Source organism: Streptomyces caniscabiei (assembly GCF_014930365.1).
GTDB classification, from domain to species: domain Bacteria; phylum Actinomycetota; class Actinomycetes; order Streptomycetales; family Streptomycetaceae; genus Streptomyces; species Streptomyces caniscabiei.
Genome location: NZ_JABXWI010000034.1, coordinates 1 through 57671, shown reverse-complemented (window position 1 = coordinate 57671; position 57671 = coordinate 1). Strand labels below are relative to the sequence as shown.

The following is a 57671-nucleotide window of genomic DNA, read 5'->3' as shown; positions in this document are numbered from 1 at the left end:
CGGCCTCGATCTGCTCGACGGCGGGGATCTCGTCCGGCTCGTACAGGCCGGCCGGGTCCGTGGCCTCGACGACCGTGGGGGCCTCGACCTCGGTGACGAGGGAGGCGGGGGCGACGACGGAGCGGACGGCGTCGGCGACGAGGCCGAACGCGCTACGCACGGTACGGACCGTGCGGGGGGTCATGAGAAGGTGAAGCATCGGGTTCTCCTGTTGGCTCAGGTGGATCCGTAGGCCCTCGGTCGGTGCTCCAACACCGACGGGGGCCGCTTGCGTTGTACTCGCGATCCGATCGGGTAACCGGTGTCGCTTACTCATAGCGTAGAGGGTCGCCAAGGGTCGTGCAAGTACGTGGAGGCACTTACTCGCGAGAAACTTGCGACGCCCCCCGGACGTATGGGCGTGCAGTTGCATTCCTAGTTGCGGTTCGCTGTCGGTCGGGGGCGGTCGCAGACGGAGGAAAGGGGGTCCGACCAGCCAATACGACCGGTAGCGCACTGAGGCGACCGTTCGTCACTGAAACTCGTAATGCGTAGGTCTCGGGTTCGAATCCCGAAGGCGGCTCCATGGTGAACCCCAGGTCAAGCCTTTGACCTGGGGTTTCTTGTTTTCGTTGACCTTGGAATTCGGGCCAATCGGGCACGTGTGGTCTGCGCATCGCAATGCGTAGGTCGGAGGTTCGCCGGCGGTGGCGGTTTTGCTCTGCAGGGCTGTGATCTGGCCTTTCGTCTCATGTGGGCACGCTTCTTTGGGCTGTTCGGATTGGTGTGGTGGCCGCGTGGTGGCCGAGCGTGCAAACCGGCTCCCGGCTGACCGCGAGATCGGTGGTTCACAGGGGAGCGATGGTTGTGGCATCCCGACAATGAGTGCGAGCTCTTTGCGTACTACCAGGGGATGGGGCTGAACTTGGCCCGCACTTGTTGTGACTGCCGGATTCACGTGAGTGGTCTCCGGGGGCAGCCGTGCAGCGGCGGTGCAGGCAGAGGCCGAAACCCCGTGATGACGACTGGCTTGTCGTCTTCGGCGACGCCGTGGGCTGGCCGCGCAGGCCGTACAAGGTAAGGACGCAGGAGGCGGGCATCGGTCGGAGCGAGGCCCGCCCAGTGCACGGTCTTGCTAGGCGGCGCGCCGTATGCGGAGTGTGAGATAGCCGTCACGGAGCACTCTTGGTAAAGATCTCCCCACCAGCTACTCTCCCTTCGCTCAACAAATAATCAAAAAATAAAGCATGCAGGGGGGAAGGTGCGACCAAGCAGTCGCAGCAGAGCCGCGCGTGGGGTGATGACCGTCGCCTCGGCCGTGCTGGTACTGGCGGGCGCCATACAAGCCGCCCCCGTCCAGGCGGCGGACGTGGACACGGACGTGGACACGGGGAGTTCCAGCACTCCGGCTGACGAGGGGGCGCGGGGCAAGGAGTTCTGGGAGGACGACGGGCTTCCGGTCGCCACGCCCGAGGAGCGGGCCTCTGAAGAGGCAGTTGCCTCCGGAAAGCGTGTGGAGGTCGACGAGTTGACCTCGCCGACCAGCCGGGTGGTTGCCAACCCCGACGGGACATTCACCGCCGAAGCGGCGGCTTCGCCTGAGCGGGTCCTGAAGGCTGGTAAGTGGACAGATGTCGACACGACTCTCGTCACTCACCCGGACGGCAGTCTCGCGCCGCGCGCAGCCGCAGACATCCGATTCTCCGGTGGCGGTACCGAAGAACCGCTGGCCAGGATGGTGGCGGCCGGCAAGGAGTACGCGGTGTCGTCGCCGTGGGCGCTGCCGAAGCCGGAGGTCGATGGTTCGTCGGCCGTGTACCCCTCCGTGCTCCCCGACGTGGACCTCGCCGTTCAGGCGCACCCGGACGGCTTCACGTACCACCTGGTCGTCCACAGCCGTGAGGCCGCCGCCAACTCAGCCCTGGAGAAGGTGAGTTTCCCGGTCCAAGCCGAGGGGCTCTCCGTGCGCACGGACGACTCCGGGACGGCCACCTTTGTGGATACCTCGGGACATGCCGTGGTCTCCAGCGGGTCGGCCCTTATGTGGGATGCAGGCACGACCACTGCGAAGGCCGGGAGCGCGGCGCGGACCGCGTCCACGGCTTCCGCGTTCGCGGCGGTGGCTGCTGCCGAGACCCTCGGCGCAGGCCCCCGTTCCCGTACCGCTGTCATGGACACACACGTAACTGACGACGCCCTCTCCATCGTTCCGGATCAGGATTTCCTTGCCAGCAGTGCGACTTCGTACCCCGTCGTTCTCGATCCGCCAGCGGTCAAGGCGACCCTGACAGGGTGGACGGCCCTGTGGTCCAACTCGCCGGGCACCAGCCTTTGGAAGACCAAGCACGCGCTCGGCGTGGGCTACGACGCGTTCGTGGACAACAAGAAGTCGCGCTCGCTGTTCCAGTTCGACACCCGCAGGGTGGCCGGCAAGAAGATCGTGAACGCGACGTTCACGCCGTACGCGATCTGGTCGGCGAACTGTGTGAAGCATGACGTCGACCTCTATCGCACGAGCCAGATCTTTTCCTCGACGACGTGGGACAAGCCGCCGAAGTGGCTCGCGAAGGTCGACACGGTCTCCGCTGCAAAGGGCCACTCCTCGGACTGCCCGGACGGGGACATCGAGTTCGACGCCACGGCTGCCGTCGCACACACCGCAAAGGCGAAGGACACTCTCACCACGCTCGGACTGCGGGCCGACGAAGGCGACCCGATCGCGTGGAAGCAGTTCCTTTCCCCGCTTGACCCCGACGCCACGTCCTCCCGCAAGCCCCGGCTGTCGATCACCTACGTGACTCCGCCGAACAGCAAGCCCTCATCGGTGAAGATGTCCGATCCCAAGGTCTCCTGCTCGGCTTCCTCCGCCCCGGCACAGATCCGGGACACCACACCGCGGCTGACCGCGACACCGACATCGAGCGACGCCTCCAACGCCTCGCTGCGCCCCAACTTCGAGCTGTACAGGGGCAGCAGCACCACGGAGACCTCACTCAAGCCGTCCACGTGGACGGACAGCGGCACGGCCGGAACCGTGGTTACGGCCGCCTTGGACCAGGGCGTCACTTACAAGTTCCGTGCCCGCACCGAGTACAAGTACACGTGGCAGGGCGACACCCACTCCCTGTTCGGTCCCTGGTCGAGCTACTGCTACTTCAAAGTGGACTCCAAGGGACCGCCGGTGCCGAAGGTGTCCTCGACCGTGTACAAGGAATGCGGTGGCACGGTCTGCGACGCGGCCGACCCGGAGTTGGGCAGTGTCGGCATGACGGCCGGCTTCAAGATCGATGCGGGTGCCAGTGATGTACGCCGCTACGACTGGTGGCTCAACGGCGTGAAGCTCGGCAGCAAGTCGTTCACCGCCAATACCTCGACGTACGAGATCGAGGCGGCGCCCGACAAGCGGCTGACCAACACCCTGCGGGTGCAGACCTACGACGGAGCGGGGAACCCGAGCGCCCACTACGACTACCTGTTCAAGGTGGCCAAGGGCTCCGATCCCGTGGCGAGCTGGAAGCTGGACGACGGCAGCGGGACCAGTGCTACCGACAGTTCGGGCAAGAACCGACCGCTGACGCTGACCTCTGCGACCTGGACGGACAAGGCACGGCTCGGCGGCGGCTTGCGAGCCAACGGCACGAACACTGCGGGCTCCACCACCGCATCGGTCCTGGACACCACCAACAGCTTCACCGTGTCCGCCTGGGCCCGGCTGACCGCGAAGGACCACATCTCCACCGTGGCCGCGCAAAGCGGGAGCCGGGCCGGCACCTTCCAGATCTACTACTCGCAGACATACGACCGTTGGATCTTCAACCGGTACTCGGCCGACAATGATGATCCGACGATCGTCCGCGCGGTGGCCAAGAAGCCCCCGGTCGTGGGCGCGTGGACCCATTTGATGGGTGTGTACGACCACAACAAGAAGCAGATCCGGCTGTACGTCAACGGACAGCTCCAGGCGGCGACGGAGTTCACGACTCCGTGGGCGGCGAAGGGCTCCTTCGAGGTCGGCCGTATGAAGGGAACGGGTACGTACACGGACTACTTCGAGGGCGACCTCGACCAGGTCCAGGTTTGGGACCGCGTGGTCTTCGAGAACGAGATGTGGTCGATCGCCAATACCCTGAACCCGGGGACAGGAAGGACAGAGCCCGCGCTGCTCGCCAACTGGGGCTTCGACGAGGCATCCGGTACCACGGCGGCGGACGCCTCAGGCCGGGGCAACCCGCTTCAGCTCCAGTCGGGCGCTGCCTTCGCCGCGACCGAGGATCCGGCCCACGGCAACGTCCTGGAACTCGACGCCGAGAAACTGGGGAGGGCCACCTCCGCCGTCGCACTGGACGAGTCCGGCAGCTTCAGCCTGGCGGGCTGGGTCAACCTGGCCGCGCAGTCGAAGCTTGACGACACCACCGTCGCGCATTCCCCGAGTGTCTTCTCGCACCCGGGTGCCGAGAGGAACTCCTTCCGTCTCTGGTACCGCCAGGAGGCGGGCCAGGCCATCGGTGACTGGAACTTCGGACGGTACGAGACGGACGTACTGGGCGGCCCCGCCGTCGCGGCTGTCTCGGACGAGGTCAACTCGCCCGGTGGCTGGGTGCACGTCGTCGCCGTCTTCGACTCGGTGAACAAGTCTGCCCATCTCTACGTGTCCGGGCAACGACAGGGGGACGAGGACGGCGTCCTGAGCGAGGGAACGTTCCAGCCCACAGGCCCTCTGATGGTCGGCGGCGCACGTCGGCACGACAACGGAGAGTGGGGCAACGCCCTGCCCGGCCAGCTCGACGACCTGCGTGTGTACGCCGGTGTCCTGTCCGACGACGAGATCACGCAGCTCGCGACGGTTGACGAGCCTCCGGTGCCCGTCGAATAACCCTTCCCTTCCTCTTCTTCCGTGGCGTACCGGGCCTGTTGCCCGGTACGCCCTCACAACTCAGAATCCAGGAGCACCCCCCAAGTGTTGTCCAGGAACAGCTCACTGCTGCCCGAAAGATGGGCATGGAGCAGAGCGAGCCGGCATCGTCTGGCCGCTGTTGTCCTGCCTTTGTCATCAGCGGTCGTCGCTGGTCTGCTGAGTGCCGCACCGGTGCAGGCGGCCGCGGTGGACCGGGATCACACCGCTCTGCAGAAGGCCAAGTACGGCAGGGCCGAACCCTTCGACGCGAAGGTCACCAAGGTCAAGGACCCGACGGAGGCCGCTACTCGCAAGACGCTCGTCAAGGCTCGCGCGAAGGTGACGTGGCCGGGAACGTCGGCGGTGACGGTCGATCTGCCGCCGGAGAACAGCAAGAAGTCGGTCAGGGCCGCAGGGCTGCCTATCACGCTCGCCCAGCCCAATGGCAGGGCCGCTGGGAGTGCGAAGACGGCCGAGGCCCCCGACGAGGCCAAGGTCCGCGTCCTCGATCGGAAGGCCACCGGCCAGCTCGGCATCGACGGTCTCGTCTTCACGGTCACCCGGGCTGACGGCGACACAGGCGCCGCAAGCCTCGGCGCCACCATCGACTACAGCTCCTTCGCCGACGCCTACAGCGGCAACTGGTCCTCACGGCTGCGTCTCGTGAAGCTTCCCGCGTGCGCGCTGACGACGCCGGAGAAGGCGGAGTGTCGTAAGACCACTCCGGTGGCGTCGGAGAACGACGGCGAGGCCGAGACGGTCACCGCGCAGATCACCACGCCGAAGGCGGCCACGGGCGGTACGAAGACCCGGACGGCGATGGCCGCGAAGCCCGCCGCCATGGTGATGGCGTTGTCCGCGGCGGCCGGCTCCGACCAGGGCACCTACGAGGCCACCCCGCTGGCGGCCTCCTCGACCTGGTCGGCCGGCGGTTCCAACGGTGACTTCACCTGGAACTACCCCTTCGAGACTCCGCCGGCTCCGGCGGGCCCGGCGCCGAACCTGTCCATCGGCTACTCCGCACAGAGCGTGGACGGACGTACCTCCTCCACCAGCGCGCAGCCGTCCTGGATCGGTGAGGGCTTCGACCTGTCGACCTCGTACGTCGAGCGGGCGTACGGCAGTTGTGAGGACGACGGCCAGGACAAGAAGTACGACCAGTGCTGGAAGGAGGACAACGCCTCCCTCGTCCTCAACGGCAAGTCGACGCCCCTGGTGAAGGGCTCCGACGGCAAGTGGCGGCCCAAGAGCGACGACGGCGAGCGGGTCGTCCATGACACCGGCGCGGTCAACGGCGACGACGGTGACGCCGGGGAGAACGGCGACAAGGGCGAGTTCTGGACGGTCACCTCGACCGACGGCACCCAGTACGTCTTCGGCAAGAACCGCCTGCCGGACTGGAGTTCGGGCAAGGCGGAGACCAACTCGGTGTGGACGCTGCCGGTCTTCGGCGACGACTCCGGCGAGCCCGGGTACTCCTCCGGTGATTCCTTCTCCGGCCGCGCCAAGACGCAGGCATGGCGGTGGAACCTCGACTACGTCGTGGACCCGCACGGCAACGTCATGACGTACTGGTACGACAAGGAGCTCAACCACTACGCCAAGAACGGCACCACCGGCAACGGCACCGAGTACGTGCGCGGCGGCTGGCTCAAGCGCATCGACTACGGCCAGCGCACCGACACGGTCTTCTCCACCACCCAGCCCGCCGCGGCCCGGGTGAAGTTCACCGTCGCCGAGCGCTGCCTGCCCGTCTCCGGCGGTGAGAGCTGCGGCTCGCTGACCTCGTCCAACCGCAACGCCTGGCCGGACGTGCCGTTCGACCAGATCTGCGCCGCCGACAAGCCCTGCACCGACCAGCCCAGCCCGTCGTTCTTCACCCGCAAGCGCCTGACCGACGTCACCACCCAGGTGTACGACGGTGCGGGCAGCGCCGAGAGCGACTACCGCGCGGTCAACGCCTGGCACCTGGGGCAGACGTTCCCCGACCCGGGCGACGGTTCGGACGCCGGCCTGTGGCTGGACTCCATCAAGCGCACCGGCAAGGTCAGCGGGGACGCCTCCCTGCCGTCGGTCACCTTCAGCGGCGTCCAGCTGCACAACCGTGTCGACCAGACGGGCGACGACGTCGCCCCGTTCATCAAGTGGCGTGTGCGTACGGTCACTTCGGAGACCGGCTCCAAGCTGACGGTGAACTACTCCAAGGAGGACTGCGTCGCGGGCAGCGACGTTCCGTCTGACCTGGACTCCAACACCCGCCGCTGCTATCCGGTCAAGTGGATCCCGCCGTCCAACCCGACGCCGGGCACCGACCCCAAGCCGCGCACGGACTTCTTCCACAAGTACGTCGTCACCCAGGTCACCGAGTCCGACCCCTACGGCGGCGCGCCGCTGAAGCAGACGGACTACACCTACAGCGGCGGCGGCGCGTGGGCCTACGACGACGAGTCGCCCATCACCCAGGCGAAATACCGCACCTGGGGCATCTGGCGCGGCTACCAGAAGGTCACCACGACCACCGGTGAACCTTCCGGCACCCAGTCGAAGTCCACGTCGCTCTATTACCGGGGCATGGACGGCGACAAGCAGTCCGACGGCAGCACTCGCAAGGAGACGGTCACTGACTCCAAGGGCGTGACGAAGGCGGACGCGGAGCAGTTCGCGGGTCAGCTGCGCGAACAGATCACCTACAACGGAGTGAACGGTCCCGAGGTCTCCGCGACCATCAACACGCCTTGGTCCCGCACAACGGCCACGGACAAGCACTCCTACGGCACGGTCAACGCGTACATGGTCCGCACCGAGACGTCGGTTTCCCGCACCGCGCTGTCGGGGGGCGGTGAGGCGACGGCGACCAAGACGACGACGTACGACCCGACCGGCGGCCTGCCACTGAAAGCGGAGATGGACGCGGCGGGCGAGAAGGACTGCACCATCACGGAGTACGCCACCAACACCTCGGCATGGATTCTCGCCCTGCCCAAGCGGGTGGAGAAGGTGTCCACCGGCTGCGACGCGACCCCGAAGCGGACCGGCGACCCGAAGACGACCGACGTGATCTCGGACGTGCGGACGTCCTACGACGACCAGGACTGGGGAAAGGCACCGACGAAGGGTGACGTGACCCGCGTCGAGAGAGTGACCGGCTACGACGGCTCCACAGTCAAACTCCAGACAGTCAACACCACCAAGTACGACGCCCTCGGCCGTGTCACGGACTCCTACGACACCAGGGGCACCCGGGTCTCGCACACCGAGTACACCCCGGCGGCGGGAGGGCCGCTCACCAAGACCGTCGAGACCAACGCGCTCGACCACACCGTCACGACCGAGATCGCCCCTGACTGGGGAGTGCGTACCTCGACCACCGACCCCAACGGCAACCGTACGGAACTGGCCTACGACAGCTTTGGGCAGCTCACCGACGTGTGGCTCGCCAACCGGGACCGTGCCGCCGGCCAGGCTGCCAGCTACAAGTTCGAATACAAGCTGCAGAACACAGCAGCGTCGTGGGTGGCGACCAAGTCCCTGAACAACGACGGCACCACGTACCAGACCACCTACGAGATCTACGACGCACTGCTCAGGCTGCGGCAGACACAGGCACCCGCCGCGTCTGGCGCGGGACGGGTCATCACGGAGGCCAAATACGACACCCGTGGCCTGACCGTCGAGACCTCGACCGACTACGTCGACACCACGTCGCCTTCAGGCAAGCTCGCCACGCTGCTCACCGCGGCGCCAGCTGGTACGGAGACGGTGAGCGATGGCGCCGGGAGGGTAACGATCGAGAAGGTCCTCGCCAACGGCAAGGAGTTCTCACGGACTAAGCACACCCATGACGGCGACTCCACGCTCGTGGAGCCCCCGGCGGGTGCCTCGGCCATCCGGGAGAGGGTTGATGCCCGAGGCCGTACGGTGGAGAAGCTGGAGTACGACGGCAACGCGGTCAGCACGAAGTTCTCCCGGTTCGCCTACGGATACGACCACGCCGACCGTTTGAACAGCGTCAAGGACGACGACGGCAACACCTGGACATACGGATACGACTTCCTGGGCCGCAAGGACAGCGCCACCGATCCCGACGCCGGTGCAAGCTCGTCCGAGTTCAACGATCTCGACCAGGTCGTCTCGACGACCGATGCACGCGGCAAGTCGATCGGGCTCACATATGACGTGCTCGGCCGCCCGACCGGCAGACTCGACGGCAAGGTGCCCGTGGTCAACGGTCAGCCGGCGCCCGAGGACTCCAGGTATCTGGCGCGCTGGACCTATGACTCCATCGCCAAGGGTGAATTGACGTCGGCGATCAGATACGTCGCCGGCAAGGGCGGAAGCGTCTACGCCAAGACCAACGCCAAGTACAGCAAGACCTACGAGATCCTCAGCGAGCAGTACACGATCAGCAAAACCGAAGGTGCCCTGGCCGGTTCGAACGGAATCTGGACCATCGCCAACGCCTACAACCTCGACGGCACCCTCCAGAAGCGCACCATCCCCGCGATGGGCGGCCTCGCCCAGGAGGTGTTGACATACGGCTACACCGAGCAGCGCCTGCCGGACACCCTCCAGGGGCTGACGGGCATCGTCCAGAACACGGACTACCTGCCTGCCGGTGAGCAGATCCGCACCACACTCGGCGTCTCGCCCCTCGCGGACTGGACGGAGATCAACCGCAGCTACGAGACCGGCACCAAGCGCCTCGCGCGCCAGAGCGTGGTCTCCGAGACCCACACCGGCACGGACTCCGACGTCCATTACCGCTACGACACAGCCGGCAACCCGGTCGAGGTCGAGGAAAAAGCCACCAGCCCCAGCGACCGGCAGTGCTTCACCTACGACGGCCACCGCCGCCTGAAGACCGCCTGGACGACGACGGCCGACTGTGCCACCTCACCTGCCAAGACAAACGTCGGCGGCCCGGGCCCGTACTGGCAATCGTTCACCTACGACAGCGCCGGCAACCGCAAGACCGCCACCGACCACCTCGCCGACGCCACCACCTCCTACACCTACAAGACAGCCGACCAGCCCCGCCCGCACGCCCTGGCTTCTACCGAGACCAAGAAGACTGACGGCACGGTCACCGGTTCGACCAGTTACACCTACGACGCCTCCGGTAACACCGACATCCGGACGCTAGGTGGAAAGCCGCAGGACCTCGACTTCAATGTCGAGGGCAGCCTCGAGAAAGTCACCGAGGCGGACAAGACGGCGACGGAGTACCTGAACGACGCCGATGGCTCCCGGCTGATCCGCCGGGACACCACCGGCACCACGCTCTACCTGGGCGAGACCGAACTGAGGCTGGACAAGGCGAGCGGCAAGGTCGAGGCCACCCGCTACTACAGCCACAGCGGGCAGACCGTCGCGGTGCGTACGACAACGGCGCTGACCTGGACAGCCGCAGACCACAACGGCACGGCGAGTGTGCAAGTGGACGCAGCCACCCAGACCGTCACCCGGCGCCAGATGAAGCCGTTCGGCGAGGACCGGGGCGAAACCGCCAAGGCATGGGTGGGCGAACGAGGCTTCGTCGGCGGCATCAAGGAGCCGACCGGCCTTACCCACCTCGGAGCACGCGACTACGATCCATCCACCGGACGCTTCGTCAGCGTGGACCCGGTCATCGACCTCACCGACCCCCAACAGGTCAACGGCTACTCCTACAGCAGCAACAACCCGGTCACCTTCGCAGACCCCGACGGCAAATACCGCGCCTCCGCCATCGAACTTGCGCTAGCCAGGCTGGTCGGAAGGGCAGTCGCTGCGGCCCAGGGCGTCCTCATGAGGCAGTCGGGCTCATCCAGCTCGGGTGGTATGTCCACCGGAGGAAGCGCCAACTACGCTTCATCAGGCAGTAATTCGTGCATGCCCCCCAGAATCTGCGGCAACGTCGAACCAGCGGATCCCAGATCCGTGGGCAGCTGGAAGGACGTCGCGGGAGGCTTCGGAGACTTCTTCGCCGAGAGCTGGGATCTGGCTGAGTACACCACAGAGCCCTGGTGCTGGAGCGGCACAAACCCGGACTGCGGCGGCACCCAGGACAGCTACCAGGAACTGGTTGAAGGGTACGGCGCCGATCCCGACTCTGACGTGTATCAGGGGACGAAGACCGTTCTGGATGTCGGGTCGGTGTTTGCCGGTGGTTACGGGATCGGTAAATTCGCCCTGAAGCAGCTCTTCAAAAAGACGATGCGGAAGCAATCCCAGGACAGGCAAAGGAGAAAAGAGAAGGAGGGCAGCGGCTGCACCAAGTGCTTCCTTGCCGGTACAGACGTCCAGATGGCCGACGGCTCGACCAAGGACATCGAAGACATCGAGGTCGGCGACGAGGTCCTCGCTACTGACCCAGAGACCGGTGAGACCGGCACCCGTATGGTCACGCACCTCATCATCACCGAGGACGACAAGCATTTCAACGAGCTGTCCATCGCTACCGAGGACGGCGTCGAGAAGTTGACGGCGACATACGAGCACCCGTTTTGGTCTCCATCGGAGCAGGACTGGTTCGATGCCGGTGACCTTGCGTCGGGCATGAGTTTGCTCACTGACACGGGTGACACCGTCGTCGTCACCGCGAACCGCGCATATGAGGAAAACGTCCGCACGTACAACCTCACCGTCGATGACCTGCACACCTATTATGTGCTGGCGGGCGAGACGCCTGTATTGGTGCACAATGCGGAGCGGTGCCCGGTCGGGCTTGATGATGCCTGGCATGAGGGAACTTTTGAGAATCCGAGAGGAAGTTTCCAGTACCACTGGGAAAAGCACGGCAAGTCATTGGACGTCTCGCCCGAAAAGTACTTGCAGGACGCAAAAGACTGGGCGGCGAAACTGTCCGAACCGGGAGGAAAGAAGGGGTACAATGCAAAGAGGATGCCGTTCGATGGCGGAAAATGGGGCGTTAAGTACTCGAATCTAGACGGGGGTATGGGCGGGATAGTCGGGCCTGATGGACGAGTTGTTTCCTTCTGGTACGACGACGCCCACTAGGCAGGAGGAGTACGTGATGCTCAGTTTCATGGACGCCTACACTCTTTGGCGTAGCCTCCCGTTCCCTCGGAGTGGATCGAGTAGCGATCTGATTCTGGCACGCAGCGATCTAGCGGAGGCCGACGAGTATGTGACGACGGTGATCCGCTACGTGGAACGCGGTGTCTTCAAGCCAGCGCCGGTCAACGTCCTGACGATGCTTCAAGAGTTGATGCAGCGAATCGACCGGATCAGTGAGAGGGCATCGGACGACGACCGGGCCATCGCCCGTTCGCAGCACGCGTATGCGGCGCTACTGGACCTCGTCTACCGGCAGTTTCTCGAGGTGGGGCGTTCGGGTTGACAGGACTGAGGGCCCGCCGGGACAGTCCGGCGGGCCCTCAGCCCTTCAGCGCGGGGAAATTCTCGCGTCGCAATCACCAGCGGCGCTACGAAAAGTCGCAGATGGTGATGGAGTCGCCATCTGCGGCGTCGAACGCCCCTTGGGGATCCTCACCGTTTGACCCAGTCGCGAGCTCAGAGGAATCGGGGCTGATCAAGCCCCGTCGGCTCTGGCACGGCCTCGCCGACGTGGAACTGGGCACTGCGGAATGGGACGACTGGTTCAACACCCAGCGTCTCCACACCTCGATCGGACACATCCCGCCCCACGAGCACGAGACCAGCTAACACGCTCAACACCAGCCCCAACCGGCGGCTGGAGTCAACGCATAGAGCCTCCACCGATCCCGGAGCGGTTCATATCGCGGTCGATGGGAGAAGCTCTCCGCAGGTCAGCAGGCGGTCAATCGGGCCCATGCCAAAATCCGGACATTGGGCGAGCAGGCCATGGCCACACTCAAGACCTGGCGACTGCTGCGCAAGCTGCGATGCAGCACCACCCGCATCACTACTTTTGTTCAGGCCGTCCTCACCCTCCACACGGCCTGTTCAAACCAAGGTTGAAACCGGCTCCGTGCTGCTGGCGCGGGTGGCCCGCGAGGGTGCGGTCGGTCGCCGCAGTTCGGCTTATGGACGACGCGCTGCCTATGTAGTAGCCCCGGCACTCCTCTGAAGCGACTCCTCCGATGTGCGAGCTAGCGAGTTGCGCTGTCCTCCCACGCCCCCTGTCTGCACTTTGCATGCGTTGACGCTATACTGCAATCATGACTGCTCTGACGATCCGGGACGTCCCGGACGACCAGATCAAGACCTTGAAGGTTCGTGCCGCCCGGGCCGGCAAGTCCCTCCAGGCCTACTTCCTCGAGCTCATCGCGCGCGAGACGTCCAAGCCCACCATGGCGGAGATGGTGGAGCGCCTGAACCGGGAGACTACGGCCAGTGTCAGTACGGAGGACGTGCTGGCCGCGATCGACGAGGCCAGGACCGGGAGGTGAGCGGGACGGTCGTCATGGACTGTTCCGCCCTTGTGCACTTCCTCACCAACCGCGACCCGCTCGGCCTTGCGGTCCGCACCCGGGTGGGTGCCGCCGATGCCGTCGCCGTGCCCACGCTCATCGACTACGAGATTCAGTCCGCACTCCTCGGTATGAGGAGAGGGGGCAAGCTCACGGCGCGGGAAGTGGACCGGGCTGTCGATGCCTACCGGCAACTCCCACTTGTCCGACATGAGACGCTCTTCCTCTGGGATCGCGTTCAGGCTCTCCACGCAAACCTGAGCGCCTACGACGCCCAGTACGTCGCCCTGGCCGAGGCGCTCGCCGCAACGCTGATCACCAGTGACGCGAGGATCGAACGGAGCGGTGCCGTTAAATGCGACGTTGAGGTCTTCGACTCGAACTGATGGCGGAGCGGTCGTGGGGCCGCCGCCCCAGGACGGCGCAGGCGGGCTGGTGAAAGACCGTCAGTAGCGTGTTGGAGGTCACCTACAACTCGACCCCATCATCTCGCTGCGCTGCTCAGTGACGCCCCCGGTGGCCAGCCGGTGGCCGGACGCCTTTGGATGGTGCGGCATGAAGCATCACCGATCAGGACGCCGGAGTTGCTCTGATCAGACAGGACAGCATCAAGCAGAACCAGGTGGTACGAGGTAGCACGATCCCTCACGGACTCGTAATGCGTAGGTCTCGGGTTCGAATCCCGAAGGCGGCTCCATGGTGAACCCCAGGTTGGGCCCTCTGACCTGGGGTTTCTTGTTTTCGTTGACCTTGGAATCTCGGCGAATCGGCACTGTCCGTCTGTGCATCGCAATGCGTAGGTCGCCGTTTCACATGTTGTTGTCGATAGGCTGCCGCAAGGCTGTGAGCTGCTGTTTTGCTCGGCTGAGCCTGGACCCCGTCAGATCTCGATATCTTCGGTGGACAGCCGGTGGACTGCTGTGCGTGATGGACAGTCAGGAGTTCTCTCGCCGAGTCCGGGTTCTGGCGCAGGTCGGACGGTCCGGGTGCTGCGATCAGCGGTCTCGGTCTTGTGTCGTTCCGACAGCCGTAGGCGGAATCGCCCGCGATACACACGGGGGAACGGCCTCGGGGTGGCGCTCAGCGTCGGAGGGCGACGGCCGCGCCCTCCGCGTTCATGGCGCGGAGCCGTCGTGCAGATGGGAGCAGGGAGACGAAGGTGAGCCGGTCGTCTGGTAGGGCAATCGGGACAGCCCTCTGGCGGCCGTGGGCGCCTTCGCGGGCACGGCGAGCTCATCGCGAAGCGGCTGAACCCTGGTGGCATGCTCGCGTTCAGCCATGCAGAGCCAATCGGGGGATACGAGGGCCCACAGGCGATGTACGGCAACCTACTGAAGTCCCTCGACCTGATCCTTGGCCCACCACAGGAACGCGGCGGCGTGCTGCTGGTTGGCGAAGCCCTGGCCGACGAGGTCATTCAGGAGGTCGTTGCTCCAGAGGATGAGCCGGCCGAGGGTCCAGTTCACCGACTCGGGTGCCGGCAACTCCAGTCCGTAGACCATCCGCGCGATCTCGCGCTTGCCGCCCGCCTCCGTCGTGTACTTGAGGATCGTCAGGAACCGGTCGGGGTACGTCACGCAGAGAACCCTCGTGAGGAGGGCCTCCTTGAAACCGGTCATGGCGAACGACTTGGTGCCGTCCAGCAGGTGCTGGAGCCGGTCTTCGAGCGGCACGTCGTCAGGGCCGTACAGGAGGTACTCAATCGTCTTGCGGGTCGCCTCCCCGGCCGCGGCGTCGCCCATGTCGTTCCACGCGGAGTTGAAGGTGGCCTGATTGCCGGGGCGGGCTCCGACCTCGGAGTTGGCGAAGTCCTTGAGGACTCTGGGGCCGCACGTCCACAGCCCGTCGGGGGAGAAGATCCGCTGGTACTTCGACCAGTAGGCCGCCACGTCGGGGGCGAAGTCCGGTTTGACGGCGAGGTACTCCTCCTTCAGCTGGGCCACGCGCTCCAACTGTTCGGGATCGACGTCCTCGGGTTTCGGGAAACGGGCCTTGAGGTCGTCGAAGGTGCGGAGCGGGTTCCTCTGTGGGACGGTGGGCTTTTTGTGCTCCCATTCGTAGCCGCACCGATGCTTCACGAGGCGACGTCCGCCGTCGAGCGAGCGGATCACCTCGATGTCCTCGTCGTCGCTGCACAGTGGACACATAACCAACGCCATGGCTACCCCCGTTCCAACAGTGCTCGTGCCCACCCCGAGCTGCTGCACTTGTCCACCCAAGGGTCGCATTCTTGCATTCGGCAAGGGTGGGCGGGATGTGGGGCCATCCAGTGAGATCGGGAGGTGGCGCTGTTCCGCGTCGGCGAACTGGCGGACCAGACCGTCTGCTCGCGCCGCCCAGTCCGCGGGCATGAAGGCGCACTGCTCGAAAACAACATACGGACCATCACGCGCATAGCAGCTCAGCAGAGGGCAGTACCCACCCTTTCGGACGCGCGCCACGCGCATAAGATGCGCACACTCTTCATACTTTGGTTCCACCAGTTCAGCGAGGTGGCTCGTGCCCTCATCTGCCGTGACGCCCGACGAGGTCGTCCGCCACGTCTTCCGTTACCTCGCGGAGGTGGGTGAGAGCCGCACCAAACCGGTGCGGACCCACGACGACGCCAGGCATCAGGTGTGGTTCGCCGACCTGCCCGCGCAGTTCGGCTCCTTCCTCACCGACGTCGTCCCCGGCGAAACGCCGTTGTGGCTGCGTGCCGACCGCCCCGTTCGGCACGAACCGCCGGCTCCGCCGCTGCCGCTCGCCCACTGGCTGGCCGACCTGGAGATCCACGACTCGGCACGGGAAACGCCCCCCGAGCCGCGGGCCGAGACGGACATACCGGTGGAAGAGATCTCCGCCGAGGGAAGCGCACGCACCCGGCACATCACCGTGTCCCTGGCCGACTCGCCCCAACGTGACGCCGTGTACGCCCAGTACCGTGCCTGGTCCCGTGAATGGGAAGGGTGGGCACGTCGCGACCGCGCAATGAAGCCCGTCATACGTGCCTACGACCGCCTCTACCGCCTGTGCGTGGATGCCTCCGAACTCGGCGAGACCTTCGAACTGGTCGTCGGATTCGGCTACCTCACCTGGTCGGCACAGGGCGAGCCGATCCGCCGCCATCTCGTCACCTGCCGGGCCGTCATCACCATCGACCCCGACACCGGAGCCATCACCGTCGGACCAGACCCCGAGCACGGCAGCCCGGTGCTGGAGGAGTCCATGCTCGATCCCGGGCAGAAAGCGCGGGCGGACACCCGCGCCCTCGTACGGCAGGAGCTGGAAGCCGCCGGCGACACCACGGATCCGCAGCTCGCCGGCCAGATGCACCGGGCCCTCACCACCTGGACCATCGCGGCCCACGAAGCAGGCCGCTACGACCGCGCACCGAATCGGCACCGGGCAGCGGGAGACCCCGCCGTACCAGTCGTCAGCTTCGCGCCGATGCTGCTGCTCAGAGAGCGCACCCGGCGCAGCATGCTCGAAGCACTGCGCAGTGTCGCCCTGTCCATCGAGCAGGGCGCCGAGCCCACCGCTCTGTTGCGGGCGATCGCCGGTGCGGGCGGTCACCAGCCACTGGGGGAGCCAGGCAGCGGTGACGCCGCGGGGCCGCCGCCGGAGCTGTACTTCGCGCTGCCCTCCAACGACGAACAGCGCACCATCGCCGACCGGCTGCGGGACCGGGATCTCGTCGTGGTCCAGGGACCGCCCGGCACCGGGAAGACACACACCATCGCCAACCTGGTCACCGACCTTCTCGCGCACGGCAACCGCGTACTGATCACCAGCCATACGGCACGTGCCCTGAAGGTCCTGAAGGACAAACTCCCCGCCGGCATCCGCGAGCTGTGTGTCAGCCGAACCGATGACGGAGCAGGCCAGCAGGAACTGGAGCACTCCGTCAAGGCCATCCTCGACCGGCAGGGAGACTTCTCCTCGCGGGCGTACCGGCGTCGCATCCAGGAGCACGAGGAGCGCCTCAGATCCGCCCGGTCCGCGCAGGCGCTCGCCCTGAAGGCGTTGCGCGCGCTGCGGGAGCAGGAGACGTACCACCATCCGGCCGAGATCGGCGACTACGAGGGAACCCTGTGCCGGATCGCCCAGCGGCTCGCCGAGGAACACCCGCGGTTCGGCTGGATCGGAGCCGTCCCCGCCGACGCCCCGACGCTGGACGCCGAGGCCCTACCGCGCCTGCGTCGTGCGGCGCTCGCCTTCACCGACCGACATCGTGCACTCGCCGCATCGGTGAGTGCCGCGCCGCCCGCCCCGGGACAGCTGCCCACGGCGCCCGCCTTCGCCGAGGCGGTCGAGACGATCAGGACGGCGGAGGCCGACCTCGCCGCGCTCCGGCAGGACGGCTCCGTCTCCCGTCTCGACGACGCGGTGTCCGCCCTCACCCCGGCACAGCAGGACCAACTGGCCACCGCGATCGACCACTTCACTGCCGCAGCCAGGATGGCCACCTCGATGCCGGCCGCCTGGGCCGCCGAGCTGCGCGACGAAATCCTCGCCGGGCAGGACCTCGGCGCGCGCAGCCGTCACGAGCGCACCACCGCGGTCCTGACCACGATCGAGGAGGCGGAGCGTGCCCTCGGCGCCACCCTGGTCACTGGGCTGGAGGCGTACGACGTGCCGACGGCCCTCGGACTCGCCGGCATCCTCCGAGACGGGCTCGCGTCCGGTGCGAAGCTGCGCGGAGCCCTGGGCCTGAAGACCAAGCTGCGCAAGGCTGTCGGCGACTTCCCCGAGACCGTGCGCGTCGACGGCCGCGCCGTGGAGACAGCGACCGCCGCGTCCGCCGTGCTGCACCGCGTCACGCTGGAGCGGCACCTCCAGGACATCGAACAGGAGCGGGGCGACGGCCACGACGCATGGCAGGCCACCGCCCGGCGCATCGCCCGCCTGCGCCAGGACATCGCCACCCTCACCACTCTGACCGCTCTCGCCGACATGCGCCACGCCGTGGTCGGCGCTGCCGCAGCCGCACCAGGGCTGGCCGGCGCCGGCTGGGGCGACCCGGAGCGGGCCGCCACCGTGCGAAACCTCCTGAAGGCCAGAGCGGCGCGCAGGAACGCCGACCCCGCCCGCGCCCTGCTCGACGACGCCCTGCGTGTACTGCGTGCCGCGGCCCTCCGCAGGGGAGCCTCGGCAGCCCTGGAACGAGCCCGCGTCGCGGTCGAGTCCCGAGACCCGGCGGCCTATGGCGCCGCGGTAGACGACGTGGACGACCTGCGGGAGGCACTCGCGCGCAAGAAGGCGTGCGACGACGCCTACCGGCTGGCGGCGGCCGAACTCCCGGACCTCGCAGACAGACTGGAATCCACGCCCGAGGACGACGCGTGGGACACCCGGCTCGCGGACTTCGAGGCCGCGTGGGCGTGGTCGGTCTGGTACGACCGTATGAAGGAGCTGACGGACCCGGAGGCCGAGGCCCGGCAGCTGCGGCTGCTCGCCGAGGCGGACATCGAGATCCGCATCGGCCTGGAACGGCTGGCGGCCGACAAGGCCTGGTTCAGCTGTCTGTCCCGGCTCACGGACGACCAGGCCGTGGCCCTCACCTCGTACCAGCAGAACGTCCGCAAGCTGGGCAAGGGCACCGGCAAATACGCGGCCACCTACCGCAGACAGGCCCGGGAGAGCTTGCAGGCCAGCCAGGCGGCGGTGCCCGCCTGGATCATGCCGCTGCACCAGGTGACCGAGACCGTGCCGATGGACCGGGCCGGGCGCTTCGACGTCGTGATCGTCGACGAGGCCAGCCAGTCAGGCCCCGAGGCGCTGCTGCTCGCCTGGCTGGGTGCGAAGGTGATCGTCGTCGGCGACGACCAGCAGGTCAGCCCCGCCCAGGTGGGCGTGGACCACGATGAGCAATTCGCGCTCCAGCGACGGCTCCTCGCCCAGTTGCCCGCCGCCCGCCGCAACCTGTTCACACCGACCGCCAGCCTCTTCGACATCGCGTCCGGTCTGGCCGGAGGCCGCGGCAGGCTGATGCTCCAGGAACACTTCCGGTGCATGCCGGAGATCATCGGATTCTCCAACGAGCTCTGCTATGGCGGCCGGCTCCAGCCGTTGCGGCAGTACGGTGCCGACCGGCTGCGGCCCTTGCGCCCGGTGCATGTACCCGATGGCTACGTCGAAGGGAGTGGGCAGAAGCAGGTCAACCGGTCCGAGGCGGTGCGGCTGGTGGATCAGGTCGCCCGGTGCATCGCCGACCCCGCCTACGCGGGGCGCACCATGGGTGTGATCACCCTGCTCGGCGCGGGACAGAAGTACCTCGTCGAAGACCTGCTGGCCGACCGGATCCCGCTGGATGAGAGACAGCGCCGACGCCTGCGCGTGGGCAACGCCGAGGAGTTCCAGGGCGACGAGCGCGACATCGTCTTCATCAGTACGGTCGTGTCGCTCACCGGCCCCGACGGGCCGCGCCGCATCGGCTCCTTCAGCAGCTCCCTGAACCGGCAGCACCTCAACGTGGCCGCATCTCGTGCCCGCGACCAGGTGTGGTTGTTCCACAGCTTCACCCTCACGGAACTCGGCGAGACCGATCTGCGGCGTGCCTATCTGGACTGGTTCTCCCGCCCGGCCGAGGAGCAGGACGGCCTCGGACTCGGCGAGGTCCGGCCGGACGTTCCGCACGAGGCCTTCGACAGCCTCTTCGAGCAGCGTGTCTACCTGGCGCTGCGGGCCAGGGGCTACCGGGTGCGGCCGCAGTATCCAGCTGGCCGCTACCGCATCGACCTAGTGGTCGAGGGCGGCACCAGACGCCTTGCCGTGGAGTGCGACGGCGACGCGTTCCACACGGAGGAGAACGCCGACGCGGACGCGGCACGCCAGCGCGAACTGGAGCGCGTGGGCTGGACGTTCGTCCGCATCCGGGGCAGCCGTTTCTTCCTCGACCCGGAACGGGCACTCGAACCGCTGTGGGCGGAACTCGACCGACTCGGCATCGAGTCGGCGGCGTACCCACCCGCACACCGAGCTGCCGAGGACAGCCGCATGGGCCCGATCGGCGACGGCGGCACGGTCCCGACACGCGACGGCGACGTCCTATCCACCGGCGACGCAGAGCCCGCCCCCACTGCTGCCCCATCCGCCGGGCAACGGGACGTCCAGACCGAACCCTCGCACGGCACGGGCGAGGCGCAGCCTCGATTCGTGACCGTGGCACGGCTGCACCGCGACGAGGTCAATGCAGCCCAGCACGCGTTCAGCATGCGGGCGACCGTGCCCGGGACCGCACGGTTTCTCGGGGGAGCGGGAGCGCCGGGCTTCCCAGGGGCCGACGCCGTGGACATCCTGCGCGAGGGGCATGCCGTCGTGCGGGTCGCCCACCCCGAGGTACAGGCCATGATCCGCGCCGCGATCGCCCATGCTGACGTACCCGTACTGGGAGACGACGGTCAGGTGGGGGTGGCACGGCACCACGCGCCCGGCTCCTCGGCGCTTCCGACGGCCGTACGACGGAACTGCTGCGTGCACGACCGGCGGCCGACCGGGCCCCGGTGAAGAGTCTTCCGGCGGTGCCGTGGCAGCCGACCCGCGGCGACGAACCCGCCGCCGTGACGGGATCCGCGGTGCCGGGCGGTGCCGGGTCCTCCCCCAGCCTCCCGGCCGACCGGCTCAGCGTCGCCGCCCATCGACGGGTGCAGCGCGAGCTCCAGCGCGTGCAGGACGCGCTGGACCAGCCGCTTCCGGAGATCGTGGCCGTGGACTCGTCCTCAAGGAAGGCCCAGCTGGCCGACCACGACAGGCGGCGCCAGGCCTTGCAGGAGCGGCGCAGCCACCTGCGTGCCCTGCTCGACCAAGTGGTCCCTGACTCCTCCCTGACGGGTGGGGCGATGGTCGTCCCTGGATGCCTCGTCGGAGTCGAGGACCCGGACGAGCCCGGCATCATGACGTACGAGATCGCGATGCTCGCGGGGGACGAGGCGGAGCGGTTGAGTCCCGACACCCCGCTGGGGAAAGCCCTGATGTGGCGAGAGGTCGGGGAGGAGGTGAGCTGGCAGACGGAGCGGGGCACGCGCATGCGCGTCGTTGTCCGGTACATCCAGGACTGAGAGACCGCAGCGGAGCGGGGCGGCGCGGCGGATACGGGGCAGTTCGTAGCTGGTCGTGCCCAACAGCCCCGTGTCCCGCCAGGCCAGTTTGCTGGCGTGCGCGACCCGGGAGCGCTCCGCAGCCGCGGTGAGCCGGACGCATTCCATCACCACTCGTGGCCTGGTCCTCCAGCGCCGTCAGGTAAATCCGGCGGATACGGAGCGTCAGGCGGTCGGTGGCGACGGGCCTTGGTCGCCGTCCCGAGTAGGGGTGGAACAGGCCGAGGGGGCGTTTGCGATCGGCGCCAGGAAGAAGATGGCGAGGGCCAGTTCGACGAGGCCTATCCCGGCGGTCCAGGCCAGGACCCGCAGGGGTCCGCGCAGATCCAGGCTGTACAGGGTGACCAGTGCGCTGGCGCAGGCCAGCTGCCGAACTCCCCGGCGACCATTCCATGAGGGGCACCAGACCTCTCATTGGAGGTGGGGAAGGCCGGCATTCTCATCGGTCGGCGCTGCCGGGCGGGACGACCCATTCGGTGGGTTGGCCGGTGAGGGAGGCGATCATGTCGAAGTCTCCGTCGTAGTGGAGGACCGTTCGCCGGTTCAGTTCCGCTGTGGCGGCGATCAGCAGATCGGGGAGGGACAGAGCGCGGTGGAAGCCTGAGTTGAGGGCATGGCGCTGGATCTCGAGAGCGCGGGTGAAGGTGTCGTCGTCGGTGCGGAGGTAGTCGAAGGCGTGGAGCCAGGTGCTGATCCGGGTTGCTTCCGAGCTGTCCCGTGCGGAGTGGATCATCTCGAACTCGGTGGGCTGGCATACGGCGAGGAGGTAGCGCTCGTGCAGAGGCTTGAGCACCTCCTTGACGCTCGGCTTCGTCCAGCGGGCTAGGGCGGACTTGTCGATCAGATAGCGGTCCTGCATCAGGCGGCCCGGCCTCCGTCGCGGTCGCCGTTGTGCTTGAGAGAGCCGTCGGCGTTGCGGGGGCCGGTGTTCTCGACGATCTCACTGAAGTCGAGCTCGCCGGCGTCCATGGCGTCGAAGCCCTCCTGCCGAAGGTGCCTCTTGACGGCGTCTTCCATGGCGAGGCGGACGGCTTTGGCCTTCGTTTTGGTCCCGAAGATGCGCATGGCCTCGGTGACCATGTCTTCATCGAGGTCGATGACGGTTCTGGCCATGTGGTGATCCTCTCGGAGGTGCTCCTTCCAGCGAAATGATACCAATCATCAGCGATGACAGATATCGTTTCGATCATTAGGTCCGTCATGGATGGAGGCTGTGGCGTTCACGGGTGACGTGCCGCGTGGTCGCCCGTTGTGAGAAATGGACAGTCGCCCTCATGTCGGGCTCCGCCCCTGTCGGGGGTTTCGCCAGAAGCGATGGGGTGGCGGGAGGGAGTCGACCAAGCGGCCCTGTCGGTGGACGGCCGGTGGACAGACGCCTTTGGATGGTGCATCACAGGGTGGCACGGGCCAACCTGTCGCACGTGCTCTGATCAGGAAAAACGTCACCACGCAGCACGACGAGATACCAGGCAACACGATCGCTCATGGTCCCGTAATGCGTAGGTCTCGGGTTCGAATCCCGAAGGCGGCTCTTTGAAGCCCAGCCTAGACACTGTCTGAGCTGGGCTTTTGCGTTCAGCGGATGCGGCGGCGGTGCCGGGCACGGGTCGCGCGGCGGTCCACGGTCTCAGTTGTGGTCTCAGACGCGGGTTCCGGTGCAGGTGGCGAGCCCAGACCGGCCCTTGACGTAGTGGCGGGTCTGGCTGGTCTGGGTGTGTTGGAGGATCTCCATGATGGTCACGATGTCCACGCCCAACTCGTTCAGATCTTTGAACTCCTCGCAGTCGGCCCGGGGGGCGAGCGGCCGAAGCGATGGATGCCAGCGGCAATTCCTCATCGAGGACACCAAGAGGGTGAAGGGACGATAATCAAGAGCACCAAGGACATTGAGGTGGCGGACAGCTTGTCAGTGCCATCGATGACGCTCTGGCCGGAAAGTACACTGGTGCGTCCAACTATCCAGGTCTCGAGGTCTGGGGAACTGCTGATGGGGGACGACGTCCGCCTTATGGAAGAACTCGTCGCAGCCGTACCCGAGTTCGGTGAGCTCTACGAGATCCACGTGGAGAACCAGGGCGAGCCACTGCCTCATGTCTTCTTCGGGCTGGACGTGACACCGGCCGTCGTCGGCTCCTACCTTGGCAGGAACCCCGAGGCGCGTGACTGGCGGGCGACCCTGAAGTTCCTGGAGCGGCAGCTGGGACGAGGGATCCCCGGCGTCACCGAAGTGATCGTGACATCGTTCCTGGACCAGTTGCCCTACCGGGACGAGCCGGGATACGAGGTCGTCGAACATCTCGGTCCGCTCCTGTCCGCGAAGTACCGTGAGCTGCGTCCATCGGGCTGAGGCGAAGGGTGCCGGAGCGAAGGGCCCCCAGCGGGAGACCGAGAGACTCCGATGCTGTTGGCTAATCTGAGGGTCTGGGGGTTCCGGCGGAGACGGTGCGCATGGTCGCGGAGGTCCGGCCGGATTACCCGACCGAGTGGGCCGCGTTGGAGGCGGGCGCCGCGAACCTCGGGATCTGGGCCGCTGCGCCGGTGCGGACGGGGTCCGCAAGGTCGAAGCCGATGCCAGCCAGCTCCCCGGCGTGATTTCGGATGAGGCTGCAGAGAACGAGCGCCTGAAGGCGGAGAACGCCGAACTGCGGTGGCCGAACGAGATCTTCAAGACCTGATCGAGGTGGGGGCGAAGTGGGTAGGAATGTTGGCTGCGTAGTTGCCAGTGCAATTATGGTGGGGCTGTTGGGGGTTGGCTGTGGAAGCGGTGAGAACGGGGCATCGGCTCCGCCGTCCGAGCCGACACGAGCGAAGGCGTCGCCCTCCTCGTCCTCCGAGACTGCGGAGAAGACCCAGGCTCAAGTGGTGAGGGATCTTCGGTACGCCTTCGGAGACGTAGGTGAGGGTTTTGTTGTCGCGAAGGACCCTCTTGGGCGCGACTGCGTGGTGAATGGCACGGCACTCAGCCGAAAGATTCCAGGCAAAGAGGAGTTGCTGCGGGGTGTCCGCCTTTTGGAGGAACGGGGTTGGCGCCTTGATGGCGATGTGATGGAGATGAGTCCTGCGTTCGCCGCCTTCCTCGATCTGGGGGAGTGGTCCGTCACGGCTGGTGTGGCGCCCGTCCCGGACGAGGTCGAAGAGCAGGCGGCTTCGAATGCGGGGATGTTGACCGTCTCGGCGACAGGGTCATGCAAGCCCTCGTCGTAGCGACGCCACCAGCGCCCTGGCCGAGGCCTTCGAGACGGCGGAGCGGTCGGGATCACCGGGGGGCGTGATCCGGTAACGGGCTCGTAGCTCCGGCGTCAGGATGTCGCCCATGATGGCGAAGGCGAGCGCCGTGAGACCGCCGCCGCCGATGCCCTGCAGCGCGCGGTAGGCCGCGAGCTGGTACATGGACCCGGCCAGGCCGCAGAGCAGCGACCCGACCAGGAAGAGGCCGATCGCCGACATGTACAGCTTCTTGCGGCCGTACAGGTCGGACAGCTTGCCGAACAGCGGGGTCGCGGTCGTCGCAGTGACCATGTAGGCCGTGGTCGCCCAGGCCTGGACGGTCTGGCCGTGCAGCTGGTCGGCGATCGTGCGCATGGCGGCCGCGACGATGACGAAGTCGAGCGACGACAGCATCAGGCCCAGCATCAGCCCGATGACGACCGTGCGGACGGCACGGGACTCCGGTGTGCCCGGGATCTCCGCGCTACTCGCTCCTCTGCCATGTCTCAGCCCTCGTACGGCCGGGCGGCCCGGCCCTCGCGCAGGGTCAGGCCCCACCAGGTGAGCTGGTCCAGCAGGACGGCGGAGGCCTTGGTGGCGCCGACGGCGTCGTGGGGCCGGCCGTCCTCGTCGAACTTCTCCCACGCCATGTGGAAGCTCACGGTGTCGCGCAGGGTGACGGCGTGCAGCTCGGCGAAGACCTGGCGCAGCTGTTCCACGGCCCGCAGACCGCTGGCCATGCCGCCGTAGGAGACGAAACCGACCGGCTTGGCCCGCCACTCGCTGTAGACGTAGTCGATGGCCAGTTTCAGGGAAGCCGGGTAACCGTGGTTGTACTCGGGCGTGATGACGACGAAGCCGTCCATGCCACCGATGCGCTGGGCCAGGGAGGGGACGCCGTCCGGGGCGCCCGACGGATCGAAGGTGAGCTTGAGCTCGTCCACGAGAGCGGGCTCGGACAGGTCGATGACATGGATCTCCATGTTCTCGCGCTTGCCGATCTCGGAGATGAACCACTGCGAGATCCTGTCGGCGAACCGGCCGGTGCGCACGCTGCCGATGAGGACGCCGATCTTGAGCGGGGGCTGAGACATGTGGGGTTCCTCGTTTGTGTGATGAACAGGCAGGGTGGGTTGCTGCGGCGGGCGGAGGGCCCGGGCAGGTGTGGTGAAGCGGCGGTACGGGGGTTACGGGAGTTACGGGGGTTCCCTGCGAGCCCCCGGCCCACCGCGGCGGCTCAGTCGGTCAGCAGGACGATCTTTCCGCGGCCGTGGCCGGTCTCCAGCTCCCGGTGCGCGTCCTCGGCCCGGGACAGCGGGAAGGTCCCCCGCACGTGGACCTTGAGCCTGCCGTCGGCGACCAGCGCGGCCAGCTCGCCGAGCCGCTGGGCGGAGCGCCGGCTGCCGATCCACCGCACGCCCAGCTACTCGTAGACCTCGTGGGCGAAGATCGTGCCGACCCGGTCCTTGTCCTTGACCAGTTCGACCGCGACCCGCAGGCCGTCGGCGCTCGCGGTGTCCAGGGCCGCGTCCAGACCCTCGGGGGGCGGCCTCGCGCACCCGGTCGATCAGGCCCTCGCCGTAGGTGACCGGGATCGCGCCCAGCTCGCGCAGGTAGGCGTGGTTGTCCTCGCGGGCGGTGGCGATCACCTTGGCGCCGCGCAGGACCGCGAGCTGCACCGCGATGGTGCCGACCACCCGCGGCGCCGTTGACGAGCACGGTCTCGCCCGCGGAGACGCCGAGGATCTCGATCGCGGTGTGCGCGGTCTGCCCGGAGGCGGAGAGGCTGCCGGCGACCTCCCAGGGCAGCGCCACGGGCTTGGCCACGATCTGGTCGGCGGGGGCGACCACGTACTCGGCGTAGGTGAGCTGGGTGCGGTAGCCCAGCACCTCGTCACCCGGGGCGAAGCCGGTGACGCCCTCGCCCACCGCTTCCACCACGCCGGCGAAGTCCCCGCCCGTGATGTGCGGGAAGGTCATGGTGAAGCCCGGCGGGTTCCATCCCCCGCGCATCGCGCAGTCGGTGGGCTGGGAACCCGCGGCCTTCACCCGCACTCGTACCTCACCCGGCCCCGCCTCGGGAGTCGGGACCTCCATCTGCTCCAGAACCTCGGGACCCCCGAACGCGTGGAAGGCGGCAGCCTTCATGGTCAACACCCCTTTGCAGCAACGGTTTTGCGGTCCGCAGGCCCTCGTGGGGGCTGCGCGAGAAACGTAAAATCTCAAGTTTGCTTGAGGTCAAGCGGTGATCAGGAAGTGGCCGGAACGGCTGTGGCGTCGCGGCCGGTGCTCGGCGTCAGCGCTTGGTTGCGGCCCACTCGACGGCCCGGGCTTCGTAGAGCAGGCCCGTCTGGCGGGCGTAGAACTGGGGGCCACCGGTCTGCGGTTACTGCACGGTGGTGCTGGACGACTGCACCGGCGTGGCCGGATTCGGGTGGCACTGCACCGGGGTGAAGTCGTTGATCGTGGTGTTCAGTCGCTTCAGGGAGACCGCTCGTAGGAGGCGCGTGTGACGGATCGGTCGGGGACGGGCTCGGAGCGGCTGTCGGGTGTTCCGGTGGAGGGGGGCCGGTGGTCGGCGACCGCAGCGGATGTTCGGCGGGTCAGGGAGGTCTGGGAGGAGCTGGGGATCCACTGCTCGCCTGCCGCGCTGCGGTTCGTCGAGGAGTTCGAGGGGAGCGGCTTCACGTACCCGCGGCATCCGCTGGATCCGGGGACGCACCGCTGCGCACTGGACGCCGAGCGCGCCAGTCGTATCGTCCACGGCGACAGGCTGCGCGCCTACGAACAGCGGGCCGGGCGGAGACTGACGCCGGTGGGCACGGCGGCGTCCGGCCCCCTCGTGCTCCTCGTCGCCGAGGGAGGGCGGACGTACGGCGCCTATGACGCGTTCCTGGCTCTGTACGGAGAGAACCCGGAGGAGGCGTTGGCGCATCTCCTCGGCAGGGTTCGCCCCGTGCGACTGGAGTGACCGGAGTGAGTGGGGGAGCGGTGCGGTGGGGGCGGGGGCTCAGCGGCCCACCTCGTGGTGGTGGCCCGTCGGGCCCGGCAGGGGTTTGAGGTCCACCTGGATGCGGTGGGTGGAGTCGTGGCTGACCGTGCCGCCCAGACGGGCCTCGACGACGCCGAGGCGGAGGCCCGCGCCGCCCTCGCCCGAGCGGTGGAACTGGACCGCGAACTCCAGGCTGACCTGCTCCACGCTGAACCGCCAGTCGCTCGCCGCGCCCTCGGCCTGGGCCCGGGCCAGCTCCGCGCGGACCGTGCCGATGGCCTCCGCCAGGCCGACCGGTTCGGTATCGCTCATGCCAACACCCCGTCGGATTCAGTTGATCGGCCGGATCGATCGACCGAGCCAAGTTGGTTCACAAGTCTAGGGACGCGGCATGCCTCGCGCGTAGTGTGAGGCAGCATGGGGGAATTGCGTGCGGACTGGAGACTCCGGCTGCGGCGCGGGAGTGCGCGGGGCCCCATCTGCGGCGCCGGGGTGCTCGTCGATCAGAACACGGCGTTGACCTGCGCCCATGTGGTGCGGGATCCGGGCGCCGTGATGTGGGTGGAGTTCGCGGAGAACAGTGACATCGAGGCGGTGTCCGCGCGTGTGCCGCCCGGCGGTTGGCTGCCCGGCGGTTGCCTGTCGGGGAGCGGCGGCGGTGGGGCGCGCGTCGGTGAAGGACGCGTCGGTGAAGGGCGCGTCGGCGCGGCGGTCGGTGAGGACGTCGCCGTACTGCGGCTGGACCAGCCCCGGCCCCAGGCGCGGCCCGCCCGGCTGGATACCGGGCTGTGGGGCGGGATGGAGGTGTCCGCCACCGGGTACGCGGAGGGTTTCGACGACGGGATGAGCCTGTGGGGGCGTATCGGTGGGGTCAGCGGTGAGCGGGTGCAGCTCGACGCCGTGACCAAGGCCGAGGTGGTGCGCCGGGGGTTCAGCGGGGCCGCCGTGTGCACCCGGCCGGAGGAAGGGCGGCCCGCGCGGGTCGTGGGGCTCGTCGTCAGCTGGCGCGGAGACATGGGCGAACTGCTGCCCGAGAACAACCGGCTCGCCTTCTCGTATCTGATCCCCGTCGCGCGTATCGCCGAACTCTCGCCCGTGATCGCCGAGTTGTGCGGCCCCTACGCCTGGGACCACGACTTCGAGGAGCGGCTGACCCGCTGGTTCGCCGACGAGGACGCCGACGAGGAGCCGGTCAAGGTCACCGTCGTACCCCCGGGGACCGGGAAGGAACGGTCGTTGCGGCATCTCGTGCACCGGGCCGATCTCGTCCACCGGGGTGGCGGGTCCGGCCGGCCCGACCTCGCCGATCACGCGCTGGGGCACATCGCCTTTCCGCCCGGGCGGTATCTGGCGTACTGGGACTGGCTGCTCGGGACCCGGCCGCCGCCCGGGCGGGCGCCCGCGCTCGTGGGCGGGCGGCCCACCGTCGTGGTCGACGGGCTCGACGAGGAACCCGAGCCGGCGGCGCTGATCGCGCTGCTCGCCCGATTACGGTCGCTCGGCTTCCGGTTGCTGCTGGTCTTCCGGCACGAGGGCGGCACCGGTTGGACCGCCGCCCGCGACGAACTCCTCGCGCCCGCGCTCCTCGACCACGCGGATGCGCTCCTCGCGCGGCTGGAGCGGGCCGAGTTCAGCCGCGCGGTCCGGCACGGCGTCGTCGACAGCGCCTCCCTCGGCGCCCTCACGGAGACGGCCGAACGACGCCGGAGCGAACGCCGGTCGATCGACGCGGGAGGGGGGAGCGGTGTTGTCGGCGAGGCCGCCGATCCGCAGCAACGCCTTGCCCGGCTGAGAAAGTTGGTCCGCACCCTGCGCGCGGATCTGCGGCGTATGGGGGAGCGGGCGGGAGGGGGGCCGCCGACCGGGGAACGGGCGGGGGAAGGACGGCCGACCGGGGAGCGGGCCGACGGAGCGTGGCCTCCCGGCGACGGGGCGGGTGGAGGGCCGCCCGCCGGCGACGGGGCGGGTGGAGGGTGGCCCGCCGGCGACGGGGCGGGTGGAGGGTGGCCCGCCGGAGACCGGCCGGGTGGAGGGTGGCCCGCCGGAGACCGTCCCTCCGGGGGGCGAATGTCCGGAGACCGGCCTTCTGAAGGCCGCGGGCCCGGGGACTGGCCCGCCAGAGACCGCCCCTCCGGGGACCGCTCGCCCGGGGACCGTCCCTCCGAAGGCCGCGTTCCCGGAGACCGGCCTGCCGAAGGCCGCCCACCCGGGGACTGGCCTACCGGGGACCGCTCGCCCGGGGAGCGTCCCTCCGGAGGCCGCGTTCCCGGAGACCGGCCTGCCGAAGGCCGCTCACCCGGGGGTTGGCCTACCGGGGACCGCTTGCCCGGGAACCGTCCCTCCGAAGGCCGCACGCCCGGGGGTTGGCCTACCGGGGACCGCTTGCCCGGGAACCGTCCCTCCGAAGGCCGCACGCCCGGAGGTTGGCCTCCCGGTGACCGCGAGCCCGGGGACTGGCCCGCCGGAGACCGTCCCTCCGAAGGCCGTGCGCCCGGAGACCGGCCTACCGGAGGCACGGCATGAGGTTTGCCGCTCGTATCGGGATGGGGGCGGGGGGCCCGGAGGCAGCGGCACCGGCCACCCGTGGCTCGGCGGGCCCGGGGGCGGGTGCACCCGGGGCAGGCGGGGCAGGGGGTTCTGGGGGCGGGCGTTCGGGGCGATCCGGTGGTCACGGGGCGGGGGCGCCTACGTGTCCGCATCGGCGGTTCACCGGTGCTCCGTGCAGTGGGAGTCTGTTGCCCACCGGGTACTGCGCCGTGTGCGGGCGGGCGGAGGACGGGCCCCGGCTGCCCGTACTGCCGGAGGAACCACGGGAGTTCGGGCCCGCCGAGCTGCTCGCGCTGCCCGAGCGGGCGTCGCGGCCCGCGCGGGAGCGGCTCATCCATCCCGAGGCGCCGCTGCGCGTCCGCATGGTCTGCTCGTCCGCCGAGTGCGGCATCACCTTCGCCCCGCCCTACACCGTCGGCCCCGTGCCGGTCGAGGGGTACTGCCCGGCCTGCGGCGAGCCCTACTCGTACCGGCCCGAACTCGCCGAGGGCGACGTGCTGCGCGACCAGTACCGGATCATGGGGCCCATCGCGCACGGCGGCCAGGGCTGGGTGTACCTCGCCGAGGACACGCACCTCGGCGACGTGGTCGCCGTGAAGGGGCTGCTCAACCGGTACGAGCAGGACGGGGCCCGGCTCGCCGACGTCGAACGCCGCAACCTCGTCGCCATCCGCCACCCCCGTATCGTCCAGATCCGCGACTTCGTCGCCCGGCGCGACGCCTCCGGGCGGATCACCGGCGGCTACATCGTCATGGACGACGTCGGCGACGGCACCCTCGACAAGGTCGTCAAGGAGACCCGGCGCGGGGAGTCCGTCCTCGACATCGAGCACGTGGCCGCGTACGGCTGCCAGATCCTCGAAGCGCTCGTGCATCTGCACACCGGCGGCGAGAAGGGCTTCGTGTACGGGGACATGAAACCCTCGAACGTCGTGCACCACGGCGACGGCGTCAAGGTCATCGACCTCGGCGGTATGCGCGAACAGGGCCAGGACCAGCCGCCCGCCCATGTCACCCCCGACTACATGGCGCCCGAGACGGCGTCCTCGCCCATGCCCACCACCGCCCACGACCTGCACACCGTCGGTGTCACCCTGCGGGAACTCGCCGGCTGGGCCGTCGACGAGGTGCCCGGCCTCGGCACCGCCTCCTTCCGGGAGGTCGTCGACCGCGCCACCCGCACCGATCCGGGGCTGCGCTTCACCGACGCCCGCGAGATGGCCGGCCAACTGCGCGGCGCGCTGAGGGAGATCCGCGCCCTGCGCGGCAAGAGCGACCCGCCCGAACCCTCCGACTACTTCTGGCCGTCCCCGCAACTGCTGGGCGCCCGGCTCGGCACGGTGCCCGGCATCGAACACTGGCTCGACCGCCCCCGGCGCGACCGGTACGACCCGCCGCTCGCCCCCGCCCTCGACCTCGGCGCGCCCACCCTCACCGAGATCGCCCGCCGGCTGCCGGTGCCCAGGCGCTACCCGGGCGACCCGCAGACGGCGCGGTTCGAGGTCAGCAGCGGCTACGACCCCGGCCGGCTCCTCGACCAGGAGGAGGGCAAGCCGCCCTCGGTCGAGATCCGTCTGCACAACGTCCGGGTCCTGCTCGGCCGGAACAGCCGGGACGACCTGGAGCGGGCCCAGGAGGAACTGGACACCGCCGACTCCATCCCCGGGCCCTCCGCCGTACGCCGGTGGCGGCTGGAGTGGCACCGCGCGCTGGTGGCGCTGCGCCGGGCCGACCTCGACGACGCCCCGCGCCTGGTCGCCGAGGCCAGGCGCCACTTCGCCGCGGTCCGGCTCGAACTGCCCGGCGAGTACGCGCCCAAGCTGGCCCTCGCCTACTGCGGGGAACGGCTCGGCGACGCCACGGCCGGGCCCACCGCCAAGGAGCTGTACGAGGCCGTGTTCGCCCGGAACACCGCCCACGGCGGCGCGGCCCTGGGCCTCGCCCGGCTCGCGCTCCGCGCGGGCGACCGCCAGGCCGCGCTCGACGTCCTCGGCCGGGTCCGCCCCGGCACGCTGGACCACACCGTCACCCGGATCGCCTCCCTGCGCATCCGCTCGGCCCGGCTGCCCCGTGACGCCGATCCGCTTCCCGCTCCCAGTGAGGTCGACGCGGCGCTGGCCGAACTGAGCGACCTCGTCCGCCGCGAACCGGGCGCCGGCGGGCCGAGCCTGTCCGAGGACGAGGCGCTGCGGCTCAGCACCGAACTGCACGAATGGAAGCTGGACGCGCTCCACAGCCGCGGCGACCGGCCCGGTCCCGGGGGTGCGGGGGGCGGCCGGCTCGATCCCGGCGGCCTGCGGCGGCTGAGCGCGCGGGAGCGGGAGCTGCGCGCGCGCATCGAGTCGCACTACCGCCAACTCGCCGCCCGGCACGGCGAGTCGAGCGCCGTGCACGAGCATCTCGTGGATCTGATGCAGGCGGTACGGCCGCAGACGGTGGTCTGACGGCCCGGCGGGGCCCGGGGCCGGGGCCGGGAGAGAGGGAACCGAGGGCCCTGGGGCCGGTGGGGGGAGAGGGATCCGAGGGGCCTGGGGAGTCCGCGGGGCTTGTGAGGGGCCTGGGCGCGCGTAGGGCTCCGGGGGCTGAGGAGACCGGTGTGCCGCCTCCATGTGGTCCGTACGGCTACGAACGGGGAAGGAACGGTGACGCACGACATGAGCGGGCGCGTGAGCGGGCACATGAGCCGGGGCGTGAGCGGACACATGGGTCGGGGCGGCGTGAGCGGACATATGGGTCGGGCGGCGTGAGCGGGCAGACGGGCTTCGGGCGTAGGGGCGGGCGTATGGAGCGTCGTACGGGCGGGCAGGGAGACGGGCGCGTGGGCGGGCGTACGCCTGATCGGGCGGAGGCGCGTGACGGCGGACGTACGGGCGGCCACGCGCGGTCGGCACGGCCGGAGATCCAGGTGCGGGTCGACCTCGACGGCGATGTACGGCCGCACCGCAGCGCGAAGATCGAGGCGTCTGTGCGGGTCGACGTGACCGCCGGCGGCGCTCCCGCCGAGCTGCCCGCGATCGAGCTCGCCGTGGTCGTCGCGGTCGATGTCGCCGAGCCGCTCCGGGCGGTCGTCCGGCACGCCTTGCAGGCCGCCCTGCGAGGCCTGCCCGACGGCATCTCGTTCACCGTGCTCGGCGCCGGCCCCGAACCGGTCCCGTGCCATCCGCGCGGTGACACCGAGTGGGCCGTCGCCGACCAGCGCGAGAAGCGCCGGGCCGCCTTCGCGGCGGGCGCGATCCCGCTGCACCGGGACGGTCCGCGCCCCGCCGGGTACGCCGTCTGGGTGGCCAGGGCGCGCGCCCTGCTCGCGGCCCGCCCGCTGTCCGTACGCCATCTGCTGCTGATCACCGACGGCAGCAGCGGCCCGGGCGAGACCCGGCTGGAGGAGGAACTGGACGCCTGCGCCGGGCACTTCACCTGCGATGTGCTCGCCGTGGGCGCGGAGTGGGCGCCCGAGCCGTTGCTGACGCTCGCCGAACGGCTGCACGGCACCGCCGAGTTCGTGGACGACGGTCTTGGCCGGGCGATCAGCGCCGCCGTTCGGCGGTTGCGCCGGGTGCACGCCCCGCAGTTGCCGATCGAGGTGACCGTACGGCCCACGGTGCGGCAGGTCGCGCTGCACGAGAAGGCGCCCCGGCCGCACCGTCTCGGCGGGCTGCCGCAGCCCGGCCGGCCGCATCGCTGGAGCTTTCCGACGTACCAGTGGGAGCAGGGCGGGCGGGACTATCTGCTCACGCTCGTCGCCGACGCGGACGGTGATCCGCTGGAGACATGGTTACAGTTCGCGATGGTCTCCGTCGGGGACGTCCACGCGTCCGTCACCGCGCGCTGGCACCGGCCCGAGCAGCCGCCGCCCGAGGCCGCGGTCGGGGGCGGCAGCGTGCGCGACCAGAAGTCGACCACCGTGATGCGGGACGCGTTGCGCCGCGGGCTCGTCGCGCTCAAGGAACGCCGCCGGGAGGCCGCCGAGGGGCATCTGGGGCGGGCGGCGCGGCTGGCGGCGCGGTTCGGCACGGACTGGGTGCTGGACGAGATCGGCGCGGTCGCCGACATCGAGGACGCCTCGGCGGGGCGGGTCCGGCTGCGGCCGGCCGAGGCCGTCGACGACTCCACGCTCGGCCCGATGATCCTGCGCGCCGGATCCCGGCCCGTGCCCCTGCCCGTCCCGGCCGCCCCCCAGCCGGGCGCGCGCTGCGCCCGCTGCGCCGCCCCGGCCGCCAACGAGGCCCGCTACTGCATGAGCTGCGGGGAGAAACTGCTGTGAGGGCGGGATGGGCGGGAAGCGCGGGGGCCGGAGGGGCGGGGACTTCGGGGAGCGGGCGCTCGGAGTGGGCCGCTGGTGGTGGGCGCCCGAAGTGGGCCATGGATGGCGGGCGTTGGGCGTGGGCCGTGCGTGGCGCGCGTCCGGCGGCGGCTTCGCCGGAGGGGGCCGCAACTGCCGTACGTCCGGGCGTGAGCGTGTTCTTCGGTACGGCCGGGGCCGCGCGGCGGGGGCCGGTCGCGGTCTTCCGTTCCCGGCGGGCCTCCGCCCGGCGTGCCGCCGGACGGCCGGGGCGGGTGTCGTACTCCCTCGGTGGTTTCTGGCGGGGTCGGCTGGGGCGGTGGCGGACGCGGCGGTTGCTGGAGGCGCATCTGGTGGTGCTGGCGGTGTGCGCGCTCGTGGCGGCCGGGGCCCTGTTCGTGTCCTGCCGGCAGATCCAGAGCGGTGCCGGGGCCGTCGCCGGAGAAGAGGCACCGGCCGTGCAGGGGCTCGCCGCCACCCGGCTCGCGGTGCTGCGCGCCGACCGCGAGGCCCGCGCCCTGGGGGAGAGGAAGTTCGTCGAGGTGGCGGGCCGCGGCGAGACCTACCGGGCCCAGCTCGCCGCCGCCGACCAGGGGCTGTCCAGGATCGCGGACCGTACGGACCAGGACCTCGGCACCGTCAACGGGCTGCTCGCCACCTACAGCAACTCCCTCACCCTCGGCACGGTCATGTACCGGGACCAGCCGCTCATGCGGAACCAGAAGCTCACCGAGGCACGCTCGCTGCTCACCCGCCGGGGCGTGGGACTCGTACCCCGTCTGGACGACATGCAGCAGGTCCAGATGAAGCACGCCGAGGCCACCGTAGCCGAGGGGTGGCTACAGCGCGGCGGCTGGTGGATCGCCGAACTCGCCCTGGCGGCACTGGCGTTGACGCTCCTCTCCGCGCTGTTCGTGCTGCGCGACCGCTGCGGCCGGGACTGGAACCCGTATCTGCTGGCGGCCTTCGCCCTCACCGTGCTGCTCGCCGTCGTCCCGCTGCTCACGACGGAGTCCGCCCAGGACGACCTCGACAGTGTCATCGGGGATCTGGGGGTGATCACCCAGGAGTCCAGGGATGCCTGCTGCGGCAGCGACCTGGAGCGCGCGCAGCGGACCGTCACGGCGAAATCGGAGGAGGTGCGGAGCGTCCTGGCCGACGACACCTGGACCGTCCGGGTGTACCAGGGCACCCTGACCGGCGGTCTGCTGATCGTCGTGCTGCCCGTGCTGGGCCTCGGACTCAGGCTCGACAGCGACTACTGGAGGCGGCGGTGACCCGGCGTTTCAAGGTACTGGTGCTGCTCGCGGCGCTGCTGCTGGTCTGCGCCGGCGGCATGGTGGCGGTCTGGTCGGAGCGGGACGACGACCCGGTGACCATCCTCGGGCCGTGGACCGACAAGCAGGGCGAGCAGTTCGAGGACGTGCTGCGGAGCTTCGGCATCCCCTTCGAGTACCAGGGCACCGCCGCCCAGCGCGAGGTGCTGCTGTCGAAGGTGCAGTCGGGGGAACCCCCGGACATCGCGATCATGCCGGGCGTCGGTGAACTCGCCGAGTACGCCGACCAGGACCTCCTGAAGCCGCTGAACGACCTCTACGCCGTGGGGGAGTACGGCGCCCCCTGGAATCCGGTGAGCACACCCCGGGAGAAGGCGTACTGGGTGCCGGTCAAGGCCGACCTGAAGAGCATCGTCTGGTACCGCGAGGGCGAGCGCCCCGCGAACTCGCCCGCACCGTTGGGGCGTTGGTGCATCGGCATGGGCGACGACGGGGCGTCCGGCTGGCCCGGCAGCGACTGGATCGAGGACCTCGTGCTGCAACGGGAGGGCCCGGAGGTCTACGGCAGGTGGGCGCTGGGTGACGCCGCGGTGCCCTGGACCGGGAAACCGGTGCGCGGGGCGTGGGACGCGTGGGCCGGCCTGCTCCAGCAGGACGAGGCGGCCGCCGGGCGCGCCCTGCGCACCGATCATCGCGGTGATCCCGGCGCGTACGGGTTGCTGTTCGAGGGGGAGGAAGGGTGCGCCCTGGAGCACCAGGGCTCCTTCGCCCGCTCCTTCTACGGCGACAAGGGCCGGCGCGCGGGTCTGACGGACTCGGCTCCCCTGCTGCCCGGCGGCTACCAGGTCAGGGCCCACGAGGTGACCGGCGACTTCGCCGCGCTGTTCAGCGACCGCCCCCGGGCCGGTGACCTGATCGAGCGGCTGGCCTCGCGGGAGGGCCAGCGGAAGTGGGCCGAGGCCGCGAACGTCTTCTCGGCGAACCGGCGGGTACGGCTGGAGGGCGGCCCGGTCGAGGAGGAGATCGCCCGACGGCTCACCGGCTCCGCTCCACGCTGCCTCGACGCCTCCGACGTCATGCCGCCCGCCGTCCGCGACGCCTTCTACGAGGCCGTCCTCCTGACGATCGCCCGCGCCGCCGCCGGGGAGGACCTCGACGTGCCGGGGCTGCTGGCCGACGTACAGGACGTGGCGGATACCCAGCCCGACCGGCGGACGCCGTTGAAGACGGTGTGCAGTAAGTAGTGGGCGGCCCGCGCGGGGCACGGGTGCGGGGCGCGGGTGCGGGGCGCCGGGCGTGCGTACGGGAGTGTGCGTGCGGGAGGCGCCGTGCCGTGCGCCGTCAGCGGGTCTCCGGCTGGGAGGCGTGGAACGTGCGGCGGTAGGCGTCCGGGGGGACGCCGAGGGTGCGGTTGAAGTGGCGGCGCAGGGTGGCGGCGGTCCCCATGCCCGTGGTCGTCGCGATGGTGTCGACGCTGTCGGAGGTGGTCTCCAGCAGTTCCTGGGCGCGGCGGATGCGTTGGGTGAGGAGCCACTGGAGGGGGGTGGTGCCGGTGGCAGCGTGGAAGTGCCGGGTCAGGGTGCGGGAGCTCATGCTCGCGCGGCGGGCCAGGTCCTCGACGCTCAGGGGCTGGTCGAGGCGTGCCACGGCCCAGGGGAACAACTCGGTCAGCGGGTGGTCGCTCCGGGTGGGGACCGGCGCGGGGACGAACTGGGCCTGGCCGCCCGAACGGTGCGGGGGCACGACCAGCCGGCGGGCCACCGCGTTGGCGGCCGCCGAACCGTGGTCGAGGCGGACCAGGTGCAGACAGAGGTCCATCGCGGCGGCCTTGCCCGCGGAGGTGAGCACTTGGCCGTTGTCGACGTAGAGGACATCCGGGTCGACCTCCACCTCGGGGAAGCGGGCGGCCAGGATGTCCGTGTGCGCCCAGTGCGTGGTCGCCCGGCGCCCGTCCAGCAGGCCCGCGGCGGCCAGTACGAACGCGCCGGTGCACAGTGAGGCGATCCGCGCGCCGGCGTCGTGCGCCGCGCGGACCGCGTCGACCAGGGCGGCGGGCGGGGCCACGTCCACGTCGGCCCAGCCGGGGACGATCACCGTGTCGGCGTACGGCAGCCGGTCCAGGCCGTGGTCCGGCTCCAGGCGGAAGCGGCCCACGGAGACGGGGCCCGGGCCGCAGAGGGCGAACTCGTACCAGGGGGCCACCAGGTGCGAGAGGTCGGAGCCGAACACCTCGTGGGCCAGGGCCAGTTCGAAGTGCAGCATGCCGTCGGTGACGGCCAGCGCGATGGTGTTCCGATCCGGTGTGGGCATGTCGGAAATTGTACGGGGCTCGTCGTTCCGGACACTCGTGGTGGGCGGCCGCGCTCGGCAGGATGGTCACGAGACGGGGCGATCGAGACCCTGTCGACGGTGACAGCCGTGTCGAGTGACGGTCGCGTCGGGTGACGGTGGCGTCGGTGAGGATGGGGAGTGCTGATGGGGGCAGGGCGTACGGTCGCGGTGTTCGGGGCGTCCGGGCACACCGGGCGGTTCGTGGTGGCGGAGCTGCGGGCGCGGGGGTACGTGCCGCTGCTGGTCGGGCGGAACGAGGAGAAGCTGCGGGCGCTGGTGCCGGGGCAGCCGGAGGCAGGGCCGGGGCCCGGGGCACAGGGGTCGGTGCGGGTCGCCTCCGTCGGGGAACCGGCCTCGCTGGACCGCGCGTTCGCCGGGGCGGACGCCGTGGTGAACTGCGCCGGGCCCTTCGCGGAGACGGCCGGCCCGGTCATCGAGGCGGCGTTGCGCGCCGGGATCCCCTATGTGGACGTGGCGGCCGAGATCGAGGCCAACCTCGACACGTTCGCGGAGTTCGGGGAGAGGGCGCGGGCGGCGGGGGTCGTGGTGGTGCCCGCCATGGCCTTCTTCGGCGGACTCGGCGATCTGCTGGTCACCGCCGCGACCGAGTCGGCCGGCTGGACGGCGGCGGACGAGGCGCACATCGCGTACGGGCTGAGCGGCTGGCACCCCACAGCGGGGACCCGGGACGCGGGCGCGGTCTCGCGACGCCGCAGGGGCGGGCGCCGGGTCCGGTACGCCGGCGGACGGCTGGAGTACCGGGACGACACGGCGCCCGCCACGAAGTGGGACTTCCCCGAGCCGATGGGGACCCGGGCCGTGATCGGGGAGTTCAGCATGGCCGACATCGTCACCGTGCCCAGCCATCTGGCCGTCCCCGAGGTGCGGACCTATATGACGGCCGAGGCCGCGAGCGAACTGGCCGCTCCGGACACGCCCGCGCCGGCCGCCGTCGACGAGCAGGGGCGGTCCGCGCAGACCTTCGTCGTCGACGTCGTCGTCCGCTCCGGGGGCGTGGAACGGCGGGCCACGGCGCGCGGCCAGGACATCTACGCCGTCAGCGCGCCGCTCGCGGTGGAGGCGGTCCGGCGTGTGATCGAGGGGCGGGTGAAGGGGGCCGGGGTGCGCTCCGCCGGGGCGGCGTTCGACGCGGCCGACTTCCTCCGCGCGCTGTCGGGGCACGTCTCGGTGGAACTGGGACGGTAGGGCGGTAGGAGCTGCGGCGCCAGGAGAGGCGGCACCTGGACAGGAGCTGCGGTGCCGGGAGACGGGGCACAGGGGCACCGCGGCCGGGACTGCTCCTCGGGGCTACTCCTCGCCGGTCGGCGTCCCGGCTGCCGCGCCCGGCACGATCAGGCCCGTCTCGTACGCCACCACCACGGCCTGGGCGCGGTCGCGGAGGCGGAGTTTGGCGAGGATGCGGGCGACATGGGTCTTCACCGTGGCCTCGCTGAGGCGGAAGTGGGCGGCCAGTTCGGTGTTGCTGAGGCCGGTGGCGAGGGACCGGAGGACCTGTAGTTCGCGGGGGGTGAGGGGGGCGAGGTCGCGGTGGAGAGCGGGGGGCTCGGGGGTCGGGGAGACGAAGCGTTCGATCAGGCGGCGGGTGATGGCGGGGGAGAGGAGCGCGTCGCCGGTGCGGGCCAGGCGGACGGCGGCGACCAGGTGTTCGGGGGTGACGTCCTTGAGCAGGAAGCCGCTGGCGCCGGCGGTGAGGGCGGCGTAGACGTAACGGTCCAGGTCGAAGGTGGTCAGCATCAGGACGCGGGGCGGCTCGGGGAGTGCGCCGGAGAGGATGCGCCGGGTCGCCTCCAGGCCGTCCGTGCCGGGCATACGGATGTCCATCAGGACGAGATCGGGGCGGGTGCGGTGGACCGCCTCGACGGCCTGTTCCCCGTCGGCCGCCTCGGCCACCACGTCGATCCCGTCGGCGGAGAGGATCATGCCGAAGCCGGTGCGGACGAGGGCCTGGTCGTCGGCGATCACCACGCGGGGCCGGTCGGGCTCCGCCGGGGACATGGCAGGGGGGTGCCCGGCCGTCACGGGCGCTCCTCGGGGGGTCGGGTGACCGCGGCCGGGGTGACCGCGGGTGGGGTGACCGCGGGTGGGGTGCTCCGGGGTGCCTCTTCCCCTGGCCCGCCGGGCGGGGTGAGCGGGATGACCGCCTGGACGCGGTAACCGCCGGTCGGTCGGGGGCCGGTGTGGAGGGTGCCGCCGTGGACGGCGAGGCGTTCCCGCAGGCCCAGGTGGCCGCGTCCCGTGCCGGAGGCCGCCGCGGGGGTGGGGGTGCCGCCGGTGTCCGTGACCTCCAGGCGGAGGGCGGTGGGCGTGTGGTCGACCGTGATCCGCACCCGTGCGCCCGAGGCGTGCTTGACGGTGTTCGTCAGGGCCTCCTGGACGACGCGGTACGCGGCCAGGTCGGCGCCCGGCGCCAGCGGGGCCGGGGTGCCGGTGACGACCAACTCCACGGGGACCCCGGAGGCACGGACGCGCGAGGCGAGCGCCGGGAGCTGTTCGAGCCCCGGCTGCGGAGCCAACTCGGTGTCGACGGCGGGGCCTTTCCAGGACCCGGGCCCGGAGCCACCGGGACCCCGGGCGAAGCCGGTGCCTGATCCCGCCCCGGTGCCTGATCCCGACCCGGCTGCGGAGCTGTTTCCCGGCCCGGTGCTTGATCCCGACCCGGCTGCGGAGCTGTTTCCCGGCCCGGTGCCTGATCCCGACCCGGCCGCGGAGCTGTTTCCCGGCCCGGTGCCTGATCCCGACCCGGCTGCGGAGCCGTTTCCCGACCCGGAAGCGAAGCCGACGCCCGTGGCGGAAGCCGAGCCCGGGCCGAAGTCGGAAGCCGTGTCGGTCGGGATGCGCCACGCGTCGGTCCGGCCCGTGTCGGCGGTGGTCGGCGGCCGGTCCTCGTCGGACATCGTCAACAGCCCCATCACATGGCGCAGTTCGGTCATCGCCGTACGACCGCCCGACTCGACGGCGAGCAGGGCCTCACGGGCTCGGTCGGGGGCGACGTCCATCACCTTGCGGGCCGCCCCCGCCTGGATCACCATCACGCTCACATGATGGGTGACGACGTCGTGCAACTCCCCCGCGATACGGGCGCGTTCGCGCTCGACCGCCAGACGTGTGGCCGCCTCCTGCTGTTTCTGGAGAACGTGGACGCGCTGTTTCCAGGTGTGGATCGCGTTGGCGCCGAGCCCCACCCCGAGCAGGACGAGGAACGGGATCACGCCCGGCGTGACGTACGGGAAGTTCTCCTCGGCGAACGCCGCGACCAGGGCGGCGCCCGCCACCAGACTGCCGAGCGCGCGCAACCGGTACGGGCTGTGGACGGCCGCACTGTGCGCGGCGACCACACAGGTCAGGAACGTGTACGCGGTCGCCTCGGCCGCTCCCGACCGCTGGTTGAACACCGTCGTCGTGACGATCACCGCCCAGAACGCGGTCAGCGGGTAACGGCGCCGGACCAGCAGCGGCAGCGCGGTCAGGGCGGCGAGGAGCAACTGCCAGGTGTGGGGCGCGCCGAGGTCCTGCGTCAGGTACGGGGGCGTCGGCAGGGGCGGGACATCCGGCGGCACCGGCCCGGCCCCCGGCCCCGGCGTCAGCACCCTGGACGGCAGCCGAGCCGCGTGCCTGTCCTGTGCCGTCGTGGCCACCACCGTGCAGGCGGCGAGGAAGAGCGCGAGGCACGCGTCGGCGGTCCAGGCCCAGCGGGACGGTCGGGGCGGCGGGTCCGTGGCGCGCAGCAGGGAGGGCAGCCCGCCCCACCACCGTCGCGCTCGTGCCGCTCGCGCCCCCGGCCCGTCTCTCCGCGTCTCCCCGCCGCCCATGCGATCAGTGTGGCAAGCGGGCGCGGGCGTCACATCCGTCGTGGTGGGGACGGACGGTACATCGTCCGCGTACATCTCGGGGATGACGTGCGCGCGGTGTCCGTCCGGTACGGCAGAGGGGTTCGCCGTCGTGGGGGACGACCGGGCGCGGGGCCGTCCCTAGCGTCGGGGCCACACACCGACCACCCTCCAGAGGAGGCCCCATGACCGTGCCCCCGCCGCCCCCGCCATCGCCCCCGCCCACCGGCCACCACGGCACCCCCGTCATCGACATCCGTGACGTGCGCAGGGCGTACGGCGGTGAGGGGCCGCCCGCCCTCGACGGGGTCTCGCTGCGCGTGCGGGCCGGGGAGGCGGTGAGCGTCATCGGCCCGTCGGGGAGCGGCAAGTCGACGTTGCTCAACCTGATCGCGGGGCTCGACCGGCCGAGTTCGGGGAGTGTCACGGTCGACGGCGTACGGGTGGACCGGCTGGGCGAGGCCGGGTCGGCGCGGTACCGGAGGGCCAAGGTCGGCATGGTCTTCCAGTTCTTCAACCTGCTGGACGACCTGACCGTCGTCGACAACGTGCTGCTGCCCGCCCAACTGGCCGGCCAGGGCAGGGCCGAGGCGCGCCGACGGGCGGCGGGCCTGCTGGAGTACCTCCGTATCGACCGGCACACCCACGCGTACCCCGGCCGGTTGTCCGGGGGCGAACGGCAACGGGTCGCCGTGGCCCGCGCGTTGATGAACCGGCCCGCCCTCCTCCTCGCCGACGAACCCACCGGCGCGCTCGACTCCGCCTCCGGCGACGACGTCCGCGCGCTCCTCACCGACCTCAACGCGGACGGCCAGACGATCGTCCTCGTCACCCACGATCCACGCCTCGCCCAGGCCTGCGCGCACCGGACGGTCGAACTCGTCGACGGCCGGATCGTGCGCGACGCGCCGCACGACGGCCGACGGGAGAACGTCGGCGGTTCGGGCGTGGCGGCGGTGGATCGGTGAGCGCGCTCGGGCGGGTGGTGCGGGCCGGCGTCGGGCGTCGGCGGGTGCGGACCGTCGTGACGGTGCTGACGACGCTGATGGCCGTGACCGCGTCCGTGCTCGCGGTCGGGCTGCTCGTCGCCGCACGGGCCCCTTTCGAGCGGGCCTTCGCGGAGCAGCGCGGCGCGCATCTGACAGGGCAGTTCGACGGGACGAAGGTGACGGCGGCGCGGCTCGCGGCGACCGCCGACGCGCCCGGTGTGACCGCCGCGGCCGGTCCCTTCCCGATCGTCTCGGTACGCCCCCGTACCGTCACGGGGTCGGACTTCCTGCCGGCCGGGGTGGACCTGCCGCCGATGACCGTCGTCGGCCGGGCGGAATCCGGCGGACCCGTCGACGTGATCGACCTGGTCGAGGGCGAGTGGGCCACCCGGCCGGGCCAGATCGTCGTGGCCGCCGACGCCGGGCCCTTCCGGCCGGGCGACCGACTGGCCTTCCCCGGGACGCCGGGCGGCCCGAAGCTGACCGTGGTCGGCCTCGCCCGCTCGGTGACGGGCACGGGCGAGGCCTGGGTGACGCCCGCCCAGGCCGAGTCGCTGGCGGGGACGCCACACGACACGGGAGGCGCCGGAGCCGTCGGAGCCGTCGAAGGCGTCGGCGGCGCGGTCGAGAGCGGCAACCCGCCGCGTGTCGGGGGCGGGGCCGAGAGCGGGAACTCAACGGGCCCCGAGGGTGGTTCGGCCGCGTACGAGATGCTCTACCGGTTCCGACAGGCCGCGACCGAGGCCGACCTGGCCGCCGCGCGCGCCGCGATCGTCGCGGACGTACCGGAGGGGGCGATGAGCGGGGCGCGGTCGTATCTGACCGTGCGGCAGGACGAGACGGCGAACGCGATGGCGTTCGTGCCGTTCCTGGCGGCGTTCGGGGTGCTCGGGCTGTGTCTGTCGGTGCTGGTGATCGGGATCGTGGTCGGTGGGGCCGTGGGGGCGGCCACCCGGCGGATCGGTGTGCTCAAGGCGCTCGGGTTCACGCCCGCGCAGGTCGTACGGGCGTACGTGGCACAGGCCCTGGTCCCGGCGGCGCTCGGCTGTGTCCTCGGGGTGGTGCTCGGCAACGCGCTGGCCCTGCCGGTGCTGAACGAGGTGGGGGAGGCGTTCGGCGCACCGGCCGGCGGGCTCCCGGTCTGGGTGGACGTCGCGGTGCCCGGCGCCGCGCTCCTGCTGGTCGCGGTCGCCGCCGTGGTCCCCGCACTGCGCGCCGGACGCCTGCGGACGGTGGAGGCGATCGCGGTCGGGGGAGGGGCCGGAGGGGCCAGAGGGGCTGGACGCGCTGGGCCCGAGCGCAGGCGCGCGGCCCGCGCGGCCCGCGCCGGACGCGCTGGATCCGAGCGCAGACGGGTGCCACGGCTGTCCGGAGCCCGACCGCTGTCGCTGCTGCCGCCGGCGGTCCGGCTCGGCCTGGCGCAGCCCTTCGCCCGGCCGGCCCGGTCGGCGACGGTGGCCGCGGCGGTCGTCTTCGGCGCCCTGTCCGTCACCTTCGCGATCGGCCTCGCGCTGACGCTGGGCAAGGTCCAGGAGGGCCGCATGCTCGACTCGGCCGGCTCGGTCGTGGTGGAGGCGGGCGGCGGTCAGGGGCCGCCCGGCGCCCAGGTCGTGCCGGCGGAAGGCCCGGGCGGCCCGGGCGGCGAGCGGGAGAAAGCCGATCCGGCGGCGGTCGCCACCGTGCTCCGCGCCCAGGAGGGCACCCGGCGCTTCTACGGCACCGCCCAGGCCCAGGTGGCCGTCTCCGGGGTCACCGGGGCGACGACCGTGGTCGCCTACGAGGGCGACTCGGCGTGGGGCGCGCCCGACATGGTCTCGGGGCACTGGCTCGACGGGCCCGGCCAGGCAGTGGTGACCGGGCGCTTCCTGAGGGCCGCCGGGATCGGGGTCGGGGACACGGTGACGCTCGGCGAGAAGAGCCGACGGACCACCGTACGGATCGTCGGCGAGGCCTTCTTCACCCAGGACGGGGGCATGACCCTCCTCACCTCGACCGCCACCCTCGCCGAACTCGGGCTCGGGGAGGAGGCGTCGCCCGGCCGGTTCCATGTGCGGACCGCGTCGGGCACCGATCAGACGCAGTACCTGGACGCGCTCAACCGCGCGCTCGACGGCGCCGGTCTCGCCGCGTTCGCCCACGCCGACGGCGGCAACTCCTCCAGTGTGATCGTGGCCATGGACGCGCTGATCGGGACGCTCACGCTCATGCTCGTCGTGGTCGCCGGGCTCGGAGTCCTCCACACCGTCGTCCTCGACACCCGCGAACGGGTCCGCGACCTCGGAGTCCTGAAGGCGCTCGGGATGACACCCCGCCAGACCGTGGCCATGGTCGTCGTCTCCGTCGCCGGGGTCGGCCTGCTCGCGGGGCTGGTCGCGGTCCCCGCCGGGATCGTCCTGCACGGGTTCGTCACTCCGTTCATGGGCGACGCCGTCGGCATGACCCTGCCGGACACCGTCGTCGCCGTGTACGACGGACCCGTCCTCGCCTGCCTCGCGCTGGGCGGGCTGGTCATCGCGGTGGCGGGCGCGCTGCTGCCGGCGGGGTGGGCGGCGGGAACGGGGACGGCCAGGGCGCTCCGTACGGAGTAGGCGGCGACGGCGCGCGATTGCGGAAGGACGGACTTGTTCCAGGGCAGGGCGAGGGTGCGCACCCAATGTTGTACGCGCTCTTACCGTTTTTGAAGACTGAGCGGGAGTGAGTCCTGTTGCCAGGTCTCGCGCTCGGCCGAACGCCCCGGACGGTGTTGGGCGTTCTGGTTGCCCGCGTTCGCTCCGGGTCCGGGCGGCACGGATCGTGTCCGTGGTCCGGGAATGCGGGGGCGGGTTCCCTCACACCCAGGAACGCCTGGTCCGGCCTGAACGGTCCGATGCCCCACCGCATCACTCCGGTGCTGTGGGGGCGGTGCCGTCCGTCGCCGGACCGGGTGTCCCTGGGCGCGTCTTCCGATCGCCACGGCAGCAGCCTCGTGGCGAGTGGTCTTACAGGCGGTGCTAGTGAGGGGCTGCTGCCAGTGCTGAGCGCCCCATCGGCTGGTGTAGGCGGGGTCGACGGCGATGATGGTGATCCCCGTGGCGTCGGCCATCGAGGCCAGCCGGGCGCGGAGTCTGCTGGTGGGCATGCCGGAGATCAGCTGCCGGAAGCGTTTCCTGCCGCCGTGTTTCTCGCGGGACTTCTCGGTAGCGAAGTCCAGGTCTTCCACCGCGATCGCCTTCACACCGCAGGCGCGGGCCCAGTGCAGGAGGCGGGTGAGGGCGTGGCGGATCTGGGCGTCACGGTGTCCCGTGGGGCCGGTCAGGTCGTAGGAGAAGCGGCGCGGGCTGCCGGTCGGGTTGCCGTGAGCATCGAGGCGCCAGGCGGCCAGGTGATCGGCGTTGATGTCGACGCCGATCACGCCGTGGGCGAGCGCTGCCTCGATCGGGACGGCCGGGGTGGGCGGGATCTGCCAGGACGCGGTCAGATACCAGCGGCCCCGGCCCGTATCCAGGTGGATGCGGTAGGCGATCGCCCGGTTCGCCGCGACGCGGTCCGCCCAGTCACTGCCCCGGTGTGCGAAGGCGACCTGGCCGGTGAGGACGTACCGTCCGTGCGGGGCGTTCGCCAGATGTGCGAGCGGCGCGGGGAGCTTGATGCTGGCCTCGCCGTCGGGGCTGACGCGGATGGTCTCGTTGCCGTAGCGCTTGCCGGACTCACCGTCCGCCTGGCAGAACCAGCGCTCCGCCTCCCACCGCTCACGCCACGCGGACTCCGTCAGCCCGGCCGCCTCCAGGTGGTGGCGGGTGCGGGCCAGGCGTTTACCGCCTCGTACGACGTGTACGATCCCGGCCTCACGGTCGGCTCGCGCGGCGGCCAGCCGGTCCTGAAGCACCCGCAGCCGCCGCGCCTTCGCGTGCCACTCCCGCCGCGACCGGTAACCCCCGGGCGCCTTCTTCGTCCCCCTCTGCCCGACCGGCAGTGCCAGCCGAGCCTGGATGGTGCGGATCCCCGCTTCCAGGGTGTGGATGTGCGCCAGCTGGCAGCGGCGGGCCAGCGCCCCCTGGTCATGCGTGGCCTTGGTGATACTGCCCGCCCAGCGTGACGACGAGGCGGGTGTGAGCTCCAGCTTGCGGACCGTCCACGCCTTCCCGGAGTGCGCCAGGCCGTCCCGGCAGCGCGCCGTGAGGTCCCTCGAAGCCAGCGAGCCCAGATGCCCGCCCACCAGCCGCAGCACCTTCTCATCGCCCGGCGTCAGCTGCTTGAGGCGGGTCCGGACGGCCACACCGGACGGGCCGGACGCGACGAACGGCGCCGCGATGCTCCGCAGCTCACCCACCCCACCACCCCCGCCCGGCCCGACTCGAAGAACCCCCGTCGCCCTGAGAAACGAGCACCGCCCATGAAGGTCACGCATTCGATGAGGGAACATCAGTTCCCCACCGAAAACCGGCATCACAAGCCAGGAGCACGGCACGGCACAGGCCATCCACACTCACCCCCGCGCACCCGAACGCTCTTGAACGCACTCCAACGCCAGCACTTCCAAACCCTGCCCGGCTCTCCCCTGTCCCTCGCCTGCCCCCGCCCTGTTCGACCGGATCGAACAGTGGTGGATCGAAACAGTGGTGGATCGAAACAGTGGTGGATCGAAACAGTGGTGTCGGCGCCCGGAGCTGCCGTCCGTCCGGCGAAGCCGCTGAACGACCGTGAGGTCGGTGTCGTGGAGGACCGACCTCACGGTTCCCGGGATCCGGGGGTCGGGGTGCGCGTGGCGGAGTCCGCGTACCGGGCCCGGATCCCGCGGGACGCCGGTGCTTCCGCGGCCGGGCGGACGGGAAATCGCGTGCCCCGCACGGGCGTTGACCCTAGTCGCGCACACCAGCAGAATGAGCCCCCATCCGCTTGAGAGCGCTCTCGGAGCGCGGTACGCAGCCTGCCTCCCCCGCACCGCACCTCACCCCGCACCGAACCTCATACCTCCAAAGGAGACCCATGACCGGCAGCACCGGCATCGGCGAAGGCGGCCGAGCCCACCCGTTCAGCCGCCGCAGGCTCCTCGGCACCGGACTCGGCGCGGCGGCGGCCCTCACCGTCGTCGGCCCGGGCACGGGCACGGCCCACGCAGCACCCGCGGCGTCCGGCGCCTCCGCCGCGCGGCGCGGCCACGCCTTCCTCGCCGCCGCCATGGACGCCTACCCCGACCACGGCGACCTCCGGCTGACCCAGAGCTACACCGACCAGGCGGGCCTGTTCAGCACGGCGTTCACCTACGACAACGCCCTCGCGGTCCTCGCCCACCTCGCCGTGCGCACCGAGGACGGCCGGGCCAGAGCGGTGGCGCTCGGGGACGCGCTGATCTACGCCCAGGAGCACGACCCGGCGTACGACGACGGCCGACTGCGCCAGGCGTACAACGTCGGGCCGTACGTCTACTACGACGGCGTACCGCAGCCGGACGGGTTCGTCCGGGCGGACGGCACGGCCAACGTCGGTACCCAGTTCGGCTTCACGGGGACGGCCGTGGGGGACATGGCCTGGGCGGGGATCGCGCTGAGCGCGCTGGCCCGGCGGACCGGAGCCCGGCGGTTCCTGGCCGCCGCCGTGCGGATCGGGGAGTGGATCGAGCGGACGGGCCGTACCGACGAGCCCCTCGGCGGCTACAAGTTCGGCGTGAACGGGGCGAACGAGAAGCTGCCGTTCACCTCGACCGAGCACAACACCGACCTGGTCTGCCTGTTCGGACGGCTCGCCCGGCTCACCGGTGACCGGGTGTGGTGGCAGCGGAGGGCACGCGCCGAGGCCTTCGTGAAGGGCATGTGGCAGCCGGGCCGGGGCGCGCCCGGCGGCTTCTTCTACACCGGCACGAACGACGGCGTCACCGTCAACAGGTCCCCGATCCCCGAGGACACCCAGACCTGGACCCACCTCGCCCTCGACTCCGACCGGTACGCGCGCTCCCTCGACTGGGCGGCCCGGGAACTCGCCGTCCAGGACCACGCCGAGCGCCGCAACAGCACGGTCCCCGTCGGACAGTCGTACGAGGGCGTGACCTTCAGCTCGGCCAGTCTCCTCGCGAACGAGGACGCGCCCATCGCCGAGTTCCAGCCCAAGCCCAACCGCAACGGGGTCTGGTTCGAGGGCACCGCCCACCTCGCGCTCGCCCTGCGCGACCGGGGCGCGCGCGGCGACGAGAAGCGCGCCCGGCGCCTGCTCGCCTCCCTCGAACGCGCCCAGGACCTCCTCGGCACCGCCCAGACCGTCGGCGGCCGCGCCCTGCCCGACCGCTCCGGCGTCGTCTCGGCCAGCAGCCCCCTCGACACGGGCTTCGGCTTCGGCTACTACCCGTACCGGCACACGGGCGCCACGGCCTGGTACCTGATGGCCGCGGTCCGCTCGAACCCGCTGCGGGCCTGACACCTCCGACCGCACCGGGTCTGGAGCATCGACTCCCGCTCCAGGCCCGGGAGTCGCCGCTCCTCGTCACGACGGGAGCGCGCGCGGGACGCCGGCGGTCAGCCCTCTCCACGCCCCGCCGCGCGCCCCCGGCGCCCCGCCCGGCCGGGCCGCCCCGCGTACGCCGACGGCTGCGCCACCACGGCGAACCACAGCTCGGGCGCCCACCGGCGCAGGGCCTGCTCGTAGGGCTTGTAGGCATGGGGGAGGCGAATGCTGTAGCGCAGGCGGGGCAGTCCGGGCCGAAGCGGTTCCGTGTCCCGGACGAACTGCCCCAACAGCGGGTCGTCGCGGTCGATCGCGTCCCGGGGACACAGTTCGACGGTGAAGACCGGGTGCGCCCAGTGGATACCCACTCCGGCGAGCGAGTCCCAGCGGATCAACGCGATCTCCTTGCCCCGGAGCCACCAGAAACCCGTCGCGTCGAAGGCCATCACCCATCGGCGGGTCCGCCAGGCGGAGACGACCGGAACGGCGAACAGCAGCGCCATCACGATGAACAACACGGGACCCCACACGGCGAAGAGGCCGTCGCCGCGGCCGTACACCGCCTCGGCCACGCCGACCCCGCCGGCGACGAGGGTCACCGGAACGAACAACAGCCTCCAGAGGAAACGCCGCAGGCCGTACCGCACGATCGTCGCGTCGGCAGCCGGCGCTCCCCCAGGGATCATGGGGCGGACCCTAGCGGGTGGACAACGCCGCCACCAGAGCCGCGTCAGCCGGGCCTGGTCCAGCCGTCGGCGAAGTCGCAGACGCGGATCATGCCCGTGAGCTCCCGGTCGGGGGCGTACTCGGGGCGGTCCGACTCGTGGACGACGGCGTCCACCCAGCGCTGATAGAGGCCGCCGGGCGCGGTGTAGGGCGCCGCGTGGGCCGTGCCCAGACGGCTGTCGACGTACAGGAGCGCGCCCATGGCCACGGGCTGGTCGTAACGGAGGTCGGTGCGGGGCAGGTAGCGGTCCAGGTAGGCGGCGAGGATCTCCGCGTCCTCGGGGGTGGAGAAACGGGCCAGGGCGAAGCAGTAGCCCAGGCCCGCGTACACCGTCTCGCTGGCCAGCAGCAGTTCACCGAGGCGGGTCCGGTAGGAGGTCCGCCGGGCTATGCCGATCAGCCACGCCGCGGTGAGGCGGGGCCGCCAGCCCTCGAAGAGCAGGGCCTCCAGATCGGCGTCCGTGATCGACGAGGCGTCGGCGAGCAGAGGGTGCAGGAACCGCCTCCGGGTGGCCCCTTCGAACCGCAGGAACCGGCCGCTGAGCAGTTCCCCGTACCGGCCGATGCTCCGCCGGTCGGCGCGCGGCTGGACGTACCGCTTGACGGCGTTCCACCGGACCGCCTCCTCCGGCGTCATGACCGGCACGTGCCCCACCCGCGACCCGCGCAGCTCTCTCCGCCATCTCCGCTCCACCATGCCGGAAGCGTAGATCCAGGCGGTCCGCCCCGCAGGGCGGAAACGGCCGAAACCGACCGGAGCGGAAGTGTGGTCTGATCCGTAATCAAGTGTGCGGCGCGGTGCCCGAGTCGGTGTGGCGGCGGGGCCGACGCGCGGGGTCGGCGGAGGGCCTGAGCGGCGAAGCCGAGGAGTCGATGCGAAGTCTCCGTCGTGAACGACTAGCATCCCGGCCGTAAACAGTCGGTGGAGGCTGGGCAGCGGGTCGACGGTCGTCGTCGGGTCGCGCCGGGGCGGCCGTCGGCGGCCGGGCCGGTCGCGCCGGTCGTCGTCGCCCCGCCGGTCGTCGTCGGCGGTCCGTGGACGGAATGGGGTTGGTGTCGTGGTGGAGGCCGGGCCTCGGGTCGCTGTCGCCGTGGTGACGATGGGCAATCGGCCCGTGGAGGTGGACGCGCTGCTCGCCTCCGTGGCCAAGCAGGACGTCGCGCCCGAACGGATCGTGATCGTGGGGAACGGCTGCCCCCTCCCCGAGTTCGCCGAACGGCTGGGCCTGCCCGGCGAGGTCACCCTCATCGAGGTGGACGAGAACCTAGGCTGCCCCGGCGGCCGGAACGTCGCCCTGGAGCGGCTCCGCGCCTTCGGTGACGTCGACGTCGTCGTGGAACTGGACGACGACGGGCTGCTCGTCGACGCCGATGTGCTGCGCCGCGTACGGGACCTGTACGCCGCCGACCCGCGCCTCGGCATCGTCGGGTTCAGGATCGCCGACGAGCAGGGCGAGACCCAGCGGCGGCACGTGCCGAGGGTCGGCGCGAAGGACCCGATGCGGGGCGGCCCGGTCACCGGGTTCCTCGGCGGCGGGCACGCCCTCTCCATGGCCATGCTCGGCGAGACGGGCGACTGGGCCGCCGAGTTCTTCTTCGCGCACGAGGAGACGGACCTGGCGTGGCGGGCGCTCGACGCCGGCTGGACCGTGCTGTACGCCCCCGAGTTGCTCCTCCAGCACCCGAAGACCTCTCCGGCCCGGCACGCCATCTACTACCGCGTCAACGCCCGCAACCGCGTCTGGCTAGCCCGCCGCCGCCTCCCGCTGCCGCTCATCCCGGTCCACCTGGGGGTGTGGGTCCTCATCACCCTGCTGCGGATGCGCTCGGCGGCCGGGCTGAAGGCATGGTTCGGCGGCTTCGTGGAGGGCTGGCGCGAGTCGGGCGGCGCACGCCGGCCCATGCGCTGGCGAACGGTCTGGCACCTGACAAGGCTGGGCCGCCCGCCGATCCTGTAGAACCGGCCTGCCCACCGATCCTGCCGAACTGGCGCGCCCGCCAATCCTGTAGAACCGGCCCGTTCATTGATCCTGGGGAACCGGCCTGCCCACCGAACCTGCCGAACCGGCGTGCCCGCCGGTCTCGTTCCCGCTCCCGCGCACACGAGTGCCCCGGTCGTTCACCCCCGTCGACCGGGGCACAGCGCTTTGTGCGGTTCCCGGATCCGGCGGCGGCGGCGGCACTCCCCCGAGCTACGCGTCTCACGCGTGCGCCGTCGTCGCCGGATCCGATGAAGTGATCACATCAGGTCCCGCCAACGGATCGCTAACATGAGCCCAACGGTTCCACGGGGAGCCGTACGGGAGGCGGCGGCAGGTCGCCGCGGGGCGGGCCCGGAACGACGGTGCGGAAAGGCAACGGACGGGTTCTATGCCGGACGGGCTGCGGTTCGGACTGCTCGGTCCGCCGGTTCTGTACGGGACCGGGGACGCGGATGACACCGAAGCCAGCGGGAGCGCGGAGGGTTCCGGTGGCGGCGTACGGTCCGTCGGCAGCGGCAAGACGCGCGCCCTGTTCGTCGCGCTGCTGCTCGAACCCGGGCGGGTCGTCTCCGTCGACACCCTGAAGGACGTGCTGTGGGACGCGGCGCCACCGCCCTCCGCGCAGGCCTCCCTGCACAACCATGTGACCCGGCTGCGCAGGCTGTTGGACGACCCCGAGCGGCTGCGCGCGATCCCGCCCGGCTATCTGCTGCGGGTCGACGAGGGCGAGCTGGACGTCCGCGTCTTCGAGACCCACGCCCGCGCCGCCCGTACCGCCCACGCCGAGCGTGACTGGGCCCGGACCGTGCGCGAGGCCACCGCCGCGCTCGCCCTCTGGCGGGGGACACCGCTCGGCGGTCTGCCGGTCGAGGAGTTCCGCGCTCAGGCCTTCGTCCAACGCCTGGAGGAGGCACGGCTGTTGCTCCTGGAGCGACGGTACGACGCCGAACTCCACCTCCACCTCGGCCTCGCGGCCGGCAGGTCGGCGCCCGCCGGGTCGGCACTCGGCGGGACGGCACACGGCGGGTCGGAACTCGACGGGACGGCACACGATGGGTCGGAACACAGCGGGTTGGAGGCCGAACCCGCCGGGGCGCACGCGCTCGGCGCGCTCGCACCCGAACTCACCGCCCTCGTCGCCGAACACCCGTTGCGCGAGGCCTTCCACCGGCTCCTCATGCTCGTCCTGCACCGCACGGGCCGCCAGGCCGAGGCCCTCGCCGTCCACCGCGACCTCCGCGCCCGTCTCCTCGACGAACTCGGCGTGGAGCCGGGCCCTGCCGTACGCGAGGCCCACGTGGAGATCCTGCGGGAGCCCGCCGCACCCGCACAGGGACCCGCACCGGAGGCCACCTCCACCGACCCGCCACCCCGCCCGGCCCAACTCCCGCCGCCACCGGCGCATTTCACCGGCAGGCGGGAGGCGTTGGCGGAGCTGCGGAGGACTCTGGATACGGGTCCGTATGAAGCGACCCGCGCCCCTACCCCCCTGGGGGCGCGGGGAACTGCGCGACAGCCCACGACGAATCCGCACCCGCCGGCCCACGGTTCCCCCCGAGTCAGTAGGCGCCCCGCTTCGCCGACGGCAGTCATCAGCGGCATGGCCGGCGTGGGCAAGAGCGCCCTCGCCCTCCACCTCGCCCACGAACTCGCCGAACACTTCCCCGACGGCCAGCTGTACATCAACCTCCACGGCGCCACCCCGGGCATGACCCCCCTCACCCCCGCCCAGGCCCTCGCCGCGCTCCTGCGGGACCTCGGCACCGCGCCCCGCCGTATCCCCGAACACCCGGACGCGGCCGCCGCGTTGCTCCGCTCGACCCTCGCCCCCACCCGGACCCTGATCGTCCTGGACGACGCCGCGACCGCCGCCCAGGTGCGCCCCCTGCTCCCGGCGGGCCCCGGCTGCGCGGTCATCGTGACGAGCCGTTCACCGCTCACCGCGCTGGACGGCGCCCACCGCATCCCGCTCGCCCCGCTGTCGGACGACGAGAGCGCGGCCCTGCTGCGGGCCGCCTCGGGCCGCGCGGCGGGCCTGGACGCCGCGCACCCCCTCGTCGAACTCACCGGCCGCCTCCCGCTCGCCCTCCGCGTCGTCGCCGCCCGCCTCGCCGCCCGGCGCGCCCTCACCCCGGACGCGCTGGCCGGTCAACTGGCGGCCACGGAAGGCAGGTTGCGGCACCTCGAATACGACGACCTGAGCGTCCGCCGCTCCCTCGCCGTCGCCCACGAGGCCCTGCGCGCGTCCGACCGCGAGGCCGACCGCGACGCCGCCCACGCCCTCCGCCGCATCGGCGCCCTCGACCTGCCGGCCTACGGCGCACCGCTCCTCGCCCGCCTCACCGGCACCGACGAGTTCCGCGCCGAGGCCGCCCTCGACCGCCTCGTCGACGTGGCCCTCCTGGAGGAGAGGACGTACGGCCGGTACGTCCCGCACGACCTCGTACGCCACTTCGCCCGCGAACTCGCCGGCTCGACCACCGCCGCCGAGACCGCCGCCGCCGTGGACCAGGCCCTGCGCTGGTACACCGGACGCGCCCGGCAGAGCCTGCTGGTGATGCTCCCCCCGGGGTACGAGCGCGAAGAACGCCTCCGCACGGGGTCGGCGTCGTCCGGGGCGCCGAACACGGCCGGGACAGCGCGACCCCCGGAGGAACTCCCGGCCACGGAACGGCCGGGGGAACCCCCGCCCACGGAACCGCCCTTCGCCTCCGCCGAGGAGGCCTTCGCCTGGGGCGACCGCGAACTCCCCACCATCGTCGCCCTGGTGGAACGCTGCGCCCGCGACCACGGCGCGGTCGGTGGCACGACGGACACCGGCACGACGGGCACCGGCGCGGCGGCGGCACTCGTCCCCACCCTGGTCCGCCACCTCTTCCCCTATCTGCACCGAGGCGGCCGGCTCGCCGAGTTGGACGTCCTCGGACGGCACGCGCTGAACCTGGCGAGGTCCCTCGGGGACGACGAGGCCGAGGCGTTCGCCCTCACCGACCGCGCGGGGCTGCACTTCATGTCCGGCCGGGCCTCGGAGGCGCTCGCGCTCAACGACGAGGGCCTGAAGCTGTGGCGCCGCCTCGGCGTGGTCTCGTGCGTACGGCGCTGTCTGAACAACCGGGGGCTCGTCCTGGAGAGCCTCGGCCGGTACGAGGAGAGTGAGGAGACGCTCCGGCAGAGCCTGGAACTCTCCCGCAGGCTCGGCGACCCCTACGGCGAGGCGGTGACCTTCAGCCACCTCGGCAACCTCTACAAACACACCGACGCGCGCGCCGCCATCGCCCATCACGAGCGGAGCCTGGCGCTGGGCGAGATCGCCGACAGCCTCGTCGTACGGCACACCGCGCACTGCAACATCGGCTACGCCCACCTCCGCCTCGGCGAACCGGACGCCGCCGTACGCCACTTCGAGCAAAGCCTGCGCATCCTCGGCGACGACGAGGACTGGCAGGGCGAGTCCAAGTCCCGGCTCGGCCTGGTACGGGCCCTGCGTGAGCTGGGCCGCCCGGACCGCGCGGCCCAGGAGTGCGCTGTCCTCCTCGACCTCGCCGAACGCCGCGCCGATCAGTACGCAGTCGGTCTGGCCCGGCACCAGCGGGGGCTGCTGCTGCGGGCCGACGGCCACGAGGAGGAGGCCTACCACGAGTGGGAGCGGGCCCAGGAGATCCTGAACGACACGGACTCGACGGTGGCGACAGACCTGAGAGAACTACTGAAGAACCGCGCGCCGTCAGCTACGCGCCCCTAGGAGGCGGCGCTGCCGCCTCCTAGGGGCGCGGGGCGGCATGGAATCTGCGGCTACCGCCGCGTGGGCGCGACCAGCCACGACGATTTCGCAGCCGCAGGCCGACAGACCCCCCACCCCGGAAGGCGCCCCCTCCCACCCAGGAGGGCCCCGTTCCCCGGAAGGCGCCCCCTCACTTCGCGTCCGCATAACACTCGACCACCGCCGTCGTGAACGGGAACCGCACCGGCGTCTCCCCGAACGCCAGCCGCCCCGACAGCTCCGACGCCTCCCGGATCGCCGCCACCACGGCCTCCGCCTCCCGCTCCGGACAGTGCACTATCACCTCGTCGTGCTGGAAGAAGACCAGCTCGGCCGCCATCCCGTCGAGGGCGCGGCGGAGGGCCGCGAGGAGGAGCAGGGTCCAGTCGGCGGCGCTGCCCTGGACGACGAAGTTGCGCGCGAAGCGGCCCCGGGCGCGGGAGTTGGTGGAGGCGTACCCGGGGACCCACTCGTCGCCCTGGCCGCGCTCCCGGGTGTCCGGGTCGCCGTCGTCCTGGGGGAGGCCCGCCTCCTCACCGGCCGCGTCGGAGGCGCCGGCCGCCGGCGGGCACGTACGCCCGAGCCAGGTCCGTACGAGCCGGCCCTCCTCGCCCGCGCGGGCCGCGTCGTCGACGTAACTCACGGCGCGCGGGAACCGGCGGCGCAGCGCGGCGAGATTCTTGAGCCCGTCCCCGGAGGTCTGCCCGTACACCGCGCCGAGCACGGCGAGTTTGGCGTGGTCGCGGTTTCCGGAGAAGGCGCGGTCGGATACGGCCTGGTAGAGATCGGTGGGGCGGCCCGCGACCTCCATGAGCCCGGGGTCACGGGAGATGGCGGCGAGCACCCGGGGTTCCATCTGGTCGGCGTCGGCGACGACGAGCCGCCAGCCCGGGTCGGCGACGCAGGCGCGGCGGATCACCTTGGGGATCTGCAGGGCGCCCCCGCCGTTGGTGACCCACCGCCCGGTGACCGTGCCGTGGGCGAGGAACTCGGGCCGGAAGCGGCCGTCCCGGACCCAGTCCTGGAGCCAGGACCACCCGTGGGCGACCCAGATGCGGTACAGCCGTTTGTACTCCAGGAGGGGCTTCACGGCCGGATGGTCGAGGCTCTCGATCTCCCAGCGCCGGGTGGACCGGATCCGGACGCCGGCCTGGGCGAAGGCCTTGACGACGTCAGCCGGCAGATCGGGCCGCACCCGCCGCCCGAAGGCGTGCGACACCTCGTCGGCGAGTTCGGCGAGGCGCCGCGGCTCGCCGCCGCCCGCGTACCGCTCGCCGAGCATTTCGTGCAGTACGTCGCGATGGACGTCGGCCCGCCACGGCATGCCCGCCCGGTTCATCTCGGCGGCGACGAGCATCCCGGCCGATTCGGCGGCGGTCAGCAGCCGCATCCGGTCGGGGTGGGCGGTGGCGTCGTGCCGTCGCTGCTGGTCCGCGTACACCTCGACGAGGTCGGTGAGGGGGACGTGGACGGGGCGGGGCTCGAACAGGGACGGCTGGGCGCCGGGGTCCGCCGAGCGTGCGGGCGGGTCCGGCGGCACGGGTGCGTGGCGGAGCCGGGCGAGGGCGGCGGCAGCGGAACGGGGCTCACCGAGCCGGCCCTCGTGCCCGAGCAGCAGGGCCTCGGCGTCCTCGATGTCGTAGCACCGCTCCACTCGCACCCCCGTCGCGAGCAGCCGCGGATACACCTCCCCGGTGGCCCGCCACACCCACCGCCCGACCTGCGGCTCCCGCCGCCGCACCGCCTCCGCGAGATCGGGCTCCCGCGTCACCGGCCCCGCGAGCAGCCCGTCGCCCCCGAGCGGGGCGACCTCCACACCCCCGTCCTCGGCCGTCGCGAGCACCCACCGGTCGGTCATGGGTGCGAGTGTGACAGGGGGTCTGACATTGATGCTGATACTCAGGTTCCGGTGGTCGTGGCTCGGGGTCTGACTGACGCCCTGCTGGGCTGTCTTCCGGTTGTGCTGTCCGGC

At 71.0% G+C, this 57671-nt stretch carries 37 protein-coding genes and 4 pseudogenes (1 of these 41 running past the window's edge); 24 read left to right on the top strand and 17 right to left on the bottom strand.

Features of this window, described 5'->3' with window-relative positions; all coding sequences use genetic code 11:
- A protein-coding gene (locus tag HW837_RS46350) for a hypothetical protein (RefSeq protein WP_193382733.1) crosses the window boundary here: on the bottom strand, positions 1-199 show its 5' portion. It extends 281 nt beyond the left edge of the window; 199 of the gene's 480 nt are visible here — the first part of the coding sequence; its start codon is at positions 197-199; its stop codon lies off the left edge, out of view.
- 1080 nt (positions 200-1279) lie between these two features.
- On the opposite strand from HW837_RS46350, the gene HW837_RS46345 reads away from it, so the two are divergent.
- The 7 genes and pseudogenes from HW837_RS46345 to HW837_RS46320 all read left to right on the top strand — a co-directional run bounded on the left by HW837_RS46345 (position 1280) and on the right by HW837_RS46320 (position 13655).
- Positions 1280-4852 carry a LamG-like jellyroll fold domain-containing protein gene (locus tag HW837_RS46345; protein ID WP_193379537.1) on the top strand — a complete coding sequence of 1191 codons (3573 nt, stop codon included), beginning with the start codon at positions 1280-1282 and terminating at the stop codon, positions 4850-4852.
- A 228-nt stretch (positions 4853-5080) separates the two neighbouring features.
- Positions 5081-11872 carry a polymorphic toxin-type HINT domain-containing protein gene (locus HW837_RS46340; RefSeq protein ID WP_313895532.1) on the top strand — a complete coding sequence of 2264 codons (6792 nt, stop codon included), beginning with the start codon at positions 5081-5083 and terminating at the stop codon, positions 11870-11872.
- A gap of 16 nt (positions 11873-11888) precedes the next feature.
- Positions 11889-12215, top strand: coding sequence for a hypothetical protein (locus HW837_RS46335; protein ID WP_045563112.1), 327 nt, complete (start codon positions 11889-11891; stop codon positions 12213-12215).
- Between the two features lie 101 nt (positions 12216-12316).
- Positions 12317-12541 carry an integrase core domain-containing protein gene (locus tag HW837_RS50550; protein WP_319677989.1) on the top strand — a complete coding sequence of 75 codons (225 nt, stop codon included), beginning with the start codon at positions 12317-12319 and terminating at the stop codon, positions 12539-12541.
- 72 nt (positions 12542-12613) lie between these two features.
- Positions 12614-12817, top strand: a pseudogene (locus tag HW837_RS46330) (transposase family protein); the annotation flags it as partial.
- Between the two features lie 200 nt (positions 12818-13017).
- Positions 13018-13248 carry a FitA-like ribbon-helix-helix domain-containing protein gene (locus HW837_RS46325; RefSeq protein WP_045563113.1) on the top strand — a complete coding sequence of 77 codons (231 nt, stop codon included), beginning with the start codon at positions 13018-13020 and terminating at the stop codon, positions 13246-13248.
- Entirely contained in the window at positions 13245-13655 is a 411-nt protein-coding gene (locus tag HW837_RS46320; protein WP_078853968.1) for a type II toxin-antitoxin system VapC family toxin, read from the top strand. The genes HW837_RS46325 and HW837_RS46320 overlap by 4 nt, the downstream gene beginning before the upstream one ends.
- Before the next feature lie 942 nt (positions 13656-14597).
- On the opposite strand, the gene HW837_RS46315 is transcribed toward HW837_RS46320, so the two are convergent.
- Positions 14598-15428 (bottom strand): hypothetical protein, encoded by an 831-nt coding sequence (locus tag HW837_RS46315; protein WP_045563114.1) that lies wholly within the window; start codon positions 15426-15428, stop codon positions 14598-14600.
- 340 nt (positions 15429-15768) lie between these two features.
- On the opposite strand from HW837_RS46315, the gene HW837_RS46310 reads away from it, so the two are divergent.
- The gene (locus tag HW837_RS46310) at positions 15769-20757 is read left to right on the top strand and encodes an AAA domain-containing protein (RefSeq protein ID WP_313895533.1); all 4989 of its coding nucleotides are present in this window, start codon (positions 15769-15771) and stop codon (positions 20755-20757) included.
- The gene (locus tag HW837_RS50220) at positions 20754-21308 is read left to right on the top strand and encodes a GreA/GreB family elongation factor (RefSeq protein ID WP_313895534.1); all 555 of its coding nucleotides are present in this window, start codon (positions 20754-20756) and stop codon (positions 21306-21308) included. Before HW837_RS46310 ends, HW837_RS50220 begins: the two co-directional genes overlap by 4 nt.
- A 478-nt stretch (positions 21309-21786) precedes the next feature.
- On the opposite strand, the gene HW837_RS46305 is transcribed toward HW837_RS50220, so the two are convergent.
- The 3 genes and pseudogenes from HW837_RS46305 to HW837_RS46295 all read right to left on the bottom strand — a co-directional run.
- A complete protein-coding gene (locus HW837_RS46305) occupies positions 21787-22206 on the bottom strand; it encodes a PIN domain nuclease (RefSeq protein WP_045563116.1) in 420 nt (139 codons plus the stop codon).
- Positions 22206-22460: a type II toxin-antitoxin system VapB family antitoxin gene (locus tag HW837_RS46300; RefSeq protein WP_045563117.1), complete on the bottom strand. Its 255-nt coding sequence runs from the start codon at positions 22458-22460 to the stop codon at positions 22206-22208. The genes HW837_RS46305 and HW837_RS46300 overlap by 1 nt, the downstream gene beginning before the upstream one ends.
- Before the next feature lie 462 nt (positions 22461-22922).
- A pseudogene (locus tag HW837_RS46295) lies at positions 22923-23163 on the bottom strand (tyrosine-type recombinase/integrase); the annotation flags it as partial.
- Between the two features lie 171 nt (positions 23164-23334).
- On the opposite strand from HW837_RS46295, the gene HW837_RS46290 reads away from it, so the two are divergent.
- A complete protein-coding gene (locus tag HW837_RS46290) occupies positions 23335-23694 on the top strand; it encodes a DUF7674 family protein (RefSeq protein ID WP_045563118.1) in 360 nt (119 codons plus the stop codon).
- A 136-nt stretch (positions 23695-23830) separates the two neighbouring features.
- Entirely contained in the window at positions 23831-24022 is a 192-nt protein-coding gene (locus tag HW837_RS46285; protein WP_143110760.1) for a hypothetical protein, read from the top strand.
- A 508-nt stretch (positions 24023-24530) separates the two neighbouring features.
- On the opposite strand, the gene HW837_RS46280 is transcribed toward HW837_RS46285, so the two are convergent.
- The 3 genes from HW837_RS46280 to HW837_RS50215 form a co-directional block, all read right to left on the bottom strand.
- Complete coding sequence (locus HW837_RS46280) at positions 24531-24980, bottom strand: MFS transporter (RefSeq protein ID WP_045563119.1); 450 nt, start codon at positions 24978-24980, stop codon at positions 24531-24533.
- A gap of 80 nt (positions 24981-25060) precedes the next feature.
- Positions 25061-25648, bottom strand: coding sequence for an NADPH-dependent FMN reductase (locus HW837_RS46275; protein ID WP_193382732.1), 588 nt, complete (start codon positions 25646-25648; stop codon positions 25061-25063).
- A gap of 143 nt (positions 25649-25791) precedes the next feature.
- Positions 25792-25971, bottom strand: coding sequence for a zinc-binding dehydrogenase (locus HW837_RS50215; protein WP_313895535.1), 180 nt, complete (start codon positions 25969-25971; stop codon positions 25792-25794).
- Between the two features lie 291 nt (positions 25972-26262).
- Here HW837_RS50215 and HW837_RS50210 point away from each other — a divergent pair, with 291 nt between their 5' ends.
- Positions 26263-26418 (top strand): hypothetical protein, encoded by a 156-nt coding sequence (locus HW837_RS50210; RefSeq protein WP_313895537.1) that lies wholly within the window; start codon positions 26263-26265, stop codon positions 26416-26418.
- Between the two features lie 11 nt (positions 26419-26429).
- On the opposite strand, the pseudogene HW837_RS50545 reads toward HW837_RS50210, so the two are convergent.
- Positions 26430-26567, bottom strand: a pseudogene (locus tag HW837_RS50545) (alcohol dehydrogenase catalytic domain-containing protein); the annotation flags it as partial.
- 496 nt (positions 26568-27063) lie between these two features.
- On the opposite strand from HW837_RS50545, the gene HW837_RS46265 reads away from it, so the two are divergent.
- Positions 27064-27525, top strand: a complete 462-nt coding sequence (locus tag HW837_RS46265) for an SUKH-3 domain-containing protein (RefSeq protein ID WP_045563121.1) — start codon at positions 27064-27066, stop codon at positions 27523-27525.
- A gap of 39 nt (positions 27526-27564) precedes the next feature.
- On the opposite strand, the gene HW837_RS46260 is transcribed toward HW837_RS46265, so the two are convergent.
- Positions 27565-27858 (bottom strand): trypco2 family protein, encoded by a 294-nt coding sequence (locus HW837_RS46260; RefSeq protein WP_045563122.1) that lies wholly within the window; start codon positions 27856-27858, stop codon positions 27565-27567.
- A 105-nt stretch (positions 27859-27963) separates the two neighbouring features.
- Here HW837_RS46260 and HW837_RS46255 point away from each other — a divergent pair.
- The 5 genes and pseudogenes from HW837_RS46255 to HW837_RS46235 form a co-directional block, all read left to right on the top strand.
- A pseudogene (locus HW837_RS46255) lies at positions 27964-29388 on the top strand (S1 family peptidase); the annotation flags it as partial.
- 1067 nt (positions 29389-30455) lie between these two features.
- The gene (locus tag HW837_RS46250; protein WP_234442846.1) at positions 30456-32537 is read left to right on the top strand and encodes a tetratricopeptide repeat protein; all 2082 of its coding nucleotides are present in this window, start codon (positions 30456-30458) and stop codon (positions 32535-32537) included.
- Between the two features lie 461 nt (positions 32538-32998).
- On the top strand, positions 32999-34354 hold the full coding sequence (locus tag HW837_RS46245; RefSeq protein WP_045563123.1) for a vWA domain-containing protein: 1356 nt from the start codon (positions 32999-33001) through the stop codon (positions 34352-34354).
- Positions 34355-34542: 188 nt separating this feature from the next.
- Complete coding sequence (locus tag HW837_RS46240) at positions 34543-35649, top strand: hypothetical protein (RefSeq protein ID WP_313895536.1); 1107 nt, start codon at positions 34543-34545, stop codon at positions 35647-35649.
- A complete protein-coding gene (locus HW837_RS46235; RefSeq protein ID WP_045563124.1) occupies positions 35646-36893 on the top strand; it encodes an extracellular solute-binding protein in 1248 nt (415 codons plus the stop codon). Before HW837_RS46240 ends, HW837_RS46235 begins: the two co-directional genes overlap by 4 nt.
- Positions 36894-36990: 97 nt before the next feature.
- Here the strand turns inward: HW837_RS46235 and HW837_RS46230 are convergent, their stop codons facing one another.
- A complete protein-coding gene (locus HW837_RS46230) occupies positions 36991-37959 on the bottom strand; it encodes a helix-turn-helix domain-containing protein (RefSeq protein WP_045563125.1) in 969 nt (322 codons plus the stop codon).
- A gap of 165 nt (positions 37960-38124) precedes the next feature.
- Here HW837_RS46230 and HW837_RS46225 point away from each other — a divergent pair, with 165 nt between their 5' ends.
- The gene (locus HW837_RS46225) at positions 38125-39186 is read left to right on the top strand and encodes a saccharopine dehydrogenase NADP-binding domain-containing protein (RefSeq protein WP_045563142.1); all 1062 of its coding nucleotides are present in this window, start codon (positions 38125-38127) and stop codon (positions 39184-39186) included.
- Between the two features lie 102 nt (positions 39187-39288).
- Here HW837_RS46225 and HW837_RS46220 read toward each other — a convergent pair whose 3' ends face one another.
- Both HW837_RS46220 and HW837_RS49440 read right to left on the bottom strand, forming a co-directional pair.
- Entirely contained in the window at positions 39289-39996 is a 708-nt protein-coding gene (locus tag HW837_RS46220) for a response regulator (protein WP_193379576.1), read from the bottom strand.
- Between the two features lie 20 nt (positions 39997-40016).
- On the bottom strand, positions 40017-41810 hold the full coding sequence (locus HW837_RS49440) for a sensor histidine kinase (protein WP_237270703.1): 1794 nt from the start codon (positions 41808-41810) through the stop codon (positions 40017-40019).
- 203 nt (positions 41811-42013) lie between these two features.
- On the opposite strand from HW837_RS49440, the gene HW837_RS46205 reads away from it, so the two are divergent.
- Both HW837_RS46205 and HW837_RS46200 read left to right on the top strand, forming a co-directional pair.
- The gene (locus HW837_RS46205; RefSeq protein ID WP_093791094.1) at positions 42014-42796 is read left to right on the top strand and encodes an ABC transporter ATP-binding protein; all 783 of its coding nucleotides are present in this window, start codon (positions 42014-42016) and stop codon (positions 42794-42796) included.
- On the top strand, positions 42793-45405 hold the full coding sequence (locus HW837_RS46200) for an ABC transporter permease (protein WP_193379540.1): 2613 nt from the start codon (positions 42793-42795) through the stop codon (positions 45403-45405). Before HW837_RS46205 ends, HW837_RS46200 begins: the two co-directional genes overlap by 4 nt.
- Before the next feature lie 80 nt (positions 45406-45485).
- Here HW837_RS46200 and HW837_RS46195 read toward each other — a convergent pair whose 3' ends face one another.
- Positions 45486-47126, bottom strand: coding sequence for a transposase (locus tag HW837_RS46195; protein ID WP_193379541.1), 1641 nt, complete (start codon positions 47124-47126; stop codon positions 45486-45488).
- Positions 47127-47782: 656 nt separating this feature from the next.
- Between HW837_RS46195 and HW837_RS46190 the strand changes: the two genes are divergently transcribed.
- The gene (locus tag HW837_RS46190; protein WP_193379542.1) at positions 47783-49204 is read left to right on the top strand and encodes a YyaL domain-containing protein; all 1422 of its coding nucleotides are present in this window, start codon (positions 47783-47785) and stop codon (positions 49202-49204) included.
- 98 nt (positions 49205-49302) lie between these two features.
- Here HW837_RS46190 and HW837_RS46185 read toward each other — a convergent pair whose 3' ends face one another.
- Both HW837_RS46185 and HW837_RS46180 read right to left on the bottom strand, forming a co-directional pair.
- Complete coding sequence (locus HW837_RS46185; RefSeq protein WP_143110759.1) at positions 49303-49917, bottom strand: hypothetical protein; 615 nt, start codon at positions 49915-49917, stop codon at positions 49303-49305.
- A 44-nt stretch (positions 49918-49961) separates the two neighbouring features.
- The gene (locus HW837_RS46180) at positions 49962-50654 is read right to left on the bottom strand and encodes a DUF6000 family protein (RefSeq protein ID WP_234442845.1); all 693 of its coding nucleotides are present in this window, start codon (positions 50652-50654) and stop codon (positions 49962-49964) included.
- 361 nt (positions 50655-51015) lie between these two features.
- On the opposite strand from HW837_RS46180, the gene HW837_RS46175 reads away from it, so the two are divergent.
- Together HW837_RS46175 and HW837_RS46170 are read left to right on the top strand one after the other, a co-directional pair.
- The gene (locus HW837_RS46175) at positions 51016-51915 is read left to right on the top strand and encodes a glycosyltransferase family 2 protein (RefSeq protein WP_093791092.1); all 900 of its coding nucleotides are present in this window, start codon (positions 51016-51018) and stop codon (positions 51913-51915) included.
- Positions 51916-52327: 412 nt separating this feature from the next.
- Positions 52328-55681, top strand: a complete 3354-nt coding sequence (locus HW837_RS46170) for an AfsR/SARP family transcriptional regulator (RefSeq protein WP_193379543.1) — start codon at positions 52328-52330, stop codon at positions 55679-55681.
- Between the two features lie 169 nt (positions 55682-55850).
- Here HW837_RS46170 and HW837_RS46165 read toward each other — a convergent pair whose 3' ends face one another.
- On the bottom strand, positions 55851-57557 hold the full coding sequence (locus HW837_RS46165; RefSeq protein WP_045563131.1) for a bifunctional 3'-5' exonuclease/DNA polymerase: 1707 nt from the start codon (positions 57555-57557) through the stop codon (positions 55851-55853).
- Positions 57558-57671: the final 114 nt, after the last annotated feature.

Bases quoted from the DNA above. Each gene is read 5' to 3' on its own strand.
- HW837_RS46260 (WP_045563122.1), bottom strand. From the start codon at position 27,858: ATGAGCGATACCGAACCGGTCGGCCTGGCGGAGGCCATCGGCACGGTC.
- HW837_RS46220 (WP_193379576.1), bottom strand. From the start codon at position 39,996: ATGTCCCCGGCGGAGCCCGACCGGCCCCGCGTGGTGATCGCCGACGAC.
- HW837_RS46315 (WP_045563114.1), bottom strand. From the start codon at position 15,428: ATGGCGTTGGTTATGTGTCCACTGTGCAGCGACGACGAGGACATCGAG.
- HW837_RS49440 (WP_237270703.1), bottom strand. From the start codon at position 41,810: ATGGGCGGCGGGGAGACGCGGAGAGACGGGCCGGGGGCGCGAGCGGCA.
- HW837_RS46275 (WP_193382732.1), bottom strand. From the start codon at position 25,648: ATGTCTCAGCCCCCGCTCAAGATCGGCGTCCTCATCGGCAGCGTGCGC.
- HW837_RS46300 (WP_045563117.1), bottom strand. From the start codon at position 22,460: ATGGCCAGAACCGTCATCGACCTCGATGAAGACATGGTCACCGAGGCC.
- HW837_RS46335 (WP_045563112.1), top strand. From the start codon at position 11,889: ATGCTCAGTTTCATGGACGCCTACACTCTTTGGCGTAGCCTCCCGTTC.
- HW837_RS50550 (WP_319677989.1), top strand. From the start codon at position 12,317: ATGGTGATGGAGTCGCCATCTGCGGCGTCGAACGCCCCTTGGGGATCC.
- HW837_RS46180 (WP_234442845.1), bottom strand. From the start codon at position 50,654: ATGGTGGAGCGGAGATGGCGGAGAGAGCTGCGCGGGTCGCGGGTGGGG.
- HW837_RS46250 (WP_234442846.1), top strand. From the start codon at position 30,456: ATGGTCTGCTCGTCCGCCGAGTGCGGCATCACCTTCGCCCCGCCCTAC.
- HW837_RS46225 (WP_045563142.1), top strand. From the start codon at position 38,125: ATGGGGGCAGGGCGTACGGTCGCGGTGTTCGGGGCGTCCGGGCACACC.
- HW837_RS46305 (WP_045563116.1), bottom strand. From the start codon at position 22,206: ATGCAGGACCGCTATCTGATCGACAAGTCCGCCCTAGCCCGCTGGACG.
- HW837_RS46190 (WP_193379542.1), top strand. From the start codon at position 47,783: ATGACCGGCAGCACCGGCATCGGCGAAGGCGGCCGAGCCCACCCGTTC.
- HW837_RS46205 (WP_093791094.1), top strand. From the start codon at position 42,014: ATGACCGTGCCCCCGCCGCCCCCGCCATCGCCCCCGCCCACCGGCCAC.
- HW837_RS46230 (WP_045563125.1), bottom strand. From the start codon at position 37,959: ATGCCCACACCGGATCGGAACACCATCGCGCTGGCCGTCACCGACGGC.
- HW837_RS46290 (WP_045563118.1), top strand. From the start codon at position 23,335: ATGGGGGACGACGTCCGCCTTATGGAAGAACTCGTCGCAGCCGTACCC.
- HW837_RS46185 (WP_143110759.1), bottom strand. From the start codon at position 49,917: ATGATCCCTGGGGGAGCGCCGGCTGCCGACGCGACGATCGTGCGGTAC.
- HW837_RS46170 (WP_193379543.1), top strand. From the start codon at position 52,328: ATGCCGGACGGGCTGCGGTTCGGACTGCTCGGTCCGCCGGTTCTGTAC.
- HW837_RS46280 (WP_045563119.1), bottom strand. From the start codon at position 24,980: ATGCTGGGCCTGATGCTGTCGTCGCTCGACTTCGTCATCGTCGCGGCC.
- HW837_RS46325 (WP_045563113.1), top strand. From the start codon at position 13,018: ATGACTGCTCTGACGATCCGGGACGTCCCGGACGACCAGATCAAGACC.
- HW837_RS46165 (WP_045563131.1), bottom strand. From the start codon at position 57,557: ATGACCGACCGGTGGGTGCTCGCGACGGCCGAGGACGGGGGTGTGGAG.
- HW837_RS46345 (WP_193379537.1), top strand. From the start codon at position 1,280: ATGACCGTCGCCTCGGCCGTGCTGGTACTGGCGGGCGCCATACAAGCC.